The organism is Polaribacter litorisediminis (assembly GCF_019968605.1).
GTDB classification, from domain to species: Bacteria; Bacteroidota; Bacteroidia; order Flavobacteriales; family Flavobacteriaceae; genus Polaribacter; species Polaribacter litorisediminis.
On record NZ_CP082966.1, the window covers coordinates 1,006,370 to 1,064,040 of the forward strand.

Here is a 57,671-nt window from a genome sequence, read left to right on the forward strand (position 1 = left end):
GAAATCAATACAGTGTTTAACACATCTTTTACCGAACTATTTTTTACAAGAATCATTGACAAAAAATTTGTTATCCATCATTCTGAATTTATTAATGGCAATTGGAGTTTACCAAAACCTATACAAATGTTTAGAGACCAAAAGAAAGAGTCCGTTGCAATTGATCCTTCCGTTAGCCAAGATGGTAATACAATGTATTTTCTTGGTATAAGTCCAGAAGACCGTTTAAAAAACGCTAAACCAGACATATATAAAAGTCAGAAAATAGATGGTAAATGGCAATTAGCCACTAAGGTTGGATACCCAATATCAACTGAGGAATATGCAGAATCATACCCTGTAGTAGTTGCAGACGGTAGTTTGTATTTTACATCAGATAGACCGGGAAGTTTAGGGAAAAGAGATATTTATCGGGCGCAATATTTAGGTAATGGAAAATTTGACACTCCTATAAATATTGGTCCTGAAGTAAATTCTGAGAAGGGAGAAAGAAGTACTTATGTTTCACCAGATGAAAGTTTCCTTATCACTGCTAACACCTATACTGATGAAAAAGGATTTGCAGTCTCATTTAAAAAAAATGGCAAGTGGCAAAAACCTACTTCTTTTGAACTTGGTGAAGATATAGAGAAAGACTGGGTTTATTATTGTCCTTATATGTCACCAGACAACAAGTATCTTTTTTTTTCAAAAAGATATAGTTCTGCTCCGAATAGTGGATGGAAAGGTGTTACAAAAGGTGAAGTGCACTGGGTAAGTTCTGCGGAGATTTTTAAAAATAAGGATAATTAATAGTTGCTAGCAAAAGTTAAAAACACAGAGCTCTCGAGTATGAGAAAAATAATAGATTTTAATGTTGCTACACTTGCGAGCTTATTTATTCTAGGAATTCTTGCTCTATTTCATATAGCTATTTTAATGGGCATAGTATTGTTTGATTATGTGCCTATTGAATTTTTGTGGGGAGGACAAATGAAGACAGTCACACAATTAGTAAATTTCGAAATAGTTTCATTGCTTACCACTGTCATTTTTATTTTTCTGCTGTTAATAAGATCAAAATGGATAAATCTACCAAAACTATTGGGTGTCACAAGAATTGTAATGTGGATGGTATTTGTCCTTTTTTTATTAAATACAATTGGGAACGGATTATCCAAAACTACGTTTGAAAGAGCGTTTGCAATTATCTCTGGAGTGTTGGCCCTTCTTTTTTTGAGGATTGCAATAGAAAAAAAAGGGTAATAATGTTTTATAAATAAATCAGCTATAAAAATTAAAAAACAACAACTCGTTAAATAGATTCAAATGAAATTAAGAAAAGCAACAATCAACGATATATTGAGCATTGTAGAAATGATCGCGGATGATCCCCTAGGTAGTAAACGAGAAAACTTTACCATCCCATTGCCCAAAACCTATTATGATGCTTTTGAGCGAATCGATGCTGACCAAAACCAAGACCTGATTGTGGTTGAAAACGAAACTGGACGGCTCATCGCTGTTTTTCAATTGACGTTTATCCCTTATTTAACCTATCAAGGAGGCATAAGGGCACAAATTGAAGGAGTACGAGTGCATAAAAATCATCGAGGGCTTGGTATTGGGAAAACCATATTCCATTGGACCATCCAGAAAGCGAAGAAACGTAACGCCCATGTATTACAGTTGACTACCGACAAAAAACGTCCCGATGCCATTAGGTTTTATGAGTCTTTCGGATTCAAAGCCACTCACGAGGGCATGAAAATGCATTTTAAAATAAAATAAAAAACTATTGCCAATAACTAAGCATATGGCGTGCCGATAGGCCAACGCTATATGCCTTGTTGACTGATCCATTGCTAAGGATAAGAGGTAAAACGACGGTTTGGGTTTGCGTTTTAAAAGGAGTATGACTGGAGAAAGGAGCGCGTTTTCAATATTTCTATTACATACGAGCTATTGATGATGCTTTTTTTTAATTTTTAGTCCTTTTAGAGGGCATTTTAGGGGTCATTTTTTGAGTTTAGACATTAGTATCCTTCATGGGCACATTGCCATTTCTTTATTGTTTGTATTTCAGTATTTTACGTTTTACTTTTTTTTGAGACATCATAATAAATTTTTAATTAAAAGCTAAATTTAACGTTTTTTAAAACAAGAGTGAAAGGCTTCCGAGGTACGAGGATTAGTTTAATAATGTTATAAAAAATTTAGTACTTTTAAATCAAAAATAACAAGCTATGAAAAGTATGGTTTCAAACCCGCCATTTGCCATATTCAAACCTGTTGTGTACAATCTGAAAAAACGAACAAATGACAGAATTAGAATTTATAACTGACTTACATAAAAATTCGGACAGACAAGGTTCAGGAAGCGAAAATGACACCCTAAAAGCTCTTGATTTATCGAATTTACCGACTGACCAAAACTTGAAAGTGGCGGATATTGGCTGTGGTTCAGGTGGACAGACATTTTCACTTGCCAAAAACATTAACGGACAAATAACCGCAGTTGACTTGTTTCCAAAGTTTTTAAATGAACTCAATGCAAAATCTCAAAATTTAGGATTGACAGACAAAATCGTAACGTTACAAAAATCAATGGATAACTTACCTTTTAACGAAGGCGAATTTGACCTTATTTGGTCGGAAGGAGCGCTTTATAACATTGGATTTGAAAACGGACTTAAAAAATGGAAGGACTATTTAAAAGTCGGTGGCTATTTGGCTGTAAGTGAAATCACTTGGATAACTCAAACGCGACCAAAAGAGATTGAAGAATTTTGGAAAACGGAATACCCAGAAGTCTACATTGCTTCTAATAAAATCAAACAATTAGAAAATAATGGATATTCGCTTGAAGGATATTTTCATCTAGGTCAAGACAGTTGGATTGAGACCTATTACAAGCCAATGCAAGCAAGGTTTGAGAACTTTCTGAAACGCAACAACAATTCAGAACTTGCAAGAAAAGTAGTTGAAGGTAATCAAGCTGAAATGGATTTGTACCAAAAAATCAAGGCTTATTACAGTTACGGATGTTATTTAGATAGAAAAAATGAATAAAAGGCAGTATACACAATGGCTAGAATTAATGCAGGGTAAAGTGCTGATGCGATGATATTTACACCAAATAAGCTAACTGCTAAACGGAAAGTGAAGTGCCTTATAATACCGCAAATAGCCATGACACAAACATCTTATGCTTCATTAACACCAACCACTTACCCATGATAAAATTCTTTAGAAAAATTAGACAAGATTTACTTTCTAAGGTTAAAACTGGGAAGCCAGTAGGCAAGTATTTAAAATATGCCTTTGGCGAAATTATACTTGTAGTGATTGGTATTTTGATTGCATTGCAAATAAATAATTGGAACGAGAAAAGTAAATTAAAAAACGAGGAAATTAAACTGTTAAAAGAAATGAGGTCTGCATTAATTAGTGATAAAGAGGATATCATTTCAAATATTAGTGAACACTCATCTTCAGCAAAATCTTGTTCTATTTTAATCAATCATATTTCTAACAAATTACCTTACAAGGATTCATTAGATTTTCATTTTGCAAACGCTCTAAACACAACAAGGTTCGGTCACACCTCAAGCCCTTATGAAACATTGAAAATAAAAGGACCTGACCTTATCGAAAATGATAGTTTAAGAATAATGCTTGGTGAGTATTATGATAGATGGGTTGGCTATCAATTTGACCTACAAAAAAGTAGTCTTGAGACTTTTAATTTAGCTAAAGAAAGGCAATTTGAACTCTTTAAAAGTGGGCGTTTTTGGGGAAAAATAAAGCCAGTCGATTATAATCAACTCGTTAAAAACAATTATTACTATTCCTGGCTTACATACACACTTGGTCAGAGACAATGGGAAGCTCAAAGGTTTAAAAGTTTAAATGAAAAAAATGAGCAATTAATTAACCTCATTGATAATGAAGTTGAAAAAAACAATTAATAACCAAAGTACAAAAACCTTGACTTTATCCTCATAAACTATCGGAACAAACCAAGAACCAATGATATTATCGAGTCAAAATTTTCAAAGTAAATCAAATGTCCAGTGGTCATTTGGGCAAGATAGCCCTGCCTACCTGTTTGCCTGCAGGCAGGCGCTTGCGGACTTAAACAGATCACAATAAGAAATTATGATTAAATTTTTTAGACATATAAGAAAAGACCTTATGGAAAAAAATAGAACAGGTAAACCTGCCTACCGGACAGGCAGGTACCTAAAATATGCCTTTGGCGAAATTATTCTGGTGGTCATCGGAATTTTGATAGCATTACAAGTTAATAATTGGAATAATGAACGATTAAAATCTGAAAGAAATCGAGAGCTACTCATAAAACTTACCAAAGAGTTAACGTTAAATATTGAGAGAGCTGCAGGTTTAGACTCGCTATCACCTGGCAGTGGTTTTAAAGGCAGGTTCCTGTTTTCGGATAGTTTGACTAAAATTATGCAAAGAGGAATAGAAGTTTCCGATTTAGACTTTATGATGAGTCGCGGTATTTTTTGGGTCAATGATTTTAATTTAAATACGGCCGTTTTTGAGGAATTAAAGAATACCGCTAGTTTATATGCCATAGGCTCTGACAGTCTTGTTACAGCCATTAATAGCTATTATAAACTTTGTGAAAGAGAATCGTATTACAATCTCAAATACAGCGATGAGTGTATTTATTTACGACAACAATGTTATGATGGTTGGATTGATTTTGCGCAAGTGTATAGGCTTCAACCGAAGGTAGCCATTACAAATCATCCGTGGTTATTTAACCAAAGGGCACCAGAATATATTCATTTAAGGCAATATGTTTTGAGAACCAAAGGGCATAGCAGATTAATATCCGGTAAGTTAAAAGGCATTATCAGAGAATCCCAACAACTAATTACTTTAATTGAGCGTGAGCAATAACTGAATTATGATTAAATTCTTCCGTCAAATACGATATAAACTTATGAGTGAAAACAAAACAGGTAAACCTGCCTACCAGACAGGCAGGTACCTAAAATATGCCTTTGGTGAAATTGTACTAGTTGTTATTGGGATTTTAATAGCACTTCAGATAAATAATTGGAATGAAAATCGAAAAACTGATATAATAACACAAAGTTATTACGCCCAAATTCTATTTGACCTTGATAAAGAAACAAAAAATATTGAGGAAAGAGTTTTGTTTTTAGATAGCAGCATCACTTCGATAGAGAATTATTTTGGAATAATGATGAGGCCAAATTTAGAAACAACCCAAATTTTAGATGAACTACTTAAAGTTAAAGTTACTTTTCAGCTTTTATCCTTTAATGCGAATACCGTTGGCACGTTAGAATCTACCGGAGATATAAAGTTGTTGCCAGAAAAAATACGCAACGCGTTAATAGAGCTTAAGCGAGAACAGGACTTAATTAGTAGTAGGGCAAAAATTGTTTATGACAATTATTTAAATGGATATGAAAAGGCTGATCAATTAGGTTTTCGCAGAATACAATATTCGAATCCGTCAGTTAAAGATTTGGATATTGAAAAGAATATCCCTGAAATAATTTTAACGCTTGAAGGTGCTATTAGTCTTAAAAATTATTCAGATAAAAATATTCGGAATCATTTTAAAGAAATGTTACAAGACATTAGAAACATAAAACAATTGATTCTTAATGAAATAAATAAAAAATAATGAAAGCACAACAATGATAAAATTCTTTAGAGTAGCGAAACACAATCTTTTGCAAAGCAAAATCAAAGGTCTGGTAGACATTTGGACGAGATAGCCACTTGCGGAAATTTAAAAAGACATATAACCAATGATTAAATTTTTTAGACATATAAGAAAGGACCTAATGGAAAAAAACCTGCCTACCGGACAGGCAGGCAAAACAGGCAAAACAGGCAAACCTGCCTACCGGACAGGCAAATACCTAAAATATGCCATTGGCGAAATTATCCTCGTTGTTATTGGTATTTTAATAGCCATTCAATTAAATGAATGGAGAAACGATAGCGTAAACGCTAAACAAAAGCAGCAAGTATTATTAACCTTAAAGACCGATTTTGAAGTTAGCCTTACAAGATTAGACACGGTATACTACAACCAAGAACAAAGCTTATGGAAATTTAGGAAATCAAGAGATCTTATCGATTCGATAAATTATGTCACAGACAATACAGTGCTTAAAGAAAACCTTGCGCATGGTGGACATGGACATAGTTTCAACCCTATTAACGGGGCATTGCGTTCTGCAATATCGTCAGGAGATATTCACTTAATTAAAAATAAGCGCCTAATAGAATTATTATTTAGTTGGGAGGACTTGGTTGTAGATTCGTATGAAGAAATTGAAATGCTTCGAAAATATTCTATGGAAACCTATCAACCAATAATACAAAAGTATACGCAAGTGACAGAAATATATAAAAATATAATGAGAAGGAATGGAAGCCATCATCCATCTGACTTCGTTGGATTATTTAAGGATCCGCAATTTGAAAACTTTACACAAGTTATTATCTTCAAGTCATATAATTATAGGGAAGAACTAAAGGGTATTAGAACAAATAATTTAGAAATTATCAAATTAATTGAGCAAGAATTAAAAAAATAACGAAAGCACAACAATGATAAAATTCTTTAGATTAGCGCAACACAATTTTGCAACGCAAAATCAATGGTCTAGCAGACCTTTGGTGGAGATAGCCCTGCCTACCGTCAGGCAAGCGATTGCGGAAATTTAAAAAGACATATAACCAATGATTAAATTTTTTAGACATATAAGAAAAGACCTAATGGAAAAAAATAAAACTGGAAAGCCTGCCTTTGCCGCAGGCAGGTATTTTAAATATGCTATAGGAGAAATTATCCTCGTTGTTATTGGTATTTTAATAGCCATTCAATTAAATGAATGGAGAAACGATAGCGTAAACGCTAAACAAAAGCAGCAAGTATTAGAAACCTTAAAAACCGATTTTGAAGTTAGCCTTACAAGATTAGACACGGTATACTACAACCAAGAACAAAGCTTATGGAAATTTAGGAAATCAAGAGATCTTATTGATTCGATAAATTATGTCACAGACAATACAGTGCTTAAAGAAAACCTTGCGCATGGTGGACATGGACATAGTTTCAACCCTATTAACGGGGCATTGCGTTCTGCAATATCGTCAGGAGATATTCACTTAATTAAAAATAAGCGCCTAATAGAATTATTATTTAGTTGGGAGGACTTGGTTGTAGATTCGTATGAAGAAATTGAAATGCTTCGAAAATATTCTATGGAAACCTATCAACCATTAATACAAAAGTATACGCAAGTGACAGAAATATATAAAAATATAATGAGAAGGAATGGAAGCCATCATCCATCTGACTTCGTTGGATTATTTAAGGATCCGCAATTTGAAAACTTTACACAAGTTATTATCTTCAAATCATATAATTATAGGGAAGAACTAAAGGGTATTAGAACAAATAATTTAGAAATTATCAAATTAATTGAGCAAGAATTAAAAAAATAACGAAAGTACAACAATGATAAAATTCTTTAGAGTATCGCAACAGAATTTTGCAAGGCAAAATCAATGGTCTGGAAGACCTTTGGTGGAGATAGCCCTGCCTACCGTCAGACAGGCGATTGCGGAAATTTAAAAAGACATATAACCAATGATTAAATTTTTTAGACATATAAGAAAAGACCTTATGGAAAAAAATAAAACTGGAAAGCCTGCCTTTGCCGCAGGCAGGTATTTTAAATATGCTATTGGCGAAATTATCCTAGTTGTTATTGGGATCCTAATTGCACTTTGGATTAACACCTTAAATCAAGAAAAAGCGCAACAGAAAAAGATAGATTCTATATTGGTTAAAATACAAAATGATATTCTACAGGATATAGACAATGCAGATTGGTTGCTAGAAAATTTTATGAGAAAAGATTCTATTTACACCAGGGTGATGCGTGATACTCTTAGCCCTGAAGATATAAAAGCTATCCCTGGCGGCTCATATGGGCTAGATTTTGTGACCACGTGGTGGATGGAATATCACATTCAGACTAATGGTTATAACCTTTTAAAAGAAAATATAGACATTGTACCTAAAAAGTATGATGAACTTATAAAAACATTAGACGAAATTTACACATTTAACCGAAATACATTTGAAACTTATAACAGCAATTCTGAAGATATTGCCAGACAATACAAGTATTATTTAAACGACAATCAACCTTGGTTGGCTGTTGATGGATTTAACGCCAAGCGAAGTGATGCGAAGATTGAATTTATTCTTAACAATCCCAAATTTAAAAATCAAATGTATGCCATGCTTGGCTCAGTAGATGCCATGGTTTGGGAATTTAGCCACTACAAAAACGAAATTACTGAGATTTACATAAAAATTACTGAGCTTTTGGGAGAGAATGCCAGACCACTACCAAAAGTCATTAGGTTAACAAGTGTAGCCAATACGAAAGATGCGGAAGATTTTGTTGGGATATATCAATTTAGCGATGGGCATAGAAATATTTTAAACAGCGAGACAATTGAAGTGTATTTAAAAGATAAAGACCTTTACATGAAGACAACAAACTATGAAACGGGACCATTCTTACAGTTACATGTTGAAAAGCCTATATTCTCAAAAGTATATGGTTATAGTAGGGTGAGGTTTATTCCAGAGAGAAATTCCATAAAAATGTATTTTGGTACTTTTGGTATTACTGAGTGGACTAAAATAACGTCCAAATAACCCAACCAATGATATTATCGAGTCAAAATTTACATGGTAAATCAAATGTCCAGTGGTCATTTGGGCAAGATAGCCCTGCCTGCCGGCATGCAGGCGCTTGCGGACTTCAACAGATCACAAAAAGAAATTATGATTAAATTTTTTAGACATATAAGAAAAGACCTTATGGAAAACCTGCCTGCCGAACAGGCAGGTAAAACAGGAAAGCCAGCCTACCGGACAGGCAAGTATTTTAAATATGCAATAGGAGAAATATTTCTTGTGGTAATTGGAATTTTAATTGCGCTTTCAATTAATGATTGGAATGACACAAGAAAAAACAGTATTAGTGAGCGTAAACTTTTAGACAATATCCATAGAGATTTTGTTCAAAATAAAATTCAGTTTGATACTGTTAAAGCCATAAACTATCGAAACCTTGCCACTTTGAACAGCAGAATTGCTTTGTTTCCTATAGAGAGAGACTCTGCGAAAATAGCGGCTTTCCTATCCTACCAACCAGTACAAGCAATTAGCTATAACCCATATTCTAGCTCTATAAAGTCGGTAATCTATTCTAATTCGCTTGAATTAATCCAGGATGAAGAATTACGAAAGTACCTAGTCTCTTGGGAAGATGTTTTATTGGACTACCAAGAAGAAGAAATTGCTTTTTTTAAATTTAATAATGAACAACTAGAGCCTTATTGGTTAGAAAACGCTGATCTTGTGGATACAGACCAAGAATTGATTAAAGATTTATTGTCTTCAAGAAAAACTCAAAATATGGTAGTGTCCCGAAGAAATAGAATAAAAGGTATTATAAGAGCCATAGAGGAAGAACCCATAGAAAATCATATCAATGAAATTATTCGATTAACAAAACCAAAAGATTAATGATATTATCGAGTCAAAATTTACAGAGTAAATCAAATGTCCAGTGGACATTTGGGCGAGATAGCCGCTTGCGGACTTCAACAGATCACAAAAAGAAATTATGATTAAATTTTTTAGACATATACGAAAAGACCTTATGGAGAAAAATAAAACTGGAAAGTATTTGAAATACGCTATTGGAGAAATTGTGTTAGTAATGATTGGTATCCTTCTAGCCCTGCAAGTGAGCGATTGGAATCAAGATCGTAAAGACCGAATTAGCGAGCGCAAAATCTTGAATAATATCCATAGAGACTTTATACAGAATAAGGTAAATTTCGACTCAGTTAAAGTTATTAACTACAAAAGTTTAGCTGCTTTAGACAGTATAACTTCAATACCAGCAGAAGGTAGGTTAACAATAGAGAGGTATGTCGAATATGATCAACGCATAAAAGTTATAACTTACAATGCATATTCAAGCACTGTAGATGCAGTGATCAACTCTAATTTACTTGAATTGATTCAAGATGAAGAGCTGCAAAAATTCCTGGTGTCTTGGAAAGATGTTTTAATTGATTTTACCGAAGATGAAAACTTTTACATTAAGTTTCTAACAGAACAATACCAGCCCTTCATGATTAATAATGCAGATTGGAAAGGAAAAAACATAGAGATGAATAATAAAGTCTTGTCATCTATCAAATTTCATAATCATCAAATGATGAGAAGAAATAAACTTCAAGGAGTTATTACAGCCATTAAAGAAGAACCCATTGAAAATCATATCAATGAGATTATTCGATTAACGCAACCTACAGACTAATGATAAAATTCTTTCGAAAAATTAGACAAAACTTGCTGATGCCAAACAAAACAGGAAAGCCTGCCTTTGCCGCAGGCAGGTATTTTAAATACGCCATTGGTGAAATTATTCTTGTGGTTATTGGTATTTTAATAGCCATTCAATTAAATGAATGGAGAAACGACAGCATAAACACCAAACAAAAACAAAAGGTGTTATTGGCGTTAAAGGCTGAGTTTGAAGCTAACTTAACACAATTAGACAAAGTTTATTATTACCAGACAAACACATTGAATGCTTTAAACAAAACCATGAACCTTATCGATTCTATTAACTATATATCAGATGATAAAGTTTTTATAGAAACAATTTTGGATATGAAATACGAATATAGTTATAATCCAACCAACGGAGCGTTGCGCTCTGCAGTATCGTCAGGAGATATTCATTTAATTGATAGTCAACGACTCATAGAATTATTGTTTAGTTGGGAAGATTTGGTTAAAGATTCATTTGAAGAATCCGAAAGGCAAAATAAATATGCAAGCGATTCCTATTTATTATTAGATAAGTACATTCAATTGAAAGAAGTCCATTTTGAAAAAGGAAGTAAACATCCATCTGATTTTGTTGGCTTATTTAAAGATGCTTTTTTTGAAGATTACACATTACGTATGGCATTTAATACGTATTCCTATAAAAAGGAACTAGAGGGTATAAGAAAAAGTAATGTGGAAATTATTCAATCACTTGACCAAGAATTAAAAAAATAACGAAAGCGCAACAATGATAAAGTTTTTTCGCAAAATTAGATACGACCTTATGGAAAAAAACCTGCCTGCCGGCAAGGCAGGTAAAACAGGCAAACCTGCCTACCGGACAGGCAAATACCTAAAATATGCCATTGGTGAGATTATTCTTGTCATGATTGGTATTCTACTAGCTTTGCAAGTAAGCAATTGGAATCAGCAACGTATTGCTGCACAAAAGGAACAATTGTTGCTAGAAGCGCTTCACGATGAATTCGTTGACAATAAAGCTCAATTTGAGATTGTAATAGCCAGACATGAGTTGGCCATGGCAAGCACGCAATACGTCATTGCTCAATTCCCGATCGACCCAAAAAAAATTAATTTGAATACGTTCAAAGAGAAGATGAATAATTGGGGACGTTGGATTTCCTTCAACCCATCTCAAGGCGTTATTCGTTCTCTGGTAAACACCTCTTCCTTCGAGCTTATATCCAATCCAGAATTAAGAAGGCTTCTCGTTTCATGGGAAGATGTACTCGCTGATTATAAGGAAGAAGAAGATTTAGCGATGAAAGATAACTATGAAGTTTTATTTCCTGAAATAACACAATTTCTTGGGTGGAATCAAGACTATGAAGATGAACGTGTTGACAACAACTTTCTTTCTACTTTACAGTTCGAGACCATATTTTTCCGCAGACAGGATAATTTGAATAATATATTAGGACGACTAAATGTTGATGAAATTGAAATAAGTGAATTAGAGCGGATCAAAGCCACTATCGACCGAATTATCGAGCTTTCAAAACCCGCTAAACAATGATATTATCAAGATAAAATTTACTTAGTAAATTAAATATCCAGTGGACATTTGGGCGAGATAGCCCTGCCTGCAGGCGCTTACGGAATTAAACAGATTACAAAAAGAAATTATGATTAAATTTTTTAGACATATACGAAAAGACCTTATAGAGAAAAATCTGCCTACCGGACAGGCAGGCAAAACAGGAAAATATTTCAAGTACGCTTTGGGAGAAATTGTCTTGGTTATTATTGGTATATTGCTAGCACTACAAATTAATAATTGGAACGAAAAACGTAAAGAAACAAATCAAACCATTGGTTTATTAAAGAATATGATAAAGGATCTAAAAACTGATATTTCGAATCTTGACCGAGAGATAAATAAGTTCAACCAACACATTAATTCTAGTCGGATGCTTTTAATCTCCGAAGATTACCAATCATTATCTAGCGATTCTATATATAATTTATTGCCAACGAATAGTACTAGATATGAGGTTATCAATCTTACATTTGAAAAATTAAAGAATGTTGGCGCTACTAAAATTCTTGATTCGGAGGAATTATTGAACTCAATTACTACTTATTACACATATGGTTCCAATCTTTTAGCAATGGGAGTTTCATGGGATTTCGAATATGCCTTAAAAGCAGCTGATTATTGGAGGTTAGGTGAACACTTTGAAGCACCAATACTTAATGATACGCTTTCAATGCCCTTTTTAGAAAATGAGTTGGAAAGGAAAGCTACGTTTATACAAGAATTATCTTCCATTAAAAGCAGAAATCATATTCGGTATGCGATATCCAGAAAATTATATGTAATAATTATATTTAAACGGGTCAAATCCTTTGCTGAAGGTCTAGTAGCGTCCATAGAACAAGAATTAGAAAAAACAAAATAAAAGTGAATCCATTTAACCTGCTGATAACCTTTTGGTTTAATAAAACCAACCTATAGCAAATGATAAAATTCTTTAAAGGGCCGAACGGTCAGCAAAGGTTTTGCTTCGACAACCATAGCAATGCGACGGTTGTTAGACCTTTGATATTGAGGAGCCAGCCAAAGCAAAGACTTAAAAAAACGATACTATGATTAAATTCTTCAGACGAATCAGACAAAACTTATTAATGCAAAATAAAACAGGCAAACCTGCCTACCGGACAGGCAGGTACTTCAAATACGCCATAGGCGAAATTCTACTAGTAATTATAGGAATTCTAATAGCTGTATCTATTAATGGTTGGAATGAAGACAGAAAGTTAGCTATTGAAGAACAATCTCTGCTAAAGGACTTAAAACAAGAAATGGATTTAAATCTAAAAACATTAAAAATTGTCATTGCGCAACATGAAGAATCACTTGAGGCCGCAGAAGAAATGATGATCCTTTTTAAGGACAGAGATGCTTTCAATAAAATGCCTACAAAAACATTTTCGGAACTTACTTGGAAGATGGAAAAAAACTCTACGTACGATCCTCAAAATGGAATTCTTAATTCCTTAATTAATTCAGGACGTTTAAGTTTGTTTTCTAACAAAGAACTCAAATATTTATTAGCCTCATTCAAGGAATTGACAGTTGATGCTTTTGAAGATACTCATGCTATACAAAAACAAAGACCACCATTAGTGCACAAATTCTATCTGAGTGGATACGAAAAAAAGAATGGTAAAATTATTTCGTATAATTTCAAACAAATTTATGATAATGAAGAATTTAGGCTTTACACTTGGTTATATTTTATCGTAACGCGAAAAGGTGGTCTGACAGAAGAGCGCAATTTAAAGCTAGAATTAGAAAAGATTATGAACCTAATTAATCAAGAAATTAAAAAATAACGAAAGCCTGCCTGCCAGTAGGCAGGCACAACACCATGAATTATTGATTACATATGCAAGTGCTTATCACTTAAATCCCGAAAGAAATTTCTTTGGAAAGTTTTTGATCAGTAAATTAGTGGCTTCATCATGCAAAGAAATAATATATAAAACCGTCATAACAACCTAACTAAAGAATATGAAAAAATCAAAATTAAACTTCTTAGCATTCATTTGCTTTCAACTATTATTTATACAAGTCATTATGGCTCAAAAAGCCGAATTGAAATATGAGCTACTATATGAAATTGAATTCACGCTAGATTCGATTATTGATGTGGGGAAGACACCTTTAGGAAAAAGAGTTATTTATCCAGTAACTGGTGGCGTATTCGAAGGACCAAAATTGAAAGGAAAAGTTTTACCTATTGGTGCAGATTGGCTTGTTGAATTTGAATCTGGGACAAGAAAATTGGATGTTAACGTAGTTCTTGAAACGGATGATGGGGCAATTATTTATGTTACTTATACTGGATTTTATCACAGCAATGATGACGGAAGTGTCTATTTTAGAATAATTCCAATTTTTGAAACTAGTTCAGAAAAGTACAATTGGTTAAATCATACCATTTCAGTGGGTATAGGAAGAAGTAAAAAAGGAGGTGTTGCATATACAGTTTATGCTATAAAATAACTGAACAAAAAGAGGATGCCTATAACAACGAGTGTAATTAAGACTAACCGATAACCAATGATAAAATTTTTTAGACATATAAGAAAAGACCTTATGGAAAAAAGCAAAACTGGCAAGCCTGCCTTTGCAGTAGGCAGGTATTTAAAATATGCTATTGGTGAAATTGTACTTGTAATTATTGGAATTCTAATTGCGGTATCTATTAATGGTTGGAATGAAGACCGAAAACTGAAAAATGAAGAGAAAAACTCACTTAAAGATCTTAGAACCGAATTAGCATCCAATATTGAAGGGCTTGCCAAGGTAGTAGAATTCCATCAAAGATCATTTGACAGTGCCAGTAAATTACAAAGTTTATTTAATGACGAAGAAGCTTTCAAAGTAATGCCTGATAGTCTATATCGCAAACTAGTAAGGAGTATGGTACTTACTTATACTTTTAATCCGAATTTGGGCATATTAAAATCACTTATCTCATCCGGAAAAATCAATACTATTTCTAATAAAGAATTACTGTATTCTTTATCCTCTTTAGAGGATACTATTATAGATGCCTTGGAAGATCAAATAAGAATTACTGGCTTGATGGATAATTTAATTGAAAAAATAGTTACGGCTTGTATGGATACAAGTATCTTCCAAAACTCCAAAGACATTTCTACCTGTCGATTTTATAACCCTACATTTAGACATATGACGCAACGTTTATACATAAATTTAGGAAAAAACGGGTTAATAGAGGAACGAGCATTAATTGAAAAATTTAACCATATTCTTGTACTTATAGATGAAGAGATTAAAAAATAACGAAAGAACAACACCATGAATAATTAACTGCAGTGACAAGTGCTTATCACTTAAATCCCGAAAGAAATTTCTTTGGAAAGTTTTTGATCAGTAAATTAGTGGCTTCATCATGCAAAGAAATAATATATAAAACCGTCATAACAACCTAACTAAAGAATATGAAAAAATCAAAATTAAACTTCTTAGCATTCATTTGCTTTCAACTATTATTTATACAAGTCATTATGGCTCAAAAAGCAGAATTGAAATATGAGCTACTATATGAAATTGAATTCACGCTAGATTCGATTATTGATGTGGGGAAGACACCTTTAGGAAAAAGAGTCATTTATCCAGTAACTGGTGGCGTATTCGAAGGACCAAAATTGAAAGGAAAAGTTTTACCTATTGGTGCAGATTGGCTTGTTGAATTTGAATCTGGGACAAGAAAATTGGATGTTAACGTAGTGCTTGAAACGGATGATGGGGCAATTATTTATGTTACTTATACTGGATTTTATCACAGCAATGATGACGGAAGTGTCTATTTTAGAATAATTCCAATTTTTGAAACTAGTTCAGAAAAGTACAAATGGTTAAATCATACCATTTCAGTGGGTATAGGAAGAAGTAAAAAAGGAGGTGTTGCATATACAGTTTATGCTATAAAATAACTGAACAATAAGAGGTTGCCTATAACAACGAGTGTAATTAAGACTAACCGATAACCAATGATAAAATTTTTTAGATATATAAGAAAAGACCTTATGGAGAAAAACCTGCCTACCGGACAGGCAGGCAAAACAGGAAAGCCTATCTTTGCCGCAGGTAGGTATTTAAAATACGCCATTGGTGAGATTATTCTGGTGGTCATTGGTATCATAATCGCTTTACAGATTAACAATAGTAATGAACTAAGAAAAGAGAAGGACCAAGAAACTATAATTCTTTCAGACATTAAAGAGGACTTTTTAGCCACACGTTTAAATTTTCTTGAAACTATAAAAAATCAGGAACGATCTATATTGGGTTCTCGAGATTTAATAGATGCTATAGAAGCTCAAGATTATTCAATTCATCCAGATCTTATTAGAAAATATATTCTCAGAGGTGCGTTTTCACACCATCCAGCGATAGCTATTACGGGAAGTTACAACGCCATTATAGGTTCAGGAAAAACTTCGATCATTAAAAATAAAGAATTGCTCAAAGCTTTGGCAAACTTCTCTTCGCAATACCAAGCTGGTTTTGAAGATGAAACGAAGTCTGATAATCTTTTAAATTTAATGATGGCCGCTTCAAAAGACTTTTATTCCCCTTTGAGTGATGATGTTGTGAGGAAATCTATTGCTCTTAAAAAAAAATACAGTTTACAAGAAAAAGAAATAGCAGTTAAGAATCTTTATGAAAATGAAGCCTTTTTAGCTTTTTTGATTCAAAAAACGAAATGGGAAACCAGTAGAGCCACATACCATAAGAAGCTTCTCAAATCTTTGAATAAGGTTTTGTATCAGTTTAATTTTAATGAACTCACACCCGAAAAAGAAGTATACAGCAAATACATTGGCAACTACACGAATAAAGCTGTTGAACCCATAAAAATTAGTTATGCTAATGAATCTCTATATGTTACTGGATGGGGCGGAGCAAAATCGGAACTTGTACAATTGAAGAATTCTCTTTTCTACGCTATTAGCTGGAATCAAACCCTAGAGTTTATTAGTGATGATAATGCTACAAACAAAGTTTTAACCCAATGGATGGACAGAGATCCAGTAGAATTTGAAAAAGTTGAAAACTAACGAAAGTACAGTAACCTATATGATTAATTCCTCAATCAATTCCTACTTACGGATATTGCCACATACTCTATAAAATGATAAAATTCTTTAGAAAAATTCGTCAAAACCTACTAATGGAAAACAAAACAGGAAAATATTTTAAATATGCTATTGGAGAAATTGTGTTAGTCATGATTGGGATCCTACTAGCCTTGCAAGTAAGCAACTGGAATCAGGAGCGCAAGGAAGCAGACAAAGAGCAATTACTGTTAGAGGCGCTTCATCAGGAGTTCCTAGAAAATAGAAACCAATTAGATAGTGTCGTTTTTGTACATGAGCGATCTTTAGCTAGTACGCAAAAAATGATTTCGAGATTCCCTATAAATATAAAAACAGTCAATCTAGACACATTGAGTAAAAGTTTCCAATATTGGGGGAATTGGAGTACATTTAATCCATCACAAGGCGTAATCAAGTCTTTGGTCAACTCTTCCACTTTCGAGCTGATTTCCAATCCTGAATTAAGAGTACTCCTAGTATCATGGGAGGATGTGTTAGCCGACTATAAAGAAGAAGAGGACATTGCAGTACAACTTCTCTATGATGATCTTTTTCCAGAGCTAGCATCTAATATTGCTTGGCGGAGTAGTGGACTGATGGATGATAGATTTGATAAAAACTACCTTACTACCTTCAACTTCGAGAATCTATTCTTGAGGAGAGCGGATATTTTAAGGACCATATTAGGTATAGATTCAAAAAACAATTACGAGCTATTACAAATCAAGGTGACCATCGATCGTATCATCGAACTTTCAAGAAAAAAAACCAATGATAAAATTCTTTAGAGTATCGTAACAGAATTTTGCAAAGCAAAATCAAAGGGCTTGTAGACCTTTGTTGAAGATAGCCCTGCCTACCGGCAGGCGCTTGCGGAAATATAAAAAAGACGTATAACCAATGATAAAATTCTTTAGAAAAATTCGTCAAAACCTACTAATGGAAAACAAAACAGGAAAATATTTTAAATATGCTATTGGAGAAATTGTGTTAGTCATGATTGGGATCCTACTAGCCTTGCAAGTAAGCAACTGGAATCAGGAGCGCAAGGAAGCAGACAAAGAGCAATTACTGTTAGAGGCGCTTCATCAGGAGTTCCTAGAAAATAGAAACCAATTAGATAGTGTCGTTTTTGTACATGAGCGATCTTTAGCTAGTACGCAAAAAATGATTTCGAGATTCCCTATAAATATAAAAACAGTCAATCTAGACACATTGAGTAAAAGTTTCCAATATTGGGGGAATTGGAGTACATTTAATCCATCCCAAGGCGTAATTAAGTCTTTGGTCAACTCTTCCACTTTCGAGCTGATTTCCAATCCTGAATTAAGAGTACTCCTGGTATCATGGGAGGATGTGTTAGCCGACTATAAAGAAGAAGAGGACATTGCAGTACAACTTCTCTATGATGATCTTTTTCCGGAGCTAGCATCTAATATTGCTTGGCGGAGTAGTGGACTGATGGATGATAGATTTGATAAAAACTACCTTACTACCTTCAACTTCGAGAATCTATTCTTGAGGAGAGCGGATATTTTAAGGACCATATTAGGCATAGATTCAAAAAACAATTACGAGCTATTACAAATCAAGGTGACCATCGATCGTATCATCGAACTTTCAAGAAAAAAAACCAATGATAAAATTCTTTAGAGTATCGCAACACAATCTTTTGCAAGGCAAAATCAAATATCTGGCAGACCTTTGGCGGAGATAGCCCTGCCTAACGTCAGGCAGGCACTTGCGGACTTAAACAGATCAAAAATAGAAACAATGATAAAATTCTTTAGAAAAATTCGTCAAAACCTACTAATGGAAAACAAAACGGGAAAATATTTTAAATATGCTATTGGAGAAATTATATTGGTTGTTATTGGAATTTTAATTGCTATTCAATTAAATGAATGGAGAAATGATATCGTAAACACCAAACAAAAACAGAAAGTATTAGTAGCCTTAAAGTTAGATTTTGAAGAGAATCTTTTACAATTAGACGGAAAATTAGAAAACCAAGAAAAAAGCTTTTGGAAATTTCGGAAAACAAGAGATTTGATCGATTCTATAAATTATATCACAGATAATACAGTGTTAAAAGAAAACTTGGGACATGGTGGGTATTCAGATAGTTTTAATCCATTTAATGGGGCCTTGCGTTCTGCTATGTCCTCAGGAGATATTCATTTAGTTAAAGGTGAGCGTTTAACTAAATTATTATTTACTTGGGAGGACTTGGTTATTGATTCTTATGAAGAGATTGAACTTCTTGTAAGTTACGGTTCAGACCCATATTATCGATTGATACATAGCTATACCCAAGCAAGAGATTTAGGTAAAAAATTACCCGATGATAAAGGGAGTAAGCACTCATCTAATTTCGTTGGTTTATTTAAGGATCCACTATTTGAAAATTATACCCAACAAATGTTTTATTACTCATTCAATTATATAAAAGAACTAAAAAAAATTAGAATAAATAATTTAGAAATACTAAAGTTAATCGAACAAGAATTAAAAAAATAACGAAATCGCAACAATGATAAAATTCTTTAGAGTATCGTAACAGAATTTTGCAAAGCAAAATCAAAGGGCTTGTAGACCTTTGTTGAGGATAGCCCTGCCTACCGGCCTTTAGATTTGTAAAACAAAAATATTAACTTAAAAAAAATCATAATTGAATTGATCTTTCTTTTTTTGCTTCTTTTTTTCTTTGTTAATAACTCTAATTTTGTTGATAACTAAATACATAAAAAAGAACGGGGTGAACTTTTCTGTCGGCTAGATTAATGACCTATTGCCTGTATTAGTCCTCGTTCTTTATTAACCAGGTTACAAGGACCAAATAGAATACTAGAATTTACCTTATAAAGGTGTTAGTCAAGGTAACCATTTTAAACTTTATAAAATTATGAATATTAAAGACACAGTTGGCATCGACATGAGCAAATTAACTTTCGATGCAAGAATCCATTCCAGTCAAATTGAAAGTGAATTTCAAAATGACAAAAAAGGCTACAAAAAATTGGTTGATTGGACTTACAAGAATTCTGAGTTACCAAAAGAGAACATCATTTTTGTGTTTGAACACACTGGACTTTACTCTGATGGTTTATCCGTTTATTTAGCATCAAAACACATTCCTTTTTTTCTAGTTCCAGGTCTTGAAATTAAACAATCAATGGGAATGACAAGAGGTAAAAGCGATAAAGCAGATGCAAAAAAGATAGCAAAATATGCTTATCGAATGAGAGATGAGATTACACCTACAAAGCTTTCGTGTAAGGAAGAACAAAGCCTTAAGCACCTTCTTTCTCTCCGCCAGAGGTTAGTAAAGCAAAGAGCTGGTTTTAAAGCTTCGCTTAAAGAACAAAAGCGTGTGCTTGTTAAAAAAGATAATAAAACACTCCTATCCACTCAGCAGAAAATGATTAGCTACTTGACTAAACAAATTCAAGAAGTAGAACATGAAATGATGGATGTTTTAAAGAGTAACCAAAGCATGCTAAATAATTATAAGCTAATAACATCCATTAAAGGTATCGGATCTCAGACAGCTCTGTTTATGATAGCATACACAGCTAACTTTACTAAGTTCAAAAACCATCGAAAATTTGCATCTTATTCTGGTATTGCTCCATTTCAAAATCAATCTGGAACTAGTATAAGAGGTAAAACTAAAGTGAGTAATCTGGCAAATAAAAAAATAAAAAGTCTTCTTGATTTGTGTGCAAAAACAAGTATCCAACATAATGCTGAAATGAGAATTTACTATGAAAAAAGAGTAGCAGAAGGAAAGAATAAAATGAGTACAATAAATATAATAAGAAACAAATTAGTATCAAGAATATTCGCGGTTGTTAATAGAAAAGAGCCTTATATAGACACCATGAAATATGCTGCTTAAAATTGTTGATAACTTTAACATTTCTTGGCTGGTTTAATCATAGAATACAGGCAGGCGCTTTCGGAAACATAAAAAAGACGTATAACCAATGATTAAATTTTTTAGACATATAAGAAAAGACCTTATGGAAAAAAATAAAACTGGAAAGCCTGCCTTTGCCGCAGGCAGGTATTTTAAATATGCAATCGGAGAAATTGTGTTAGTAATGATAGGTATATTATTGGCTTTACAAGTTAATAATTGGAATGAGAACAGAAAAATTAGCAATACTGAACAGCTATTATTGCGCGATTTAAAAACAGAAATACAATCAAACATCATTGCTCTTGATACGATAATAAAATCTCACAGAGCATCTCTAAATGCAATAATAACCTTCGATTCGATAATCACTAACTTAAAACAATTTAATAGTCCTCTTGAATTGGATACATTATTTAAAACACACGATTTTAATATGACCTATGATCCCAGAACAGGTATTCTCAACTCAATTATCAATTCAGGTAAATTAGATTACATTTCCAATAGAGAATTACGATATAAGTTTTCTTCTTTAAACGATATTATTATTGACACCAATGAATCGGCTAATGATTTTAGTGAACAGAGATCGCAATTCTATTGGCCATTACTAGGTCAGTTATATCAGCGTCAAACAGATGAAAGGTTTAAATTTAATACAATAAAAATTTTAAATAGTTCAGAATTTAATTGGTGGTTAGTGCTCGCGAAGAGTAGTAGAATAGAAGGATTGGCCGAGGAGAACGATCTTATGAAAACCCTTAAGGAAATCCTAGAATTAATTGAAAATGAAATAATAAAATAACGAAACCACAATAATGGTATTATCGCAACACAATTTTTCAAAGCAAAATCAAAGGTCTGGTAGACCTTTGGCGGAGATAGCCCTGCCTACTGGCAGGCAGGCGCTTGCGTAATAATTAAAAGCAACGAACATGATTAAGTTTTTTAGACACATTCGAAAGCAATTACTTTCAGAAAATAAAACCGGAAAGCCTGTCTTTGCCGCAGGCAGGTATTTAAAATATGCTATTGGTGAAATTCTTTTGGTGATTATCGGAATTCTTATAGCAGTTTCTATTAATGGTTGGAATGAAGACCGAAAGCTAAAAAAAGCAGAGCAGTCTATTCTCAAAGACCTTAAACAAGAAATGATAATAAATCTGAAAGCTTTGGAATTCGTACTGGCGGAAAACGAAAAATCCTTTCAAGCCGCAATAGAAATGAGAGCGCTTTTTAAAGACAGAGCAGCTTTTGATAAAATGTCGAATAGTCTGTTTTATGCATCAGTTAGAAAATTAAATTGGAATTTTACTTATGATCCGAAAAATGGTATACTTAATTCCATAATCTCTTCAGGACAAATCAATCAACTTTCAAATAAGGAACTAAAATATTTACTGGCATCTCTAAAGGAATTAACAACAGATGCTATGGAAAATACACTAAAAATTGAAGCCCAAAGAGATGACTTGATGAAATCAGCTTGGACCAATGCCATGATTATTAAAGATGGAAAAAATCTGGGATATAATGTAAAATCAATATATGAGCATCCAGAATTTAGATGGGCAACGAACCATCTTTTTTATTCTCAGCGAAAAGATGGATTACCAGAAGAAAAGGAGCTCACGGCAACTTTAGAGCGTATTATTGAACTCATTAATGAAAACATTAATAAATAACGAAAGAACAACTGTATTATCATACATTACAACCAACCAAAAAGATTTCCGCTTTCTCGGGAAATAGATGATGATTAAATTTTTTAGACATATAAGAAAAGACCTTATGGAAAAAAACAAAACAGGTAAATACCTAAAATATGCTATTGGCGAAATTGTGTTAGTAATGATTGGCATCCTACTAGCCTTGCAAGTAAGCAACTGGAATCAAGATCGCAAAGACAGAATAAGCGAACGCAAGATATTAAACAATATAAATAGAGATTTTATCCAGAATAAGGCAAGTTTCGATTTAGTCAAAGTGGATAACTATAAAAATTTAGCTGTGTTAGACAGTATCGTACAGATACTAAAAGAAGGTGGGATAACAATAGAGAAATATAATAAATATAATAAATTGATAATCGGCAATACTTACAATCCGTATTCAAGTACCGTAGATGCAGTGATCAATTCCAATTCACTTGAATTGATACAAGACGATGAATTGCAAAAATATCTGGTATCTTGGAAAGATGTTCTAGCTGATTATCTCGAAGGGGAGACTAGATACTTCAAGTTTGTAAATGAACAATGGAGAACCTACATTTTAGAGAATTCAGATTGGGCAGGAAAAAACAGAGAGATGAATATGAAAGTCCTGTCAAGTATCAAATTTCGGAATCACATCATGGCAAAGAGAGCTCTTATGCATGGGATTATTAAATCAATAGAAGAAGAACCCATAGAAAATCATATCAATGAGATTATTCGATTAACAGAACCTAAAAACTAATGATTAAATTTTTTAGACACATCAGAAAAAGCCTTATGGAGAAAAACCTGCCTACCGGACAGGCAGGCAAAACTGGAAAGCCTGCCTTTGCCGCAGGCAAGTATTTTAAATACGCCATTGGCGAAATTATTCTTGTAATGATAGGAATACTTTTAGCATTGCAAGTAAGCAACTGGAATCAAGACCGCAAAGACCGTATTAGCGAACGTAAACTTTTAGACAATATTCATAGGGATTTTGTCCATAATAAAGTGTTTTTTGATTCTCTGAAAGTTATTCACTATCGAGGGCTTAACGACTTGGATAAATTGGTTGATTTGTTTTCTTTAAATAATGATTCTCTAAAGCAGGAAGCTTATAAGAAATACAACTTACAAATAAAAAACATGACCTATGATCCATATTCTAGCTCAATAGAATCTGTAGTCAATTCAAATGCGCTTCAATTAATTCAAGATGAAAATTTACAGAAATATTTAGTCTCCTGGAAAGATGTGTTTCTCGACTATAAAGAAGATGAAAACAAATACAATGATTATTTGAATGACTTCCTTTGGCCTTATTACAGAGATGTATTCGATTATACATTAAAAGATACAGCAATGAACCAGGCCGCAAGAAATTCCATAAAATTTCAAAATATGATTATAACCCGAAGGATTAATATAAGAGGTATTATCTATTCCATAGAGAACGAATCCATAGAAAATCACATCAATGAGATTATTCGATTAACACAACCTACAAACTAATGATTAAATTTTTTAGACACATCAGAAAAAGCCTTATGGAACAAAACAAAACTGGCAAGTATTTTAAATATGCTATTGGAGAAATTATACTTGTGGTGATTGGAATTTTAATAGCCTTACAGATAAATAATTGGAATGAGTCCAGAAAAAAGGAACAAGTTGAGAAACAGGTCTTAATAAGTCTATTTCAAGAAGTCGAGAAAGACAGAATGATGTTCAAAGAAATTGATTATCAATATAAAAATGACTTACGCAAGTTAACTTATTTTAGAAATCTTATCTGGCAAGAAAAGCACAGTATGGAAGACGCGTTATCTCTAAATGGATTTGAAGGCATTGCATTTCGAGATGTAAATCCGAATCGTATTACGTATGATGAAATGATCAGTACTGGTAAAATCTACTATTTATCAAATCAAGCCTTGGTAAATGAAATCATTAATTACTATGAAATCATCGAAAGTTATATCTATGAATTAAGACAAAGCAGAGTTGAATTTAGATCAAATTTTTATGACGTAAGCGCTATGGCTGATTTTTGGTTAACCAATTATGATAATGATAATAAAGAATTAGCGTATCATTTTGCCAATAATCAAACCACCGAAACCTATAAACAATTGAAGATCATTTCAGAATGGAGTATTGTCAATATTCGATATTCGAAGAACTCAATTACTAACTTATATTCTAAAGCGTCCCAACTTCAAAAATTAATTGATAAAGAGCTAGGACACTCGCTAATCCTAACCGATGACTCAAAACCATCAGAAGAAAACACAGGCATCATAGAAACTATCGAACTAAAAAGAATCTCAGAATTAGTAACTGCAGGCAAAGACATTGATGCTATTATCGAAATCATTAAAAAAGAGGATAAAGACAAACCCAATTATTTCATTTCAGATAAAGAGATTAATCGTTTAGCCTATAAGCTTCTGCGACAAGACAAAAATAAGGATGCTCTAAAATTATTTAAACTCAATATAGAATTATATCCAAATGAATTTAATGTGTATGATAGTTATGGAGAATGTCTTTTAAAAATGGGTGATACCGTAAATGGCATAAAAGCTTACAAAAAATCTTTAGAATTAAATTCAGACAATACCAATGCTAAAATAATACTTTCTGAATTTGAGTAAAATTACGAAAGCACAACGCCGTGTTGTACTTCATTAACACCAACCGATAATCAATGATAAAATTCTTTAGAAAACTGCGCTACGACCTTATGGGAGCAAATAAAAACAAACCAATATCTAATAAACACAAGTAGAAATTATCACTTCGTACAGAATTTCAATCAGAAGTAGGCTCAACGGTAAAATTAAATCTGCGAAATCACTCTTAGAATATTTTGAACTAAATCCTGAATCATAACGAAAGCCGTACATAATGAATCGAAAAGAATTCCTCTATGGGCTGCGTCGGGTTTTCGGTTGAAATTGTCATTTCCGTGAAAACGGGAATCTAAATAATAGAATTTTGGTTTTTGACTTTTTTAGGTCAAAATGAAACGAGCGAAATCTGCCTCTATGGCTCTGCCTCGAGGAGAGTTCGTTTCAAGAAATTCTTTATTAATTTGTAATCTTACAAATTCGTTCTGCTTTGGGTATTCTAAACTTTTTGAGGTTTTAAATTCAGCGAAAAAATTAAATTGATTTTGCTATATTTACAAAGATATGTGAGGATTAAAATAATAACAATGATTACTCTATGCATATAACAGCATAAAGGACATATAATTTTTTGTGACAACAAACCACCCTAATATGAAAAACACCTTTACACTCTTAATTATAGCCCTAATGGCTATTGGATGTAATCAGTCAAACAAAAGCGAATCAGAATTAAGTAATGACAATCAAATCACTATTGGTCACATTGATTCTCTCAAATCTGATATTCTTGGAGAAACCAGAAAAATATGGGTACATATCCCAAAAAACTATCAGGAAGGCAAAAAATATCCCGTCTTATATGTACTAGATGGTCCGGGACATTTTCATTCTGTAACCGGTTTGATTAAACAATTGAGTACCAATGGTACATTTGTTCTTCCGGAAATGATCGTTATTGCTATTCCGAATACAAATAGAAGTCGCGATTTAATACCCACTAAAGTGGATGTTGATTATCGCACCGGTAATAAACTTCAATATGAGAGTGGTGGAGGTAGTGCTTTTCTTGATTTTATCGAGCATGAGCTGATTCCTTATGTTGACAAAACCTATCCAACTACCTCTTTACGAACGTATGTGGGACATTCATTTGGTGGACTTAGCGTGATACATGCCCTCACCACCAGAAGTCATCTTTTCGACAATTATTTGGCCATTGACCCAAGTTTTTGGTGGGATAATATGGCATATCTGGAAACTGTAGATTCCCTGTTATCGGTGAAAGATTTTACTAATAAGGGACTTTTTGTAGGTATGGCAAATACGATGGGTGGCGGGCAAGACTATGCCACAGTTGAAGACGATACCTTAGGAACTTCAGCACACATACGATCCATATTGAAATTTTCAAAATCATTAGATAAAAAGGATAATGGATTAAATTTTGAATGGAAATACTACCCACAAGAAAATCATGGTAGCGTTCCACTCATTACAGAATATGATGGCTTACGATTTCTATTTGATTGGTATCAATTCAAGGAGATGTTTGAGCTAGGTCGTCCAGGTTTATACGCTACCGATGAGGCTTTGGAAGTGGTGAAATCTCATTATGAAAATGTATCGCAAAAAATGGGATACGAAATAAAGCCTGCTGAGTGGTTCATTAATAGGCTTGGGAACCACTATATATGGGTCAAAAATCTTGATTTGGCAGCTGCCTTGTTAGATCTTAATATTGCCAATTTTCCAAATAGTAATAATGTCTACGATTCAAGGGGTGATTGTTACCTCGCTGCTAGAGACTCCCTGAAAGCATTGGAGTTCTATAGAAAAGCATTGGAAACGGGCGATAATAATTATTCTCAAGCAAAAATAGATAGGATATCCAAAGCACTAAAAAAGTAAAAAGCCGTTACTAATAACTAAGCATATGGCGTACTGGACTTCCTAGTAATTTTGTGACTAATTTTCTTAGGTCGCTTTGTTAAAAATTCCTTTTAATTTTAATTCCATTTCTAAAGGGGTTCAATACCCTAAAGAAGAGTGTAATCTTTCAGTATTATACCAATCAATATAGTCTTCAATAGATTTATATAATTGATTGTAAGAAGTAAATTTGAACCTGTACAGCCATTCGTGTTTAAGGGTCTTAAAAAAGCTTTCAGCCACAGCGTTCCTTTTTTATCAAAAACTACGTTTTTATTCTTAATCTCAAATCCTTTCTACTCATAGATTTGGCTATTCTTGTTTGAAAAAAAATGAGTATAATTTTTACAAACTTTGTCTTTTAATCGAAAATAATTCCTCTATGGGCTGCGTCGGGGTTTCCGTTGAAATTGTCATTCCCGTGAAAACGGGAATCTAAATAATAGAATTTTGGTTTTTGACTTTTTTAGGCCAAAATGAAACGAGCGAAACCTGCCTTGCCGGCAGGCAGGTACCTCTATGGCTCTGCCTCGAGGATAGTTCGTTTCAAGAAATTCTTTATTTTAATATAATAAATTATACAATTCTAATACAGCAAAAGTATCCAACTTACAATAAGCTAGCATATTTTTATGTGCCTCTTCTTTATCTATCTCAGATAAACTAGAAAAACCTTTATAAACTTCGACAGTTGCCATTCCTTGCTGAATTTCCAAATCTTGATAAGAAAGATGAGGTAGGTAAGTAGGTAATACAGTTTTTAAAGACCAGGTATTTTGGGTGGCTTCCGTTTTTATATATCTACGAAAAACCACTCCTAAATCTATCAATCTTGCTCTTATGCTTTCTAAAGCATCTTTATATTTTGGAAAATCTCTGATTAAATTATTAAGCATTGTTTTCTCAAAACTAGAATACATCAAAATCTTTCCACAGTCTGCTTTATGGTTTAAATCTTTACTCATTTGTAGTATTAAACCTTCTCTAGGGTCATCAATGCCATTGCCTAAAATCTCAAAATGTTCAGGTTTAGAATGGGCATCTTTCTGATAATGTAAACTGTACTGAAAAGGAATTTGTTGATAGGGTCTAGAATTATCATATTCAGGAATTCCATATTGTGCAGACTCAAAATCAAAAGAATAAATAGGAAAAGGATTGTCTTTTAAAAACTGTTGGATGCCATGTTCATCTTTATAAATAATATCAGTGCCTAATTTTGGTTGATTTGCAATTTCTTCTAAAATCGATTTATTTTCTGTTAAAGTATGACAGTACTTTGCAAATTCGCAGGCATAAGGTTTATCACAATGAGACCCAATTAAAACTGTTGGTTCTTCTTGTTGATATACTTCTAAAAAGGCAGCAATATTTTCAGGAATTTCTAACAAATAATTTTGCATTCTAGAAAATACACTTTCATAAGTAAACAATTCCTTTGGATTCAGAGCTCCATATCTAACATAGGTTTTATCAAAATGCATGATAGAAATATCTTCAATTTCAATTCCTGAATTCGTCATTACATAATACTGAATAGCAGCATCTCTAATGTGTTCAGGTTTTACAGAATTGGTGCTTTTTACTTCAAAAGCATGCCATTTTCCATCAATTTGATGTAAAATATCCAAAGCAACTAAGGTGTTTTTAGCAGCAAAAGTGGCTTCATAAATGGTTGTACAACCACTTTCAAGTAATTTTTTTGTTTTAGCAATAGCTTTAGAATTTGGATAATGATTTACTAAAGCCAATTCTCCTCCAGGAAAATACTGTTGCGCTAAATCTCCAGCAGTATTTCCTGTTGCAAAAACTTGACGTTTACTTTCAGGATAATAAGCTTCCTCTCTTTTAAACTTATTTAGCCACAATGCTTTAGTGCATTTTAGCCCTTTTAAATATCTTGATTTTGATAGCATATTTTAATTGTGATCATTAACAATAGGATAAATTTTTGAACAATTTTCTCTTTAAAGATATAAAATAATTATTGATTATCTTGAAACGCCATAATTTGGCGCAATGACCATTTATTTGTGGTATGAAAAAGTTTATGGAGAAATTCACCAATCGTATCAAAGAATATTTAGAGCAAGAACAATTAAAAAATAGCACAGTGGACACCTCAGTAATCAGTAAAAGACAACAATTAATTCTCAACAAACTCAGAAGAGGAAACTTTACTTTTAAAGAAATTGAAAGTTATTTAGCCTTGGAATCAGAAATTCAAGGGATGGTCCTATTGGCATCAAAAAGAACACTGCAAAGAGATCTATTCAGCATTGCTGAAATATATGGAGTAGAAATCAAGTACGATAGATCCTTAAAAAAGTACACCATTATAGAGGATCTACAATCGGTAACCCAACAAAAACTATTGGAGACTGTCGATATGTACCATGCCTTGCAATTAAAAGATAAAATATCAGATAAATTAATTTTCGAACAACGCCAACCAAAAGGAACACAGCATTTAGTGACCATTCTAAAGGCTATAAACGATAAAAAGCAAATCAAATTTCAGTATCTGAAATACTGGGAAGATCAAGAAGAGGATAGAACCATTGAGCCGAGGTTCTTAAAAGAATACAAACAACGATGGTATGCTGTTGGAATAGACATTCAAAAAGAGCAACCTAGAATATTTGGTTTAGACAGAATTCAAAATCTAGAAATAACGGCATCCGATTGTAAGTTTCACAATATTGATGTAGAGTCGTTATTTACAAATAGCTTCGGAATCATTTCGCCAAACAATCAAAAGCCAATTGATATAGAACTTACGTTTACTGCTTTTCAAGCAAAATACATTAAGAGCTTGCCTTTACATCACTCACAACAAATCATAAAAGAAGATACAGAACAAGTCGTTTTCAGTGTTTTTGTAGTGCCAACATTCGACTTTAAAATGGAGTTGATGTCTTACGGAAGTTCATTGCTAGACATAAAACCTCAAAGTCTTAAAAATGAAATAATTGATGAGCATAAAAAGGCGGTAGAAATATTTACGAGAAATAATTTAAAAGATAACAAATAAAAAATCATCAATAATGGACATTTCAAATAAACTACAAGACTTAAATTCTAAATGGAGAGCTTCAAGACCTTCTTATAAAAATTTTGCAAATGATGGTATCTTAAACTATTCTGAATATAAAAAGCAGAATCCCAAAATATTATACTTGTTAAAAGAATCTCATTCGGGCTTTGTAAATATAGCTCCACATCCTGAAGGGTATGGACCAATTGGCGACAGCAATGTCTTTTGGAGATATATGAGAGGTTATGAGTATATAATAACTAAGGTTTTAAATAATCAAGAGTATGATGAAAAAAAACTGATGATATTGAAAGAAAATAAAAATGTTAATACTGCTTATGTTAACATAAAAAAACAATGTGATTATAATAAAACTTCTAATCCTAAAGAAATTGAAATTTATACAAATAATGATAAAGAGTTTCTTATTGAACAAATTGAACTAATAAACCCTGATGTGATTTACTGTGCAGGTACTTTTAGTTTTTACCAAATATTATACAATGATGTAAATAAGTTGTCTAATAAAGTCTATAAATCAAATAATAGAATAATTATCGATTACTATCATCTATCACATCGGTCAGGGTATAAGACTTTTAAGGAATTATACGATTTAATTAGCGAAATTAATTAAAGCTATTTATTTGTTTAGCTATAAATACCATTTGTTATGAAAAGCACTGCCACAATATTAAAAAAATTAGAAAAAGAGCTCACGGAACTATCTGCATTATATGAAGAATCAATAAGTGAAAAATTCAAATTAGTACACCAGTTTTATGATTTAGATACTCAACTTTCAGTTACCTTTTGTAAGGATGCTAATACAGATTACATCACGTATCACATAGTTATAAAAAATAGATTAGGGAAGCTTAAAATGTTTCTATCTGGTCAAGGAGAGCACTATGAAAAGTTAAAAATAAAATTAGGAGAACGAAGTGTTGTTTTGAATTTAAAGGCAATTAATCTCGATGATAATGATAGAATTTTTTCACAGGTAAAATCAAATTGGATGGTATTAAATGAAATTTTTATAAATGAAAATTAAAGTATGAAAACCACTACCACACTTTTAAAAGCATTAGAAAAAGAGCCTAATAACAATAGAGAAGACATAAAAACAAGCTTCCCTAAATTTGATAAATTCACGAAGGGTTTACAACCTGGTCAACTCATTCTAATGGCTGGAAGGCCAGGTATGGGAAATTTAACCTTTGTCAAATGTCTAGTGCTCAATACAAGCATCAGACATCAAAATCCAGTAGCTGTATTTTCATTGGAGCAAACAGCCGAAACCTATTTACAAAAAATGATAGCGACAGAAGCAGGCATATCCTATATCGAGGTTCAAAGACAAGACCATTCTGAAGAAACTACTATAAACCTGAATCAAGCAATTAATAAAATTGAAAAAGCAGCCATTTTTATAAATGATGAGTTAGAATTTTCTTTAAATGTGATAAGTTCGAAAATAACAGAGCTCAAAAATGCTCAGGATATAAAATTGGTCATGATCCACGGGTATGAACTGGTAACTTACCAAGAGTATGCAAAAGACTCTAGAAAACAAGAACTAGATACCATTGCAAAGCAATTAAAAATCCTTGCAGAAGAACTCAATATAACAATCATAATTACCCATCAACTTTCTGATATTTCTCAAGCACATTCCCATAAAGAAGTATTGCCTAGTTTAAAGGAAATATACCAAGATACACCCATCGCAAAGGTAGACACTCCAGTATTGGGAGGCATACGAAACCAATAGAAGAGATCATTTTTCTAAAAGATTTAGAAGTGTTGTAAAAGAACATTTTAAGCTAAATGAAGACTATGGAGTTTATAGTTTTAGGCATACCTTTATTTCTAAATTATATAGAAAATTAAGAGAAGATTCAGCTCCATTTGAAGCAAAGAGTAATTTAATGTTAATCACAGGGCATCGTTCCATGAGTGCTTTGGAGAAATATTTAAGAGAAATTGATGCTGAATTACCTGAAGATTACTCAAAATTATTCAAATAACATGAACAAGGAACCTAGAAAAGTACATGCGATTTTTGAAGAATTAAGAGACCGAGCTTCGTATCCATTCTTGTTTTATATACCAAAAAGTTATGTTGAAGTCTTTATGGAAGAAAAAGTGCTCAATGAAATTGATTGGGCATTTGATGTCTTAATTATGGCGAGGAAAAAAATGGATATTATTTTTATGGATGATAAAGACGAATCACAAGAAGTATTCAAAAAGCAACGTGCTTTAAAGGAGAATTTATTTGACTTGGCTGAATATGAAACCGTCTTAAATCCAGCACAATTTTCAATTTTAATTAATAATTACAAAGATCATTTATTTGCAATGTAGTATTTGGCAGACTTATTAGTCTTGGATGTTCATTCAAGTAAAGATGAAAGATATAAAAAGTATTTAGGTCATTTTACGCTACAAAATGCGGCTTATAGGTTGCATAAATCAGGTATTGATAAAGATTTTCCTAATTTTCGAAAAACCCAAGCTGAAGAGGATTTTATGCGGGAATGCGTTATGATTCACTTAAATATTTCAGAAATACTGCAAGAAGAAATTGCTCCACCTAAACAAAAAGTAAAGAAGAAAAAGCAACAGTATATTACAGATGAAGAATCTCAAAAGTATTTGTTAGAAACCGTTTTTGATATAAAAATCGAATAAAAGTTGCACTTTATTGCAATTAAGCGTTAATTGTACGTGCAATTAACGCTTAATACATAAAAAATATGGAAGAGCAATACTGGTTCTACCACTATATTTGTGGGTAAAGATCTAAACCTCCATGAAAAAAGAGTATGGCGCTTCTAAAATTAGCAAAGGTTCTATAACCTCTTCCTACGGTTTTTATTTCTTGTATTTTCCCATTTAATCTTTCTGCCATTGCATTAGAATAGCGTTGTGTTAAAGCATTAATGACACCTTTGAGATGGTTGTTAAACATCTTAGCTACTTTAATAACTTCTTTAATATTAGTATTTAAAACACTTGCTCCCCATTTTATAAATAAAGGAAAAGCGTCTTCTATTGATGCGCTTGCAAAGATGTCTTTAAAATCTTCTCTGACTCGCCAAGCTTTGCTCACTTGATAATTTGCGGCTTGAATGTGTTCAAAAATAATTTGTTGATTATCTGTTAAATTTTCTTTGTTTTTAAGTAAAACGAACCTGCTATTTTTTAATTCCTCGTGGTGTTTCACTTCTCGCCTTCTTACTTTATCAATAGCATCATTAAGATATTTAATCAGATGGAAGCGGTCATGCACGATGTCTGCTTTAGGCAATATTTCTTCTACAGAGCTTAAATAGGCTTTCCACATATCTAACGATACAGTTTCTACAAAATCTCGATTCTCAGGAGTTATAACTCTCTCTAACAAGGCTTTAGCATCTTGTTTATCTCTGCCTGCTACAACATCTATAACACAGCCTGCTAACGGACTACTTAGAACACTTATGTACTGATGCCCTTTCCTAAAAGATTTTTCATCAAGGCTTAAATGTTTAAAGGCAACATCTTTGGGGCGTCGTTCCATGCCGCGTTTTACCGAACTATGGATAATACGATTTACAACATTAAAACCACAGCGTAATAATTTAGCTGTTTGCGTTTGATTTTTAGTTGCCTTGAGTAAATCTATGGTTAGCCGCTCAAATAAATAGGTATGACGCTCATAATTATCTGCCCAAGGAACTGAAATAGTCTTTACTCCTAAAGCAGATTTTACTCTTGGAACTTTACAGTTGATATAGGTCTTAAATTGCAAAGTATCCAAGTGACGCCAACGCCGAGAATTTCTGTGGTCATAAATACTACAGGTTTCAAAGCTTTCTGGGCAGTCTGCATGGTCTAATATATAACTCACGTATATATCAACTTCTTCTAGTTTAAAATTCACTTTTACATCATCTACTCGCCACTCATCCCCAAAATTTAATACGATATCAAAGAACTGTTCTGAAAACATTTTTTTTCGCTAATTTAATAATTCCACAACATTCGTGGTAGAACCATTATTTACTCCAGAAGAAAATAAACCAGCAACTAAAGGGGATGTTTTAAAACTAGCGGCTAGTTTAAAACGATACCATAAAATTAAAAATTTACCACCAAAATTAACGGGACAAATTCCTTATTTTGATTTGCATACAAGCGAAATAGTTTATTTACCGTTAAGAATTTCTTTTAATAACTAAAACTTTTAGGCTCAGCTCATAAATATTTTATTGATGTTATTAAAAAAAAAATGGATTTATTGATTTCTATCAGACATTTAAAAATGATTTTACGGAAACCCGTAAAATTTTATAAAAAGGTAAATATATCTTTGCAGAAAATATGTAGATGGAAATTAAAAAAAAATAGAATTTATTGTGATACTTAATACTTAGTTAATCAAAGCTATCTCATAATTTTTACTTTATGTTATTTTTTTTTAAAATTAAACAATTATTTTATAATGATAAATATTCTATAATTCAATAAACTTATTATATTTGGAAGATTATCATGAAAATTGCTATTTCAAAAATATAATATAATTTCTTTTTTGAAGGTTTTTTGGGTAAATTGAATTACTCAACAAACTTCATATTTATTAAAAATTTCACTATATGAGTAAAAGAATACTTTACAATCTATTAGTTGTTTTCTTTTTGTTGATAAGTTGTAAGTCAGACAGACCGATAGATATTAAGAAAATAACAAGTATATCTGCTGAGTCAGCAGTAATACAAAAGGAAATAAATGAAGTGAATTTTTATTTTGAAAATTCAGGTTCTATGAACGGATATTTAAATGGAAATGATTTTTTGGAAACAATGATTCGAATCATTGGGAACTCTGAAATTGAAAACTTAAATACGTTCTTTGTAAATACAGCAGCCCATAAAACAGAGAATCTTTTAGACAAAATTGAAAAGAACAAGATTGCCGTTGGTAATACTGGAAGTTCTGATCATCAGTTTATTTTTAAAACCGCTATAGAAAACGCGAAGAATAATAATTTAAGTATTGTGGTTACGGACGGCATATACTCTGTAAAGGGAAAAAAACCTAGTATTGTTTCGGTTAAAATTGAACAAACATTTGTAAAAGCTTTAAATGAAAATACAATAGAAACAGTAGTTCTAAAAATGGCATCAAATTTTAATGGTAATTACTATTCAGAAACCTGTAATCCAGGATCTAAATCAATTGAAATTAATCAAACAAGACCGTATTACATCTTCTTATTTGGAAATAATCAAGTTATAAAAAAAGCACTCAACGAAATTGTAATCCTTAACGATTTAAAAGGTCAAGAAGAGCAAGCAAGATTTATGATTACCAAAGATGTTAATATTAATTACACGGTTTTAACTCAAGGGGAGGAAAAACAAGGCAGTTTTAAGCAAACTAGTAAGTCTTGGGTAGTAAAAGAAATTGGTGATGCAGAAAAATTTTCTAAAAGAGGAGTTCCTCTAAAAGATAGTTATCTTCAATTCGGGGTTGCAGTTGATTTCTCTAAAAGAGCTATTCCAGAATCTTATTTATTAAACACCTCTAATTATTCAGTAGTAAATAATACAGGATATAGCATCGAAGAAATAAAAAAAGTAAGTGATTTAGATAAAACTACTAAATCTTATAAATGGATTGATACGCAAAATAAAAAAGGGGAATTTAAATATACGCATATCATAGTTGTAAAAGCAAAAGAAAAACTTTACGGTGATTTAACTTTAATTCTTAATATTAACTTTCCTGAGTGGATAGGAGATACAGGCACGAACAATGATTGCGATATTAAAAACGACACAACCACCACCTTCGCATTCGATCGGTTAATGACAGGTGTTTCAAAAGCATACAAAAAAGTAGGCAAAAGAGATGACTTCTTTAAAATAAATGTAAAAATAAAAGCAAATTAATATGAGTATAATTGCACCAGGGTATGAGTTTTTCTTTGATTGGGATACATATCAAATATTGTTAAATGCAGTGTTTAATAATTTAGATTACAGTAAAATTGGTTGGTCAATAGTTGTGGTCAATTTAATAGCTCTTGCTACTTTTTACAAATTTTGGGACCCTGTAAGTGCTTCGAAGTTAAAGTGGTGGCTATCAATACTAGGAATAGGGATTCTTTCTTATGTCAGTACATCAACTATATTGTACAATAATATTGAAATTATTCAGCATATAGCAACTGGATTATTACCAGATGGTGATTATTTTATTATACAAATGAGTATGATTTCGTTATTATATAGTGTAATTATTGCATTCATTCTATCAGTTTTTCCATTTAGACTCTTCAGTACAAACAACAATAAAAATCCATTTTAAATTATGATAAATAAATTATACGTTTTCGGAATCGGAGGTACTGGTTCTAGAGTCATAAAAGCCTTAACGATGCTTTTAGCATCTGGTATTAAATTGGAAAATAATTTTGATATTGTTGTTCCTATTATTATTGACCCCGACACAGCGAATGGTGATTTAAATAGAACAGCTGATATTTTAATGAAGTATCAAAATATAGTCAATAAATCAGGTGAAAATAATGCCCTTTTTGGTACAAAAATAAAGACCTTAAATCAATTGACAAATGAAAATGTACCAAACCTCAGCAATAATTTTAAATTTAGTATTGATGGTAGTGGTCAAGAGTTTGGCGAGTCTATAGATTATAATGGTTTAGATGCTGAAAACAAATCATTGATAGATTTGTTATTTAGTAAAGCAAATATTAAAGCTGATATGACAGTTGGTTTTAAAGGAAACCCAAATATTGGAAGCGTAGTCTTAAATAAAATTGTGGATTCTCAAGAATACCATGAATTCTCTAATTCTTTTAATGAAGGGGATGCAATTTTTATAATAAGCTCAATTTTTGGAGGTACAGGTGCTTCTGGATTTCCGTTATTATTAAAAAACTTAAGAACTAATGATGCTGGCAGACTCAATTCAGATTTAATTAGTAAAGCAAATATTGGGGCAATTTCTTATTTACCTTATTTTAAAGTATCTGATAACAATAATAATGAAAAAGAAATTGATTCGGCAACATTTTTCGGTAAAGCGAAAGCAGCGTTGAGTTATTATGAACATGCAATTTTTAAGAGCAATGCTATTAATACTTTTTATCATATTGGTGATAATGCAAATAATAATATGAAATATGCTGAAGGCAAAGCAGATCAAAAAAATGACGCTCATTTTGTTGAATTGGCAGGTGCGCTATCAATTATAGATTTTGTAAAAAATATACCTTTATCAAATAATAATAATGATACCGAGATAAAAGAATTTGGTATAGAAAATGGTATAGGTAAATTAAAATTTGATAGTCTAGGGCAAGTTGCAAAAGATAATTTAAGAGTTCCTTTATCTAAACTTTATTTACTCAGTAATTTTATTAAAATATCTATGGATAATTTATTAAAATCAACTGGTTATTATAATGGTGATAAAGGTATTAGTAAAGATTTTTATAATAGCGATTTTTATAAATCTGAATTTACTCCTTTCCTAAATTATTTTAAAGAATGGATTGATGAAATGAAAAAAAATGACATTTCTTTTATGCCTTTTCATGATAATCAAGATCACGATACTTTATTTGATTTTATAATTGGTAATGAAGTTGATAAAGGTGGTATTTTCTCAAAAAATAAAGCAACTGGTAAAATCTTAATTGAAGAAGCTAATAAGTTAATTAAAACTGGCATATTGGATAACGAGAAGCAAGAAGCAAGATTTATTAAAATCTTTGATACAATATTAGGAAACCAAATCATAAAAATTCTAAATTAAATAGCATGAGTAAGAAAGTTTTTAGAATACATAATCAAGGTGCATTAACAAACGATTGGTTTTCGTCTACAGAAATTAATGACGCACTAATAAGCAGTATAAACACAGATGGTGGTAACGGTAAGAAATTACCAACCTCAATACCTAGCCCCTTTGCTCGTATAGATTTAGTAAGAACTGCTTTTGATGTTGTTGGTGGCTCAGGTCAACTAGATGGTATTGAAATTCATGGTAATGCAATGGCGTCTGATAATCATAAATTAATTTCTGATGCCTTAGATATCGGACAAATCCTATTCAATTATAATAAGTTTAAAGACAACTTAAGTTTAGTAGCTTGGGATAAAAGAATAAGTTTAGATAAACTATTAAACGGAAATGAAAAACAAAGACATTTAGGAAAAACCTTAGATCTTTTTTTAAAGCAGGACAGTGTTCAGTATAATTTTGAGTTGCTAGATAAACTTTACATTATTAAATATAATCATGAAATTATAGGGGGTACCTCACCAAGAACTTTGTTTTTTGCGGCGCCTGATGCAAAAGCAATTGATATTAAATTTGGGAATGACATTATGCTAGACGATGGGTTACACCCACTATATAAGCGAGATAAAGAGTATATAAAATACTTATATGCAATGTCGAAATCTCCAGATTTTAATAATTTTTTCCCTGAATTTAATAAGTATTTAATAGCTACTTTTAGAAAAATAGCACTAATTGATCAACAGTTTTATAATGAGTTAATGACATTAAATACTGGAACACATTTAAGTTCTTTAAAAAATGTAACATTCAATGGTAATGCAGGTCATCCTCTTGAAGTTATTTCAGGTTTTGCACTAAAACAATATGTTTTAGATCCTAAGCTTATTGAAAACAATAGTGATTTAGTCATCAAAACAGTTAAAATTAAAGAAGGCTTAAAACCACTGGTGTTGCCATTAAAACCATTAATTCATAAATATATATATACATTTGATACTTGGAATCCTGAAACGATTGTTCTTCCATCAGATAAAAGGCCATTGAATGAAAGAACTCTTCCAGAACAAGGAGATTTGTATCCGTATCTCACTATGAATGACTTCTTAACAGATACAATTGTTAAATTACCATACGATATTGATAAAATTAGATTTTTTACATTAGGGGAAAACAAATATCTATTACCTTTAACAGATAGGTTTTTTGACTATTTTAAGGTAGAAGAATTAGTAGAGGGTAACTTTTTAGAGTATCATGCAAGAGCAGGTGATAGTTTGGAAGTAATATTAAACATACCCATCAAAAAAGGTTTTATTCAATATTCTAAAATTTATTACCCTAAAAAACATAGCGACCCTGCAAAGGGTTCTATAGTAGAAAAATCTTTTGCTTTTTCAATTTTTCCTTTTGTAAATATTGATCAAGTAAATATGAATTACGCTTTAGGTCTTGCTGATGTATTGCCTGAAAAAGGAATTAATTTAGATGTCGAGGTAATAAATACAAATTTAGAAAATTCACATTTAAGTAAAATACAAAAGCAAAGATCAAAAAGCCCAACAATAACAACACAAACATTAGTTGATCAACAATTTGATTTAATAAAAATTCAAGTAGGGAATGTAAATAATTACCTTATTCCAAATTGGCCTCAAAATAGTGCTTTTGGTGGTGATAATTATGAATTTACTATTGATTTTGGTACAACAAACTCTCATATTGAATATAAAATTGAAGGACAAGGAAAAGAAAAAGCATTTGATATTACAACAGAGGATGCACAAATCGCTTTTTTAATGCCAGATGATACTCCAAAAAGGTCTGACTTTTTTAGGATGATAGAAGAAGGTGAAACTCACCTTATGCAAGAGGTAATTGGTAAAACATTTGGGGAAAATCAACTAAGAAAAGCTCCTTTTAGAACTTGTCTAGTGCAAAATCAAGATGTGGATTATCAACAATCTACTTCCATTTTTACACATGTAAATGCAGGTTTTGATTATGAGAAAACTCCAATTAGAGGGTATTTAAAAGCTTTTACTGATTTAAAATGGGCAAAAAATGAAACGAATAACGATACAAGGTTATCTCATTACATTGAGGAATTATTGCTTTTATGTAAGAACAAGGTATTAATCAATAATGGTAATTTATCAAACACAAAAATAAAGTGGTTCTACCCAGTAAGTATGACGTCTAATCACTTGAATAGATTACGTCAAAAATGGGCAAATAATTACAAACTTGTTTTTGGTGAAAATGCGAATCCTACTAATTTAATAAATTTCCCTGAGAGTATCGCTCCTTTCTATTATTATAAGGCTAAAGGAGGTGTCAAAGCAATGGCAAAACCTTCAGTTTCTGTAGATATTGGTGGAGGAACAACAGATATAATGATTTATGCAGATGGGAGCCCAAAGTTAATTTCTTCATTCAGGTTTGCTGGAAACTCTATTTTTGGAGATGCTTTTAATGGGAACATTAATAACAATGGTTTTGTTCAAAAGTATTATAATGAGTTTAAGCAAATCCTTGCTAGTAATTCATTAAACTCTGAATTAAAGATTTTAGAAAAATTATATACTGATAACGAATCATCTCAAGACATTGTAAATTTCTTTTTCTCCTTAAAAAACAATAAAAATGTTCAAGATAAAAAGTTAAATAACCTCGATTTTTCAGAAAAACTTTCTAAAAATGATGACTTTAAACTAGTTTTCTTATTGTTTTATGGCTCACTAGTATATCATATTGCAGAATTAATGAAAGTGAAAGGGTTTGAATCTCCTAGAAATATAATTTTTAGTGGAACAGGTTCAAAAACATTACAAATTATAGATCAGGACACAAATAAATATGCTACTACAAAAAAATTATTTCAAGCAATTTTCAACAATGTCTTAGGTGAAGAAAATTCTAATATTACTATAAAATCGGATCAAAATCCTAAAGAAGTTACATGTAAAGGTGGTTTTTATATAGATAAAGAACTAGAAGAATTAGATCATAAAAAGTTGGTTGAAGTTAATATAGGAAACTATAATAAGTTAAACGTACAAAGTATAAGTAAAGTTACTAACGATACTATAAAATACAAAGACCTTACTAATAGTTATTTAGATGGTGTGCTCAAAAATGTAGAGAACTTCTATAAATTGTTCAGTAAGTTAACTGTAGAATTAAATTTTAAAGACATTTTTGGGGTTTCAAACAATTCGATAAAAGTTTTTGAGAAAATTAAGTCTTTAGATTTATTAGATTATCAACTACAGGGTTTAGCACATTTAAAATCAGATACTGTAGATGAAGATCCCTTGGGTGAAACCTTATTTTTCTTTCCAATTATTGGTAAATTAAATGAACTAGCAAATGAAGTCCTAGAAGAATAAAATAAACTGCTATGAAAAGAAAAATAATATTCGTCATTTTAGTTTTCCTATTTGTAAATTATAATTATTCGCAAAATAAAAAAGACAGTTTAAAAGCTTATAATGAAATTAAAAATTGGGCTGTAGCTAAATTAACAATAGCTTATATCGAAGATCTTAGAACTTGGGATAATAATACCAAACTTAAACCTAGTAATAGTGAACAGAAAAAAGAATGGGATTCCTATAATAAAATAAAAAATAAATATTCCAAATATTCTGATAGTGTAAACTTAGATGAATTAAGTAATCAGTTATCAATAGGCTGGAAGAAAACAAGAGATAGTGTTTTCAAAAGATATAAATTAGAGTTGATTGATAGCACGGTTAGCCTTCATTTTAAGAACATAGCCTTTGTTCCTAAAATGAGTAAAATAGATGAAATACCTAAACAGCCAAGGAAACGTAAAGAAGCTATTCAACTCATCAATGAAGAATACCAAAAATTCATTACAACATATAATACAACCACTAAAAATGTAAATGAAAACAGTTCAAATAATATTCAAGATAGAAATCCAAGAAGACTAAGTAAGGCAAAAGAGTTTTCAACCTTATTTATAGTTTTATTAGGCTTTTCTTTTCTATTTAATATTTTTTTAATATTTAAATTAATATCTAGTAAAAAAGCATTGTTAAAAACAAAAAATGGTAAAAAATATTGGAAAGATCAAAATGAAGTATCGAAAAAGGAAATAGCCTCTTTAAATGGTAAGATCGAAACAATTACAAATAAAGATTTAAGGGAAATAAAATCATTTCAGACTACAAAAGTAGTTGATCAATTAAGTAATGTAAATATATCTAGACCAATCGTTCAATCTAGAAAAGATGAGATTAAAAATGATACAAAAAACAAGGATACTGAACCTATTGAAGATGAAAAAGCAATAACGGTTAATCTTGATATTCAAAAACCGAAGTCAACCTTAATATATTTACCAGCTCCTTTTGAAGAGAAAAGATTTGCCTCAGAAGATGCAAGCGAAGGAATAAAACAAACATCACTATACCAAGCAGAGCTTACTGAAGATAGCAATGAAGTCTACTTTACATTAATGGAAACGGTAGATTTATCTAGAGCTCTAAATTCTCCAAATATATATTTAGAAACAGCTTGTGACTATGAAAATACTTATACTACAAATGCCAAGACTATAGAGGTAGTCGAAAAAGGTATCATACGTTTAGAAGGTAAGGATTGGGTAGTGAAAAAGAAAATAAGAATAAAATTTAATTAAACTATGATAGCTTACATAGAGATTGGAATAATTGTGGCAATAATTGCTTTTCAGGTTAACCTCGCAAGAAAATTATGGTACAAGATTATTGAATATCGTGCAATTTTTGATTTTGAGACATTACCTATTATTTCACAAAAACGAGTTCTAAAGAGTTTTTATGCTTCGGGTAATGTAGAAGATATGCTTTCTTATGAAGAAGAAGATGGTGAAGGTGATGTTAGTATAACCTATCTTGATTACAAGAGAAATAGTAAGGTTTTAGGTACTATTGTTAAATATATAAATGTTTATTTAATAAAAAACAAAGGGGCATCTATAGATTTTCACTTAATCAAAGACATTGTTGACAAACACACAGAAACAATAGAAAATCAAATTGAAAATAGAATTCCTGCACCATTGTATTTAGGTTTGGCTGCAACTATGATAGGAATCATAGCAGGCTTATTTTCAGTGTCTTTTGATAGCGGAAGTAATGCATTAGATTCAATTCAACCTTTAATTAATGGTGTAAAGTGGGCAATGTCTGCCAGTGTAATCGGACTTATTATAACTACGTACTTTTCAATTAAGGTATATAAAGATGCACAAACAGAGGCCGATGAAGAAAAAAGTGAATTTTTATCGAAACTACAATCTGAGTTAATGCCTAAAATGGCAACAGGTAAACTACCTGAAGTAGCTATTTTATCGGGTAAATTAGATGTTTTTGCTAGAAATACATCCGCATCAATTAATCAGCTTGATACAATTGTTCGTGCTACATCAAATACTATAAAAAGAGAGCATCAATTAATAAGTGATATAAAAAAATTAGATGTCTCAAGAATTACCACATCTAATGTCAAAGTATTTAATCAGTTAGATACGATGATGGATTCTTTTTCTAATTTTGCAAACTACTACAACCAGCTCAATAATTCTATGAGTAGTACGTCAGAATTAGTAAAGAGATTACAGCATTTTACAGAAACAACAGAGAATATTAATACAGTACTGGAAAGCATAAAAAATAATATTGAGGCAAGTAATGCAGCGACAAATTTTTTTAATACACACATCGAGTCATTTTCTAAATATGGGGATGCAGTAAACGAAGCAGTTGTTCAAACTGAATCAAAAATGGCGAATGCTATAAACGATTTAGGAAAATTGTCACTTGAGCAATTTAACGCTTTTAATGAAGCAATAGCTGGCTTTGATTCAAAACTAACAACAGCTTTTACCCATTCAATTGAGGTGTTTACCAAAGCAATGGATGAACAAGTTTTAAGAACAGAGCAAGCATTTGAAAAGAGCCGTCCAAAGTTTGAAAAACTAGATCATTTAGATCAGTTAGAAAAATTGAATAGTATTGATAAAAATTTAGAAAATTTACAAAAAGATTTATCAATTGTTTTTAAAAATAGCAGCCAAGATATTATCGCTGCAATCGAAAAAATTAATAGTAACAAAGAATGGCCGATTTCAGCACCTTCAACGGTTAGCGTGCCTGATGTTTTAAAGCCTATAAAAAAAACAAAATTAGAATTGGTTTTGATTGTATTAAAAATAGGAGCTTATTTAACAATACTTAGTTACGGTATTCAATCTATGTTGATTTTTTTTGATATCATACAGTAATGAAAAAATCGAACTTCTTTTGGGTTGGTTTTGCAGACTTAATGTCTAGTTTGTTTTTTATTATTTTAATTCTATTCATTGTAACAGTTTTAATATTAGAAAATAAAATGAAGGAAAATATTGAAATTATTGCAAAGAGTGCAAAAGTTATTTCAGATAATAAAAAGATGATTGCTGAAAATGATAAGTTAATAGCTAAGTTGAAGATTAAAGAAAAAGAATTAAACGTTGAAAACGACAGATTAAATAAATTATTAAAAATTGAAGAACAATTTAAACCTTTAGAAGATAATCCCAATTTTGTGTATTTAAACGATTGCAAAAAATTTGTAGCTAGTAAATTAATCGGAAAAGAAATATTTGAGCCAACAAAAACTGTTATAAAATCGGAATTTCAAGAGATCACTTTAAAGGCTGGTAAATCATTAGAATCTTTCTTGGCTAAATTAAAAAAAGAAAACCCAAGCTTATCTTATCTTTTAGTAATTGAAGGTAATATGGCTAATAAATACGATAGATCAATAGATAAAGATAATCTTTGGGGGTATCAAAAAAGTTACCTCCGTGCATTAGCTGTTTATCAGTTATGGCAAAGTAACTCAATTGATTTTCGAAAATATAATGTAGAAGTAATGATTTGTGGCAGCGGATTTAACGGTATTTGTAGAGATAGTGTTGAGGAAAATAATAAACGGTTTTCAATTCAAATATTACCCAAAACTGAAAACACGAATATCTAAAATAAAGAATGAAAAAGTCAGGTTTTTTTTGGGTAAGTTATGCTGATTTAATGACGAGTCTTTTCTTTATAATGTTGGTATTATACGTGATTTCATTTGCGATACTACAAAGTAAACAAAGTACACTCGAGGCACAAGCAAATCAGCTTAAAGAAATTAAAAATGTTCAAAAGGCCATAGAAAGTTTAGACACTACTTACTATCATTTCGACACTGAAAATAAAAGGTACAAATTAAATATTGATGTTCGTTTCAAATCGAACAGTTCTAATATATTAGACATTCCAAATAATACTAGAAGAAGTCTTGGTAAAGCTGGGAAAAACTTATACGATAAAGTAAAAAGCATCATTGACACAAGTAAAACAATTGACTATTTATTAATCATTGAAGGAAACGCTCAAAGATCTAACAATAATTGGCTTAGAAATCCAAATATGGGATATGATTTAAGTTATAAAAGGGCTTTGTCTTTATTTAATTACTGGAAAAAAATAGGTGCAGATTTCAATAGCCTAGGGAGTCAATGTGAAGTAATCTTGGCGGGTAGTGGGTATTTTAGTCAATCCAGAGATGAAGAAAATGAAAATAATAACAGACGTTTTACCATTCAAGTTACTTCAAAAGTTGGTAAATTTTTAAACGAAATAGAAAAGCCTAAAAAAAAAGGAAATTAATACCAGAAAAAAATCCTTCCTAGACAAAATATTTGATTAAGTATGAGATATAAATTATTAATTGCAATACCTATAATAGTATTTGCTTTCTTTTTAAACTCCTGTAATAGTTGTTCTAGATCAGGAAGAGCAAAAATAATTGCAATGGCTAAAAAAGAAGCAAATAAAAAAAATACAATTCCTGAACCAAATACCATTATTAAAGACATAGAGCCTAAAATTGTTAAAATTGAGGATATTGTAACTCCAAAAGAGAAAACAATTATTAAAAAAGAACTTATCATAAATAAAATTCCACCTGCCGTGGGTAATTTAATACAAGTAGAGGGGCTCGTATTAAAAGAAGTATCAGAATTAAACATTAAACTAAATACGAGTGGTTCTCAAGTAGAACAAATTGTAGCGATGCAAAAGCATATTTTTAAAAACTGGCACTACATTTATGATCCAATTACAGGTAAAGATACTTGGAGGTCAGCTGAAGCAACACTTTCATTAAAATATAAAGACCAATATTCAGGTGATTGTGATGATTTTGCAATTTTATTAGCGTCAGTAGCAAGACAAATAGGGCTTAGATCAAGAATGGTTGGAGGCTTTGATGGTGATTATGGCCACGCTTTTGCTGAATTTTTAGTTCCCGAAAATGAAATGAAAAACGAACTACTGTATGGTGCAGACTATAGAACTGATGCTTCTGGTAAATGGATAAGCCTTGATTGGTTCAAGGGTAATGACCACGATAGGTTTACTCATAATATTAAAATATTTGAAGATATATAACCTCAAACCTTTTAGAATGTCTGCAAAAAAAACCATGTCTTTTTTAATTATACTCTTGCTATTCATAGACTGTAGATCAAAATCAGCACAAGCAAAATTACGAAGTAAAAATGCAGAGAAAAATAGTAGCATTACAACAAATAAAAAGAAAATATTATTGTATCCAACCTCTACTACAAATCAGGTTATTACCCATAGTTATCTGACGTTGTCGTACAGCGAAAAAGATGAACAGCCAGAATGGGTATTCTATAAAATTTCAAATAAAAATTATAATAAACAAGTAAAAAGGACTAACGATTATAGAGAAGATCCTTTTGTGAAAACAGAATCAGCTTCACCAAAAGATTATAAAGGCAGTGGTTATGATATGGGGCATTTAGCCCCAGCTCACGCAATGGCACACAATTATAACGCTATGAGTGAAAGTTTTTATTTAAGTAATATTTCTCCTCAAAAGGCTTCATTCAATCGAGGTATCTGGCGATCACTAGAAAGTAAAGTAGAATATTGGTCAAGTTTTAGAGATTCTATCTATGTCGTTACAGGGCCAATTTTAGACAACCCAATTGATCAAATAGGTGATAATAAAGTAAATGTGCCTAGAGCTTTTTATAAAACGCTAGTTAGTTTTAAAGATGACAAAGCAATGGGTATTGCATTCATCTTACCAAATGAAAAGTCTAGCAAGTCTATTTACACTTACGCGACATCTATTGATGAAGTAGAGAGAATTACAAATATTGATTTTTATTATAATTTAGATAGTTTAGTTCAGGAAAAAGTCGAAGCCAATAGAAATATCAAAAATTGGCTGTCAGTTAAATAATAATTCCAATTGGATGAACGAGCAATTTTTTTCAAATGTTATATTTATACTAATAATAGGGATACTCTTATTCTTTATTGTTAAGTTTAAATTATCAGAGCGATCAAAAAAAAGAGCTAGAAAAAAACGTTTTGAAAGAGGTTTAAAGCTAGAAACAGCAGCAGAAGACTTTTTAAGAAAAAAGGGATTTAATATCCTATCTAGTCAAGAAATATATTTTCATAATTATCTAGTTAATGGTCATAAAAAGCAGAATAAATTAATAGTAGATTATATTACTGAAAAATCAGGAAAAAAATATATAATTGAAGTAAAATCAGGAAAAAAAGCAATTTCTTTAGATGATAAAAACTCAAGAAGACAGCTTTTAGAATACGATTTAGTTATTGAAAACGATGGAGTGATCTTGTTAGACATGGAAAACGAAAACCTACAATTTGTGAATTTTCAGTCTAAAGAAGAACAACAAGAATATAAAATTAGGGAGATTATTATTCTAGTAGCTATTATTGGTATTGTCATTCCTTTTTGGAAAGTAAAAGGTCTTATTGCAGTAATCCTAATTATAATTTGGAAATTTCCCGTAAAAGCAAAAAAGGTTTTAAAGACATTTTATACCTTTAAATTTAGAAAAAACAAGTAAAACACCCAACAATAAATGATAAAAAACTAACGAAATCTATTGATAATAAAATCCAAACCGAACAATAAGCTCTATCCAAATACCAACAACTAAAAGCAGGTTTACTGCAAGATTTGTTAACTGGTAAGGTTGAGGTAAAAGCAGATGAAGAAATTTTAAAAAAGTAACGATATGAAAACAACAAATAACAAAGCCTACGACTTTATGGGTAAACTAGCGCTAGCACTAAAAAGTCAAGACATACAGATTACATTCGACGCCTTAAAGGTAATTTTGAAAGAAAAAGGAATGCGTTATTCAGAAGATAGCAACTTAGGTATTGGGCAATCCGTTTCTGCGGCTTACAAAGCATGGGCAAAAATTGATATAGTAGTGCATCATGCCATTGCAGATAGTTTTACATCAAGAGATGGCAGCCATGCATGGGCATAAATGTTAGATTGTTTTAACTTTTATTCTTAGATATTTTAATTTAAATGAAAGTCATAAGTTTTGAAAAATTTATATAATTTACCGTTTAAAAGTACTTTAGAATGTATAATTGATTAAATTTAGTATTTATGAAAAAGATTATTTTGCTCTTGATATTCAGCGTTTTCTTTATAAATTGTAATTCAGATAGAGTGTATGATAAAAAAGGAAATGAAATTATAGATACCTTTAATAATGTTCCTGTTTATCTGCATCAAGGGAAAAATACTAGACATAAAGCTAGTGACGGATATAATTACGGTTTAGAATGGCAATGTGTAGAGTTTGTAAAAAGGTATTATTATGACCATCTAAATCATAAAATGCCAAATACTTTTGGGCATGCAAAAAACTTTTATATTAGAGGTTTAAAAGACGGACAAAAAAATGCAGCAAGAAATCTTACTCAATATTCTAACAAAAGTAAATCTCAACCAAGAGTAATGATCTAGTAATAATGGATGGGCATACTTTTAATAAATATGGTCATGTGGCGATTGTATCTAAAGTTAGTGACAATGAAATTGAAATTGTTCAGCAAAATTTGGGTAGAATGTCTAGAGCAACCTTTAAGTTGATTCACAAAAATGGAGTTTGGGAAATTGAAAATCATTTACTGTTAGGTTGGTTAAGAAAGTAAGTATTTATCCAAACTTTATAAAACTTGTAAATAGCTGTTTTTCTCTACTTTTTCAAGATTTTTAAATTCAGCGGAAAAATTAAATTGATTTTACTACATTTATAAACATTTTAAAAAGAAAAAATAATAACAATTATAGGATTGTTATGCTTTATTAAAAGGAATTAACTGAATATGAGAATTTGTCCTAAGTGTGATTCAAGAATGGAATTAAAACTTTCGAATAATATCGAAAAGATTGATAACAGAGGATACTATAAAGCAATAGTTTGGTTTTGTTCTGAAAATTCTATTTGTAATTTAGCAAAAGAAACTTTTTTATATAGGGATATATCTGAAGATTGGTTATTAGATTTTTCATATGGAAGAAATTATCCATTTAATAGTTTAAAAATTAAAAATCCAAATGATTTTATATATGACGGAGAAAGGCATTTTGCCATTCATGGGAATTTTGACTACCAGCACTCATTTTCTAAGGAAGAAATAGAACAACTTGAAATTAAGCTTGGTTTTGAAAGTATGGATGATTTTATTTTTTGGGTTTGTACACAAAAGTTAGTAGTTGATCGCAGCGTTCATGGCAATATGCCTGCAGGAAGCCCATACTATTTTACTTTCCAAAACCTTATTCATGGATTAAATTCTATTAATAAAAACTTACTCATTTCAACAAGTAATAATAATGGTAGTATTATTAAACGATCTATATTGCCATGGACTGAATTATTCCATAAAAGAAGAATGGAGGGGATTGAAAGACAGCTTGAAAGTGAGAGAAAAGATCTAGAAGTTGTTGAAAGAAAAGCTAAAAAAGCAACAGTAAATTTATTTAATGCAATTCGTAGAAATAATATTAAATCTATAAAATCACTTTTAAATAAAGGAGCCAGACCTGCTGAAATTAATGAATATGGTCTTAATAGTATTGATTATGCAAAATCTTTAAATCGGGTCGATATTATAGAAATAATAATGAATCATAAAGTCTGATTAAAAGAGAAATAACAAAGCACGACAATACCTGTGCTTAATACTCTTCGGGACAATGCGTATAGCCAAACCGTCGCCAATTAAATAAAATGATGAAAGTAATTCATATAGTCATAATTTCTAGCATGATATTATTAGTTAGTTGTAACAATAATAACCGCATTGCTGTTGAAAAATTAAATAAACAGATAGATAGTCTTAATTCAACTATTAGCTCCTTGAATTCTGAAATTGAAGATTTAGAAATAGAAAATCCTTTTGTGCGGAAATTGCAAACTGAAGCTTCAACTTGTTTGATTATACAGTTTGTACCCAAAGGTTTAGATATTAAACTCCATAGTGTAAGACCTTCCTTTAATGATTCAACATATTTTTGTGTTCCTGCCGCATTCACCTCTCCAGAAACAACAATTGAAGGGGTTTTTATTGAAAATGGAAAAGTTGTAAATAAAGTCAAAAATAATGGAATTAATGGGTTTGTTATGTTTTCAAAAAATGAATGCATCATCGACAAATTGGAAAATTTATCGGACAGTATAATGGCAACTTCAATATCTAAAAACCATAACCTATTTCAGCAGATTTTATTAGTGAATAATTCAAATATAGTTAAATGCGAATTATTTAAGGACAGAAAAAATACAAGAAGAGCGATTATAAAATATGGGAATGGTGCAATTTTTATTGCAGAAACTCACCGACCAGTGACTATTCTTGAATTTCAAAAAGCACTTGTTGAGATTGGGGTGAAAGATGCGTTATATTTAGATATGGGGTCTTGGAGCGAGGGGTGGTATAGGTCTTCTAGCTGTGAACGATTAAGAATAGGGGAATTATTTTCAAACACTAGTAAACAGACAAATTGGTTGACATTTGAAAGGAAAAAATAAAAAGCGATAAAATTTTGTATAAATAATGTCAGGTAAGGTGCAAAATATCAAGGTTTATAGCCCATCCAAACAAGCATAGCGTTTTTGATAGGTAAGTGCCAAGCAGTCTGTCACTACTAATATAATTTATCGTTGGCAGTAATCCTTTATAGACCCCAAGAAACTTCAGTACGTATGCTAACGTAAAAATCGTAATTTAGTGCTTATTAACTTTAGCTCTTTGCAAGGCCGTTTTTCAAAGTGTTGCTGCTTTTTAGTAAGCACGAGCGCAATCCTGGTTGAAATGTTTGCCGTCAGTACATTGGCGATGCACTTGGTGTAATCCCGTTCAGAATAATTTATTTGCCTAAAGCACATTTCCTTAGAGCTTTTAAATTCTATAAATATGGAACAACAAATTAGTTTAGATGTAGTAAACAAAAATGCGGCTGGTATCGACATTGGTAGCAGAAGTCACTGGGTCGCAGTTGGACAAAGTGATGATTTGATTAAAGAATTTGGTGTCTACAATGAGAACCTCTATGAATTAGCCCATTGGCTCAAACAACACAATATTGAATCAGTAGCTATGGAAAGTACAGGTAATTACTGGCAAAATCTACACGCTGTCCTTATTTCCAAGGGCTTTGAGGTTACTCTTTGTAATGGAAAGTTTACCAAGAACATCAAAGGAAAGAAAACTGATGTAAAAGACAGCCAGTGGATACAAAAGCTACATAGTCTAGGATTATTATCAGGAAGCTTCTTACCTGATGAGGATACCGAGATTTTAAGGATCTTTACACGACACAGATACAACCTTATTAAACAAGCCGCCTCTGCCACCAAAAAAATGCAGAAATACCTTAGGTTGATGAATATTCGACTTGATGTGGTAGTTAAAGATGTGGTAGGTCTTACAGGACTTAAAATTATAAGAGCCATCGCTCAAGGTGAAACAATCCCTGAAAAATTAGCAAGTCTGAGACATTACAATTGTAAAAAAAGCGAAGAAGAGATTGCAAAAGCACTTCATTCTAATGGCAGAAAAGATTTCCTTTATGCACTCAAAGACGAACTGGATACTTACGAATTCGTTCAAAAGAAAATTAGAGAATGTGATCACCAAATTGCTTCAAAACTCGATGAAATCATTGGTAAAGACCCCGAAAAACAAGAACACCATATTGACAAAAAACCATATAAAAGAATCAACAAAAACACACCTAAAGACATAGATATCAATCTAAAGTCTTATAAAATGTTTAAAGGAACAGACCTACTTGCCATTGAAGGAATGAGCTACAATAAAGTTCTTACCATTATGAGCGAAGTGGGATACGACGGTATCAAAAAATTTAAGACCGCCAAGCACTTTACCTCTTGGCTAAGACTTGCACCGAACAATAAAGTAAGCGGTGGAAAAGTACTCTCTAGTAAAATTGGCAAAGGAAGTAGTAGACTTAAAATAGCCTTAAGAAACGCCGCTAATGCCATAGGAAATTTAAAAGATAGTACGCCCCTTGGAGATTTTTTCCAAAGAATCAATTTTAGAAAAGGGAGAGTCTCTGCAATAACTGCAACAGCAAGAAAACTAGCAGTAATTATTTGGAATATGGTAGTAAAAGGTGTTCCTTATGAAAATCCTGAAGGCTATCTTTACCTTGACCAAAAAAGAAAATTGGGATTAGTTAAAAGAATTAGAAAACAAATTGATAAATTTGGATTAACTAATGATGATTTGCAAATAACTATAAATCAGTGATATAATTTTACGTTAGTCAGAATTAATACTAGTAACTTTTATAATATTTGGCTGCAAAGAAGAAAAGAAAAAAAGAATAAGAGTAGAAGAACAACTAACTTCATCTCAATTAGAAACAATGAAAGAGTTGAAAGGTTATAAATTAGGAAAAAAATATCAGCACTTCTGTTTGAGGGCTTAACGGAAGTTTAAATTTCTTTACTACTAATCAAAATATCATCCATAAAATGGAATTTGTGTCAAAAGAATATTTAGCTCATTATGAAGACGAACAACATAAGTTTGTTAAGGCAATTAAAAATAAATATAATATTCCAAAAACTAATCAATGGGGAAATCCAAATGGTTCTGATTTTGTTCAATTTATTAACAAAATAGAATATAAAGTTGAAAATAAAGGTACTATAGATTCAAATTATTTATTAACAGTTTCTAAATTTTCAATGACAGACTCAAAATTAGAGGAACAAAAAGATTTTCAAAATCAGGAAAAAGCAAATTCTGATTTTTAACAGAACTCTATATTTGAAAAAATAAACTAAATTCTAATTATATGTATTTAAGAAATTTAATTTTACTAATTGTTCTATTTATGTCAGGAAAATCTGTTTCTCTGTTCACTGGTCCTTCAACTATTAATTCTGAAATTCGACCAATTTCAATAAACGAAAAAGGAGAAGTCTTATGCAGAACCCGTTTTACAAAAAATGAAATGGGTGCACAGCGCTCCATGAAAATTGAATATGGATATTGTATAATAACCAAAGATTCTATTATTGAATTTATAACACATGAACTCAACCCTGAAGCCTATCCCATTAATAATTATAATGCTTATAACAATCATAGCGAATATTGGAATTCTGTTTTTGAAAGTTGTTTTGAAAAAAACAACTTATGTTATTACGGGAATGATATTGCTAAAGATTACGGATTTGAATCTTGTAATATTGAGTATTATAAACTTAATAAAATCATACAGATTGAGGAGTTTGAAAATATTAAGAAAGTCAATTTGTATAAAAACAAACAAATAGCTCTAAAGGGAGGTAGAAGTGCGAAGTATTGTGAAGAGAAATATGTTAATATTCTTTATGATTTCGGAAACTTCGTCATTTTGAAAAATAAAAAGGATTCTTTTGAAGAAAATCTAAGTATAGGTGCTGATTTCGATTATTATAATCCCTACACTAATGAAAATGAAAAAGTTATCAATATAGGATTTGATGTGAGTGAAGTTATTGGTGTTTTGTATATAAAATAGACTGAATCAAATCTAAACTTATTAGCTCTGAATTTACCCGAATAAAAAAATAACTATTCCCAAAATAGCATATAAAAAATTGCTGGTTTTGTCTCAAATAAAGGTCATTGCTAGTTTGCTTGTATCTGATTTTTCTTCGTAAAATCCTCGGACACAAACCCGCAACTTCCCATATGCATAAAAGTTAGGCAAAATTAGAAAATAAATTGAAGAATTATTACCAAATTTTAGGAATTGAAAGAAAGGCTATTAACTTAGAATTAATAGTTCTTTAATTCATCTATATTTTTCTTATCTTTACGGAATGGGAAAAGTAGATTTAAGAAGTGTATCAGACCAAGAGCGAAATATCATTCGTAGAGATGCAATAAAGATGATAAAAAGAGGAGATAAAAAAAGTGAAATAGCCTCTTTTTACGGAGTACATGTAAATACAGTTAGAGATTGGTGGAAACTTTATAAGAAAGAAGGAGTTAAATCTTTGTCTTATCAAAAGAGAGGTGCAAAATCAGAAAACAAAAAATTGCTTAATTCTCAGCAAGAACTTGCTATTCAAAAGATGATAACAGATACTATGCCTGATCAGTTGAAATTAGATTTTGCCTTATGGACAACTAAAGCAATTAAAGAACTTATAGAGCGAGAACTTAGTATTGTAATAGGTAGAAGGGCAATTGGAAATTACCTTAATTCATGGGGTTTCACGCCTCAGAAACCAAAAAAGAGAGCTTATGAACAATGCTCTAAAAAGGTTCAGAAATGGTTAGATGAGCAGTATCCTGTTATAAAAGAGAAGGCAAAACAAGAAAAAGCAACAATCCATTGGGGAGATGAGACAGGTGTTAGAAATAGCAATCAGCATGGTCGCTCATATGCACCTAAAGGGAAGACACCTGTTAAAAAGCATATGTCAAAACGATTTTCAATCAATATGATTTCAACAGTTACCAATCAAGGATTGGTTCAATTTATGATTTATAAAGAAAATATGAATGCGGATGTTTTTATACGATTTTTAGAGCAACTTGTTAAATCACAAAAGAATAAGGCATATTTGATTCTAGATAATTTAAGAGTTCACCATAGTAAAATTGTAAAAAAATGGGTGGAAAAAAACTCAGATAAAATAGAATTATTTTATCTACCCTCTTATTCACCAGACAGAAATCCTGATGAATATCTGAACTGTGACTTAAAATATGCATTGTCTGAAAAACCAGCTCCAAAAAATGCAGAAAAATTGAGAGAGAATCTGGAAAACCATATGATATGTTACAAGAAAATAGTGACAGAGTTGCTAAATATTTTAATCATCCTAGCATAAAATACGCAGCTTAAATATAAATAACTATTAATGCGAGGTTAATAGTGTATTAGGTATAAAAAAATCATTTCGAAAACTTGCTACCAAATTTCATCCTGACAAAAACGATGGAGATACTTTTTTTGTAAGTAGATTTAAGGAAATTCAAGAAGCTTATGAAGTATTATCAAATCCAACCCGAAAAGTTGAATATGATAAAAAGTTAGATGATTTTTTAAATTTAAAATCTAATTCTACTTTTGAAAAAAAAACTTACGAACCAAAAAGGGAGTCAAAAAAAGGAAAAACTGAAAAAGAAAAACCAATAAAAAAAAATAATGTTTCAAAAAAAATGTTGCTTTTTATTTCATCTGTTTATAATTCTGTTTTATTCTCATAATGAGTGTTTTAAAAAATAGTTGCAAACACCAAGAAAGTTAAATTTTCATCTTCAAGCTCTATGGCTTACTGCTGTGTGCTTAGCGTTTGTTGTCAGTTTCATTTTCGGGGTTTCCTATTTTTGATAGGATATTTCAACCTCCAGTAAAAATCGACCTTTATGCAACTTGTAATTGTTCTGTATCAATACCTAGCTCCTTTAATCGCTTGATATGATGTTGTATTTGATTTACTTTTCTCTTATTGTCTAAAAACTCTACACCTAAATCTTTATAAGCCACTTGGTCTTTTAGTATAAAATAGGCGGCGACAAGGATCTTATGTCCTACTGCTATTAATGCTCTTTTTTTACCTCTTCTAACTAGGATTTGCTGAGAAACTAGGAATTTAAAATTCACTTAAAGATGATTTTATACATACTGTTTGTCATATTTTCTATTTTGAATTTGTAACGGCTCTATGATGTTTTTAAAAGCCAATAGTATTGTATTTATTAATATTTTTATTGAAGTTTGAAGCCAAAAAACATTAATTTTTTGGTATCGTATCAAATTCATAATAAAAAATATTGTAGCAATCCAACTCTCAGAGGTATTTTTTAATCGAGCTCTTATTTTATTTAGATTGTAGCCGTTTTTACCTTGCCCAAACTTCCCTTCTATGTGGTTTCGTTCTGCTGCTTCTTTTCTTCGTTTTTGTTTTTCATAATAGGATTCTTCAAGCTGCTCTTTGCTTTTTCGTCCTAGTGGTGGTGCAGTTATTCGGATATTTCTTTGTTTAAGCCAAGCTCTGTTTTCTCGTGTGGCATAGATTTTATCGACTTGAACGAGTTCGGGGTAATAGCCGTGTAAAGTTTTATAATTTTCTACTTGTGAAATCAGATCTGATGATTCATTATAAGCGTCCCAACTTAGGGTATTGATTCTGGCAAAACCGTTTTCTAAATCTACACCTAATTTTGAGCCAAATTCTACCTTGGCATTTGTTTTACCACGAACTATAGGACGTACATGTGGCTGAAAAATACTGACGATTCTGTCTTTACAACTTTTTGTTTTTAGGTCATATATTTGTTTTTGCTGGTCATAAAGTATTTGAATAACCCAAAACAGTTTTTGTTCTCTGTGGCTTAGAGGAAAAGCTTGGCCTTTGGATTCAAAATAATCGAGCTGCTTATGGATATGCTTTAGATTTCTTTTAACACATTCTAAAAGTTTACGGTTCATTTTTCGATGAGCAGCATTCGGTTTTCTCTTTTTCTTGGCGTAGTCTAAAAAAGCGGTATTCATTTTACGTCTATAGGTTCGTGGCTTTGTTCCTTTTTTACCTGATAATACGTAGAGTTTGTCAATCATTTTTTCTAATTGCTTTCTGCTTGCATTTAAAAGTTTACTATCTGTTGGGTAGGTAATATATTGGTCGGCAACAGTAGCGTCCATCTGAAGTTTCCCTTTGTTGGGTGGATGCTCATCTTCATCTTTTTTCTTTGCAATCTGCTTGTTGTCTGAACTGGCACTACTTGACTTTATGAGTTCTGTGGTTAACTTATCAAAACTATCTATACCTATGCGTTTACGTATTTCAACAAACAAAGAGGGATCAAAAACAGGATGTGGGTTATACCCTTTTAAACCTATAAAATATTGCATGTAAATATTTTCTTGAATCTTTGCGATAACGCCTCTATCGTCTAAGTTCTCCATGTGTTTTATGATTAATGCACCCAAAACTATGCGTGGCGCAATACCTGGTCGACCTAGTTTTGTATTCATCAAGCTCATGTAAATACTAGCAAAAGTATCCCATGGAACTATTTGAGCTAACTTTACCCAACGATTTTCTGGC

Annotated in this window: 62 protein-coding genes and 1 pseudogene (2 of these 63 running past the window's edge); 58 read left to right on the forward strand and 5 right to left on the reverse strand. The window is 31.4% G+C overall.

All coding sequences use genetic code 11. The annotated features are described in order from the left end of the window. The 30 genes from K8354_RS04395 to K8354_RS04540 form a co-directional block, all read left to right on the forward strand. Positions 1-792, forward strand: partial view of a TolB-like translocation protein gene (locus tag K8354_RS04395; RefSeq protein WP_223445681.1) — the 3' portion only. 144 nt of this gene lie to the left of the window's left edge; only the last 792 of its 936 coding nucleotides appear in the window; the start codon falls outside the window, past its left edge; the stop codon is at positions 790-792. 39 nt (positions 793-831) lie between these two features. After that, on the forward strand, positions 832-1,245 hold the full coding sequence (locus tag K8354_RS04400; protein ID WP_223445682.1) for a hypothetical protein: 414 nt from the start codon (positions 832-834) through the stop codon (positions 1,243-1,245). 63 nt (positions 1,246-1,308) lie between these two features. Beyond that, positions 1,309-1,770 (forward strand): GNAT family N-acetyltransferase, encoded by a 462-nt coding sequence (locus tag K8354_RS04405; RefSeq protein WP_223445683.1) that lies wholly within the window; start codon positions 1,309-1,311, stop codon positions 1,768-1,770. Positions 1,771-2,298: 528 nt separating this feature from the next. Continuing rightward, positions 2,299-3,051, forward strand: a complete 753-nt coding sequence (locus K8354_RS04410) for a class I SAM-dependent methyltransferase (RefSeq protein WP_223445684.1) — start codon at positions 2,299-2,301, stop codon at positions 3,049-3,051. Between the two features lie 164 nt (positions 3,052-3,215). After that, positions 3,216-3,950, forward strand: coding sequence for a DUF6090 family protein (locus tag K8354_RS04415; RefSeq protein ID WP_223445685.1), 735 nt, complete (start codon positions 3,216-3,218; stop codon positions 3,948-3,950). 226 nt (positions 3,951-4,176) lie between these two features. Then, the gene (locus tag K8354_RS04420) at positions 4,177-4,914 is read left to right on the forward strand and encodes a hypothetical protein (RefSeq protein ID WP_223445686.1); all 738 of its coding nucleotides are present in this window, start codon (positions 4,177-4,179) and stop codon (positions 4,912-4,914) included. Positions 4,915-4,957: 43 nt separating this feature from the next. Then, on the forward strand, positions 4,958-5,674 hold the full coding sequence (locus K8354_RS04425) for a DUF6090 family protein (protein WP_367890420.1): 717 nt from the start codon (positions 4,958-4,960) through the stop codon (positions 5,672-5,674). A 163-nt stretch (positions 5,675-5,837) separates the two neighbouring features. Next, entirely contained in the window at positions 5,838-6,599 is a 762-nt protein-coding gene (locus K8354_RS04430) for a DUF6090 family protein (protein ID WP_223445689.1), read from the forward strand. Positions 6,600-6,780: 181 nt separating this feature from the next. Beyond that, positions 6,781-7,512, forward strand: coding sequence for a DUF6090 family protein (locus K8354_RS04435; protein ID WP_223445691.1), 732 nt, complete (start codon positions 6,781-6,783; stop codon positions 7,510-7,512). Between the two features lie 181 nt (positions 7,513-7,693). Beyond that, positions 7,694-8,743: a hypothetical protein gene (locus tag K8354_RS04440; protein ID WP_223445693.1), complete on the forward strand. Its 1,050-nt coding sequence runs from the start codon at positions 7,694-7,696 to the stop codon at positions 8,741-8,743. A 129-nt stretch (positions 8,744-8,872) separates the two neighbouring features. Then, positions 8,873-9,619: a DUF6090 family protein gene (locus K8354_RS04445; protein ID WP_223445695.1), complete on the forward strand. Its 747-nt coding sequence runs from the start codon at positions 8,873-8,875 to the stop codon at positions 9,617-9,619. 136 nt (positions 9,620-9,755) lie between these two features. After that, positions 9,756-10,424 (forward strand): hypothetical protein, encoded by a 669-nt coding sequence (locus tag K8354_RS04450; RefSeq protein WP_223445697.1) that lies wholly within the window; start codon positions 9,756-9,758, stop codon positions 10,422-10,424. A 38-nt stretch (positions 10,425-10,462) separates the two neighbouring features. Next, positions 10,463-11,176: a DUF6090 family protein gene (locus tag K8354_RS04455; protein WP_223445699.1), complete on the forward strand. Its 714-nt coding sequence runs from the start codon at positions 10,463-10,465 to the stop codon at positions 11,174-11,176. 49 nt (positions 11,177-11,225) lie between these two features. Continuing rightward, positions 11,226-11,978: a hypothetical protein gene (locus K8354_RS04460; RefSeq protein ID WP_223445701.1), complete on the forward strand. Its 753-nt coding sequence runs from the start codon at positions 11,226-11,228 to the stop codon at positions 11,976-11,978. 109 nt (positions 11,979-12,087) lie between these two features. Next, positions 12,088-12,864, forward strand: coding sequence for a DUF6090 family protein (locus K8354_RS04465; protein ID WP_223445703.1), 777 nt, complete (start codon positions 12,088-12,090; stop codon positions 12,862-12,864). Between the two features lie 187 nt (positions 12,865-13,051). Continuing rightward, the gene (locus K8354_RS04470; RefSeq protein ID WP_223445705.1) at positions 13,052-13,801 is read left to right on the forward strand and encodes a DUF6090 family protein; all 750 of its coding nucleotides are present in this window, start codon (positions 13,052-13,054) and stop codon (positions 13,799-13,801) included. Between the two features lie 178 nt (positions 13,802-13,979). Then, positions 13,980-14,474 carry a DUF3237 domain-containing protein gene (locus K8354_RS04475; protein WP_223445707.1) on the forward strand — a complete coding sequence of 165 codons (495 nt, stop codon included), beginning with the start codon at positions 13,980-13,982 and terminating at the stop codon, positions 14,472-14,474. A 93-nt stretch (positions 14,475-14,567) separates the two neighbouring features. Then, on the forward strand, positions 14,568-15,281 hold the full coding sequence (locus K8354_RS04480) for a DUF6090 family protein (RefSeq protein ID WP_223445709.1): 714 nt from the start codon (positions 14,568-14,570) through the stop codon (positions 15,279-15,281). A gap of 158 nt (positions 15,282-15,439) precedes the next feature. Next, positions 15,440-15,934, forward strand: a complete 495-nt coding sequence (locus K8354_RS04485; RefSeq protein WP_223445712.1) for a DUF3237 domain-containing protein — start codon at positions 15,440-15,442, stop codon at positions 15,932-15,934. A gap of 93 nt (positions 15,935-16,027) precedes the next feature. Next, positions 16,028-17,062 carry a DUF6090 family protein gene (locus tag K8354_RS04490; RefSeq protein WP_223445713.1) on the forward strand — a complete coding sequence of 345 codons (1,035 nt, stop codon included), beginning with the start codon at positions 16,028-16,030 and terminating at the stop codon, positions 17,060-17,062. A 113-nt stretch (positions 17,063-17,175) separates the two neighbouring features. Beyond that, positions 17,176-17,889: a DUF6090 family protein gene (locus K8354_RS04495; protein ID WP_223445715.1), complete on the forward strand. Its 714-nt coding sequence runs from the start codon at positions 17,176-17,178 to the stop codon at positions 17,887-17,889. A gap of 151 nt (positions 17,890-18,040) precedes the next feature. Next, complete coding sequence (locus tag K8354_RS04500) at positions 18,041-18,754, forward strand: DUF6090 family protein (RefSeq protein ID WP_223445715.1); 714 nt, start codon at positions 18,041-18,043, stop codon at positions 18,752-18,754. Between the two features lie 159 nt (positions 18,755-18,913). Further along, entirely contained in the window at positions 18,914-19,621 is a 708-nt protein-coding gene (locus tag K8354_RS04505) for a DUF6090 family protein (RefSeq protein WP_223445718.1), read from the forward strand. Between the two features lie 385 nt (positions 19,622-20,006). Next, positions 20,007-21,002, forward strand: coding sequence for an IS110 family RNA-guided transposase (locus K8354_RS04510; RefSeq protein WP_223439360.1), 996 nt, complete (start codon positions 20,007-20,009; stop codon positions 21,000-21,002). Positions 21,003-21,126: 124 nt separating this feature from the next. Then, positions 21,127-21,831 carry a DUF6090 family protein gene (locus tag K8354_RS04515; RefSeq protein ID WP_223445720.1) on the forward strand — a complete coding sequence of 235 codons (705 nt, stop codon included), beginning with the start codon at positions 21,127-21,129 and terminating at the stop codon, positions 21,829-21,831. Positions 21,832-21,961: 130 nt separating this feature from the next. Next, entirely contained in the window at positions 21,962-22,711 is a 750-nt protein-coding gene (locus tag K8354_RS04520; RefSeq protein ID WP_223445722.1) for a DUF6090 family protein, read from the forward strand. A 106-nt stretch (positions 22,712-22,817) separates the two neighbouring features. Further along, the gene (locus K8354_RS04525; RefSeq protein ID WP_223445724.1) at positions 22,818-23,486 is read left to right on the forward strand and encodes a DUF6090 family protein; all 669 of its coding nucleotides are present in this window, start codon (positions 22,818-22,820) and stop codon (positions 23,484-23,486) included. 35 nt (positions 23,487-23,521) lie between these two features. After that, complete coding sequence (locus K8354_RS04530) at positions 23,522-24,238, forward strand: DUF6090 family protein (RefSeq protein ID WP_223445725.1); 717 nt, start codon at positions 23,522-23,524, stop codon at positions 24,236-24,238. Between the two features lie 35 nt (positions 24,239-24,273). Next, a complete protein-coding gene (locus K8354_RS04535) occupies positions 24,274-25,383 on the forward strand; it encodes a DUF6090 family protein (protein ID WP_223445726.1) in 1,110 nt (369 codons plus the stop codon). A gap of 630 nt (positions 25,384-26,013) precedes the next feature. Beyond that, positions 26,014-27,270, forward strand: coding sequence for an alpha/beta hydrolase (locus K8354_RS04540; RefSeq protein ID WP_223445729.1), 1,257 nt, complete (start codon positions 26,014-26,016; stop codon positions 27,268-27,270). A gap of 120 nt (positions 27,271-27,390) precedes the next feature. On the opposite strand, the pseudogene K8354_RS04545 reads toward K8354_RS04540, so the two are convergent. After that, positions 27,391-27,540: pseudogene (locus K8354_RS04545) on the reverse strand (integrase core domain-containing protein); the annotation flags it as partial. 314 nt (positions 27,541-27,854) lie between these two features. Then, positions 27,855-29,207, reverse strand: a complete 1,353-nt coding sequence (locus K8354_RS04550) for a DUF2779 domain-containing protein (RefSeq protein WP_223445731.1) — start codon at positions 29,205-29,207, stop codon at positions 27,855-27,857. Between the two features lie 134 nt (positions 29,208-29,341). Between K8354_RS04550 and K8354_RS04555 the strand changes: the two genes are divergently transcribed. The 6 genes from K8354_RS04555 (at position 29,342) to K8354_RS04580 (ending at position 33,025) form a co-directional block, all read left to right on the forward strand. Next, the gene (locus tag K8354_RS04555) at positions 29,342-30,325 is read left to right on the forward strand and encodes a helix-turn-helix transcriptional regulator (protein WP_223445734.1); all 984 of its coding nucleotides are present in this window, start codon (positions 29,342-29,344) and stop codon (positions 30,323-30,325) included. Positions 30,326-30,338: 13 nt separating this feature from the next. Next, entirely contained in the window at positions 30,339-30,965 is a 627-nt protein-coding gene (locus tag K8354_RS04560) for a uracil-DNA glycosylase family protein (protein ID WP_223445736.1), read from the forward strand. Positions 30,966-31,001: 36 nt separating this feature from the next. Continuing rightward, entirely contained in the window at positions 31,002-31,382 is a 381-nt protein-coding gene (locus K8354_RS04565) for a hypothetical protein (RefSeq protein WP_223445738.1), read from the forward strand. A gap of 3 nt (positions 31,383-31,385) precedes the next feature. After that, positions 31,386-32,102 (forward strand): DnaB-like helicase C-terminal domain-containing protein, encoded by a 717-nt coding sequence (locus K8354_RS04570; protein ID WP_223445741.1) that lies wholly within the window; start codon positions 31,386-31,388, stop codon positions 32,100-32,102. A 257-nt stretch (positions 32,103-32,359) separates the two neighbouring features. Beyond that, on the forward strand, positions 32,360-32,698 hold the full coding sequence (locus K8354_RS04575; protein WP_223445743.1) for a hypothetical protein: 339 nt from the start codon (positions 32,360-32,362) through the stop codon (positions 32,696-32,698). Positions 32,699-32,701: 3 nt separating this feature from the next. After that, positions 32,702-33,025 carry a hypothetical protein gene (locus K8354_RS04580; RefSeq protein ID WP_223445745.1) on the forward strand — a complete coding sequence of 108 codons (324 nt, stop codon included), beginning with the start codon at positions 32,702-32,704 and terminating at the stop codon, positions 33,023-33,025. Between the two features lie 91 nt (positions 33,026-33,116). Here K8354_RS04580 and K8354_RS04585 read toward each other — a convergent pair whose 3' ends face one another. Beyond that, positions 33,117-34,328 (reverse strand): ISL3 family transposase, encoded by a 1,212-nt coding sequence (locus K8354_RS04585; RefSeq protein ID WP_223445747.1) that lies wholly within the window; start codon positions 34,326-34,328, stop codon positions 33,117-33,119. Positions 34,329-34,362: 34 nt separating this feature from the next. On the opposite strand from K8354_RS04585, the gene K8354_RS04590 reads away from it, so the two are divergent. The 22 genes from K8354_RS04590 to K8354_RS04695 all read left to right on the forward strand — a co-directional run bounded on the left by K8354_RS04590 (position 34,363) and on the right by K8354_RS04695 (position 55,827). Further along, positions 34,363-34,557 (forward strand): hypothetical protein, encoded by a 195-nt coding sequence (locus K8354_RS04590; RefSeq protein WP_223445750.1) that lies wholly within the window; start codon positions 34,363-34,365, stop codon positions 34,555-34,557. A gap of 417 nt (positions 34,558-34,974) precedes the next feature. After that, a complete protein-coding gene (locus tag K8354_RS04595) occupies positions 34,975-36,273 on the forward strand; it encodes a hypothetical protein (protein ID WP_223445752.1) in 1,299 nt (432 codons plus the stop codon). A 1-nt stretch (position 36,274) separates the two neighbouring features. Beyond that, on the forward strand, positions 36,275-36,691 hold the full coding sequence (locus K8354_RS04600; protein ID WP_223445754.1) for a hypothetical protein: 417 nt from the start codon (positions 36,275-36,277) through the stop codon (positions 36,689-36,691). A gap of 3 nt (positions 36,692-36,694) precedes the next feature. Next, positions 36,695-38,164 carry a hypothetical protein gene (locus tag K8354_RS04605; protein WP_223445756.1) on the forward strand — a complete coding sequence of 490 codons (1,470 nt, stop codon included), beginning with the start codon at positions 36,695-36,697 and terminating at the stop codon, positions 38,162-38,164. 5 nt (positions 38,165-38,169) lie between these two features. Continuing rightward, a complete protein-coding gene (locus K8354_RS04610; protein WP_223445758.1) occupies positions 38,170-41,544 on the forward strand; it encodes a hypothetical protein in 3,375 nt (1,124 codons plus the stop codon). Positions 41,545-41,555: 11 nt separating this feature from the next. Further along, positions 41,556-42,824, forward strand: a complete 1,269-nt coding sequence (locus tag K8354_RS04615; RefSeq protein ID WP_223445760.1) for a hypothetical protein — start codon at positions 41,556-41,558, stop codon at positions 42,822-42,824. 3 nt (positions 42,825-42,827) lie between these two features. Next, a complete protein-coding gene (locus K8354_RS04620; RefSeq protein ID WP_223445763.1) occupies positions 42,828-44,450 on the forward strand; it encodes a hypothetical protein in 1,623 nt (540 codons plus the stop codon). A 107-nt stretch (positions 44,451-44,557) separates the two neighbouring features. Next, a complete protein-coding gene (locus tag K8354_RS04625) occupies positions 44,558-45,190 on the forward strand; it encodes a hypothetical protein (RefSeq protein WP_223445765.1) in 633 nt (210 codons plus the stop codon). An 8-nt stretch (positions 45,191-45,198) separates the two neighbouring features. After that, positions 45,199-45,867 (forward strand): flagellar motor protein MotB, encoded by a 669-nt coding sequence (locus tag K8354_RS04630; RefSeq protein ID WP_223445766.1) that lies wholly within the window; start codon positions 45,199-45,201, stop codon positions 45,865-45,867. Between the two features lie 42 nt (positions 45,868-45,909). After that, positions 45,910-46,650 (forward strand): transglutaminase-like domain-containing protein, encoded by a 741-nt coding sequence (locus K8354_RS04635; RefSeq protein WP_223445768.1) that lies wholly within the window; start codon positions 45,910-45,912, stop codon positions 46,648-46,650. Between the two features lie 16 nt (positions 46,651-46,666). Further along, a complete protein-coding gene (locus K8354_RS04640) occupies positions 46,667-47,479 on the forward strand; it encodes a DNA/RNA non-specific endonuclease (RefSeq protein ID WP_223445770.1) in 813 nt (270 codons plus the stop codon). Between the two features lie 13 nt (positions 47,480-47,492). Then, positions 47,493-48,122 (forward strand): hypothetical protein, encoded by a 630-nt coding sequence (locus K8354_RS04645; protein ID WP_223445772.1) that lies wholly within the window; start codon positions 47,493-47,495, stop codon positions 48,120-48,122. 171 nt (positions 48,123-48,293) lie between these two features. Further along, complete coding sequence (locus K8354_RS04650; RefSeq protein ID WP_223445774.1) at positions 48,294-48,554, forward strand: hypothetical protein; 261 nt, start codon at positions 48,294-48,296, stop codon at positions 48,552-48,554. A 128-nt stretch (positions 48,555-48,682) separates the two neighbouring features. Next, positions 48,683-49,045, forward strand: coding sequence for a hypothetical protein (locus K8354_RS04655; RefSeq protein WP_223445776.1), 363 nt, complete (start codon positions 48,683-48,685; stop codon positions 49,043-49,045). A gap of 5 nt (positions 49,046-49,050) precedes the next feature. Next, a complete protein-coding gene (locus K8354_RS04660) occupies positions 49,051-49,233 on the forward strand; it encodes a CHAP domain-containing protein (RefSeq protein ID WP_254713041.1) in 183 nt (60 codons plus the stop codon). A gap of 204 nt (positions 49,234-49,437) precedes the next feature. After that, positions 49,438-50,226, forward strand: a complete 789-nt coding sequence (locus K8354_RS04665) for an ankyrin repeat domain-containing protein (RefSeq protein ID WP_223445778.1) — start codon at positions 49,438-49,440, stop codon at positions 50,224-50,226. An 89-nt stretch (positions 50,227-50,315) separates the two neighbouring features. Further along, positions 50,316-51,116 (forward strand): phosphodiester glycosidase family protein, encoded by an 801-nt coding sequence (locus K8354_RS04670; protein ID WP_223445780.1) that lies wholly within the window; start codon positions 50,316-50,318, stop codon positions 51,114-51,116. A 385-nt stretch (positions 51,117-51,501) separates the two neighbouring features. Further along, positions 51,502-52,860 carry an IS110 family RNA-guided transposase gene (locus K8354_RS04675; protein WP_223445783.1) on the forward strand — a complete coding sequence of 453 codons (1,359 nt, stop codon included), beginning with the start codon at positions 51,502-51,504 and terminating at the stop codon, positions 52,858-52,860. Between the two features lie 236 nt (positions 52,861-53,096). Beyond that, positions 53,097-53,372: a hypothetical protein gene (locus tag K8354_RS04680; RefSeq protein ID WP_223445785.1), complete on the forward strand. Its 276-nt coding sequence runs from the start codon at positions 53,097-53,099 to the stop codon at positions 53,370-53,372. A gap of 80 nt (positions 53,373-53,452) precedes the next feature. Beyond that, on the forward strand, positions 53,453-54,124 hold the full coding sequence (locus K8354_RS04685) for a hypothetical protein (RefSeq protein ID WP_223445787.1): 672 nt from the start codon (positions 53,453-53,455) through the stop codon (positions 54,122-54,124). 304 nt (positions 54,125-54,428) lie between these two features. Then, positions 54,429-55,448, forward strand: coding sequence for an IS630 family transposase (locus K8354_RS04690; protein WP_223445789.1), 1,020 nt, complete (start codon positions 54,429-54,431; stop codon positions 55,446-55,448). 55 nt (positions 55,449-55,503) lie between these two features. After that, positions 55,504-55,827, forward strand: a complete 324-nt coding sequence (locus tag K8354_RS04695; protein WP_223447587.1) for a J domain-containing protein — start codon at positions 55,504-55,506, stop codon at positions 55,825-55,827. A gap of 157 nt (positions 55,828-55,984) precedes the next feature. Here K8354_RS04695 and K8354_RS04700 read toward each other — a convergent pair whose 3' ends face one another. Both K8354_RS04700 and K8354_RS04705 read right to left on the reverse strand, forming a co-directional pair. Beyond that, on the reverse strand, positions 55,985-56,224 hold the full coding sequence (locus tag K8354_RS04700; protein WP_223445791.1) for a hypothetical protein: 240 nt from the start codon (positions 56,222-56,224) through the stop codon (positions 55,985-55,987). A 12-nt stretch (positions 56,225-56,236) separates the two neighbouring features. Continuing rightward, positions 56,237-57,671, reverse strand: partial view of an IS5 family transposase gene (locus tag K8354_RS04705; RefSeq protein WP_223445793.1) — the 3' portion only. The gene runs 71 nt beyond the window's last position; 1,435 of the gene's 1,506 nt are visible here — the last part of the coding sequence; its start codon lies beyond the right edge, outside the window — the gene reads right to left on this strand; the stop codon is at positions 56,237-56,239.

Excerpts from the sequence above, each read along its gene's own strand:
- K8354_RS04400 (WP_223445682.1), top strand. The coding sequence starts at position 832 with ATGAGAAAAATAATAGATTTTAATGTTGCTACACTTGCGAGCTTATTT.
- K8354_RS04405 (WP_223445683.1), top strand. The coding sequence starts at position 1,309 with ATGAAATTAAGAAAAGCAACAATCAACGATATATTGAGCATTGTAGAA.
- K8354_RS04410 (WP_223445684.1), top strand. The coding sequence starts at position 2,299 with ATGACAGAATTAGAATTTATAACTGACTTACATAAAAATTCGGACAGA.
- K8354_RS04415 (WP_223445685.1), top strand. The coding sequence starts at position 3,216 with ATGATAAAATTCTTTAGAAAAATTAGACAAGATTTACTTTCTAAGGTT.
- K8354_RS04420 (WP_223445686.1), top strand. The coding sequence starts at position 4,177 with ATGGAAAAAAATAGAACAGGTAAACCTGCCTACCGGACAGGCAGGTAC.
- K8354_RS04425 (WP_367890420.1), top strand. The coding sequence starts at position 4,958 with ATGAGTGAAAACAAAACAGGTAAACCTGCCTACCAGACAGGCAGGTAC.
- K8354_RS04430 (WP_223445689.1), top strand. The coding sequence starts at position 5,838 with ATGGAAAAAAACCTGCCTACCGGACAGGCAGGCAAAACAGGCAAAACA.
- K8354_RS04435 (WP_223445691.1), top strand. The coding sequence starts at position 6,781 with ATGGAAAAAAATAAAACTGGAAAGCCTGCCTTTGCCGCAGGCAGGTAT.
- K8354_RS04440 (WP_223445693.1), top strand. The coding sequence starts at position 7,694 with ATGGAAAAAAATAAAACTGGAAAGCCTGCCTTTGCCGCAGGCAGGTAT.
- K8354_RS04445 (WP_223445695.1), top strand. The coding sequence starts at position 8,873 with ATGATTAAATTTTTTAGACATATAAGAAAAGACCTTATGGAAAACCTG.
- K8354_RS04450 (WP_223445697.1), top strand. The coding sequence starts at position 9,756 with ATGGAGAAAAATAAAACTGGAAAGTATTTGAAATACGCTATTGGAGAA.
- K8354_RS04455 (WP_223445699.1), top strand. The coding sequence starts at position 10,463 with ATGCCAAACAAAACAGGAAAGCCTGCCTTTGCCGCAGGCAGGTATTTT.
- K8354_RS04460 (WP_223445701.1), top strand. The coding sequence starts at position 11,226 with ATGGAAAAAAACCTGCCTGCCGGCAAGGCAGGTAAAACAGGCAAACCT.
- K8354_RS04465 (WP_223445703.1), top strand. The coding sequence starts at position 12,088 with ATGATTAAATTTTTTAGACATATACGAAAAGACCTTATAGAGAAAAAT.
- K8354_RS04470 (WP_223445705.1), top strand. The coding sequence starts at position 13,052 with ATGATTAAATTCTTCAGACGAATCAGACAAAACTTATTAATGCAAAAT.
- K8354_RS04475 (WP_223445707.1), top strand. The coding sequence starts at position 13,980 with ATGAAAAAATCAAAATTAAACTTCTTAGCATTCATTTGCTTTCAACTA.
- K8354_RS04480 (WP_223445709.1), top strand. The coding sequence starts at position 14,568 with ATGGAAAAAAGCAAAACTGGCAAGCCTGCCTTTGCAGTAGGCAGGTAT.
- K8354_RS04485 (WP_223445712.1), top strand. The coding sequence starts at position 15,440 with ATGAAAAAATCAAAATTAAACTTCTTAGCATTCATTTGCTTTCAACTA.
- K8354_RS04490 (WP_223445713.1), top strand. The coding sequence starts at position 16,028 with ATGGAGAAAAACCTGCCTACCGGACAGGCAGGCAAAACAGGAAAGCCT.
- K8354_RS04495 (WP_223445715.1), top strand. The coding sequence starts at position 17,176 with ATGGAAAACAAAACAGGAAAATATTTTAAATATGCTATTGGAGAAATT.
- K8354_RS04500 (WP_223445715.1), top strand. The coding sequence starts at position 18,041 with ATGGAAAACAAAACAGGAAAATATTTTAAATATGCTATTGGAGAAATT.
- K8354_RS04505 (WP_223445718.1), top strand. The coding sequence starts at position 18,914 with ATGGAAAACAAAACGGGAAAATATTTTAAATATGCTATTGGAGAAATT.
- K8354_RS04510 (WP_223439360.1), top strand. The coding sequence starts at position 20,007 with ATGAATATTAAAGACACAGTTGGCATCGACATGAGCAAATTAACTTTC.
- K8354_RS04515 (WP_223445720.1), top strand. The coding sequence starts at position 21,127 with ATGGAAAAAAATAAAACTGGAAAGCCTGCCTTTGCCGCAGGCAGGTAT.
- K8354_RS04520 (WP_223445722.1), top strand. The coding sequence starts at position 21,962 with ATGATTAAGTTTTTTAGACACATTCGAAAGCAATTACTTTCAGAAAAT.
- K8354_RS04525 (WP_223445724.1), top strand. The coding sequence starts at position 22,818 with ATGGAAAAAAACAAAACAGGTAAATACCTAAAATATGCTATTGGCGAA.
- K8354_RS04530 (WP_223445725.1), top strand. The coding sequence starts at position 23,522 with ATGGAGAAAAACCTGCCTACCGGACAGGCAGGCAAAACTGGAAAGCCT.
- K8354_RS04535 (WP_223445726.1), top strand. The coding sequence starts at position 24,274 with ATGGAACAAAACAAAACTGGCAAGTATTTTAAATATGCTATTGGAGAA.
- K8354_RS04540 (WP_223445729.1), top strand. The coding sequence starts at position 26,014 with ATGAAAAACACCTTTACACTCTTAATTATAGCCCTAATGGCTATTGGA.
- K8354_RS04550 (WP_223445731.1), bottom strand. The coding sequence starts at position 29,207 with ATGCTATCAAAATCAAGATATTTAAAAGGGCTAAAATGCACTAAAGCA.
- K8354_RS04555 (WP_223445734.1), top strand. The coding sequence starts at position 29,342 with ATGGAGAAATTCACCAATCGTATCAAAGAATATTTAGAGCAAGAACAA.
- K8354_RS04560 (WP_223445736.1), top strand. The coding sequence starts at position 30,339 with ATGGACATTTCAAATAAACTACAAGACTTAAATTCTAAATGGAGAGCT.
- K8354_RS04565 (WP_223445738.1), top strand. The coding sequence starts at position 31,002 with ATGAAAAGCACTGCCACAATATTAAAAAAATTAGAAAAAGAGCTCACG.
- K8354_RS04570 (WP_223445741.1), top strand. The coding sequence starts at position 31,386 with ATGAAAACCACTACCACACTTTTAAAAGCATTAGAAAAAGAGCCTAAT.
- K8354_RS04575 (WP_223445743.1), top strand. The coding sequence starts at position 32,360 with ATGAACAAGGAACCTAGAAAAGTACATGCGATTTTTGAAGAATTAAGA.
- K8354_RS04585 (WP_223445747.1), bottom strand. The coding sequence starts at position 34,328 with ATGTTTTCAGAACAGTTCTTTGATATCGTATTAAATTTTGGGGATGAG.
- K8354_RS04595 (WP_223445752.1), top strand. The coding sequence starts at position 34,975 with ATGAGTAAAAGAATACTTTACAATCTATTAGTTGTTTTCTTTTTGTTG.
- K8354_RS04600 (WP_223445754.1), top strand. The coding sequence starts at position 36,275 with ATGAGTATAATTGCACCAGGGTATGAGTTTTTCTTTGATTGGGATACA.
- K8354_RS04605 (WP_223445756.1), top strand. The coding sequence starts at position 36,695 with ATGATAAATAAATTATACGTTTTCGGAATCGGAGGTACTGGTTCTAGA.
- K8354_RS04610 (WP_223445758.1), top strand. The coding sequence starts at position 38,170 with ATGAGTAAGAAAGTTTTTAGAATACATAATCAAGGTGCATTAACAAAC.
- K8354_RS04615 (WP_223445760.1), top strand. The coding sequence starts at position 41,556 with ATGAAAAGAAAAATAATATTCGTCATTTTAGTTTTCCTATTTGTAAAT.
- K8354_RS04620 (WP_223445763.1), top strand. The coding sequence starts at position 42,828 with ATGATAGCTTACATAGAGATTGGAATAATTGTGGCAATAATTGCTTTT.
- K8354_RS04625 (WP_223445765.1), top strand. The coding sequence starts at position 44,558 with ATGAAGGAAAATATTGAAATTATTGCAAAGAGTGCAAAAGTTATTTCA.
- K8354_RS04630 (WP_223445766.1), top strand. The coding sequence starts at position 45,199 with ATGAAAAAGTCAGGTTTTTTTTGGGTAAGTTATGCTGATTTAATGACG.
- K8354_RS04635 (WP_223445768.1), top strand. The coding sequence starts at position 45,910 with ATGAGATATAAATTATTAATTGCAATACCTATAATAGTATTTGCTTTC.
- K8354_RS04640 (WP_223445770.1), top strand. The coding sequence starts at position 46,667 with ATGTCTGCAAAAAAAACCATGTCTTTTTTAATTATACTCTTGCTATTC.
- K8354_RS04645 (WP_223445772.1), top strand. The coding sequence starts at position 47,493 with ATGAACGAGCAATTTTTTTCAAATGTTATATTTATACTAATAATAGGG.
- K8354_RS04650 (WP_223445774.1), top strand. The coding sequence starts at position 48,294 with ATGAAAACAACAAATAACAAAGCCTACGACTTTATGGGTAAACTAGCG.
- K8354_RS04655 (WP_223445776.1), top strand. The coding sequence starts at position 48,683 with ATGAAAAAGATTATTTTGCTCTTGATATTCAGCGTTTTCTTTATAAAT.
- K8354_RS04660 (WP_254713041.1), top strand. The coding sequence starts at position 49,051 with ATGGATGGGCATACTTTTAATAAATATGGTCATGTGGCGATTGTATCT.
- K8354_RS04665 (WP_223445778.1), top strand. The coding sequence starts at position 49,438 with ATGGAATTAAAACTTTCGAATAATATCGAAAAGATTGATAACAGAGGA.
- K8354_RS04670 (WP_223445780.1), top strand. The coding sequence starts at position 50,316 with ATGATGAAAGTAATTCATATAGTCATAATTTCTAGCATGATATTATTA.
- K8354_RS04675 (WP_223445783.1), top strand. The coding sequence starts at position 51,502 with ATGGAACAACAAATTAGTTTAGATGTAGTAAACAAAAATGCGGCTGGT.
- K8354_RS04685 (WP_223445787.1), top strand. The coding sequence starts at position 53,453 with ATGTCAGGAAAATCTGTTTCTCTGTTCACTGGTCCTTCAACTATTAAT.
- K8354_RS04690 (WP_223445789.1), top strand. The coding sequence starts at position 54,429 with ATGGGAAAAGTAGATTTAAGAAGTGTATCAGACCAAGAGCGAAATATC.